General features: G+C 35.3%; 56 protein-coding genes and 3 tRNA genes (2 of these 59 cut by a window edge). 28 read left to right on the top strand and 31 right to left on the bottom strand.

What is annotated here, in order from left to right:
• A protein-coding gene (locus H602_RS0105900; protein WP_026977185.1) for a TAT-variant-translocated molybdopterin oxidoreductase crosses the window boundary here: on the bottom strand, positions 1-3055 show its 5' portion. It extends 17 nt beyond the left edge of the window; only the first 3055 of its 3072 coding nucleotides appear in the window; its start codon is at positions 3053-3055; the stop codon falls past the left edge of the window.
• 83 nt (positions 3056-3138) lie between these two features.
• Positions 3139-4419: a c-type cytochrome gene (locus H602_RS0105895; protein ID WP_026977184.1), complete on the bottom strand. Its 1281-nt coding sequence runs from the start codon at positions 4417-4419 to the stop codon at positions 3139-3141.
• A 221-nt stretch (positions 4420-4640) separates the two neighbouring features.
• On the opposite strand from H602_RS0105895, the gene H602_RS0105890 reads away from it, so the two are divergent.
• Positions 4641-5030 (top strand): SPOR domain-containing protein, encoded by a 390-nt coding sequence (locus tag H602_RS0105890; protein WP_026977183.1) that lies wholly within the window; start codon positions 4641-4643, stop codon positions 5028-5030.
• Between the two features lie 69 nt (positions 5031-5099).
• Here H602_RS0105890 and infB read toward each other — a convergent pair whose 3' ends face one another.
• From infB to rimP, 3 genes are read right to left on the bottom strand one after another with little or no spacing between them, the layout of a single operon-like run.
• The gene (gene infB / locus H602_RS0105885) at positions 5100-8045 is read right to left on the bottom strand and encodes a translation initiation factor IF-2 (RefSeq protein ID WP_026977182.1); all 2946 of its coding nucleotides are present in this window, start codon (positions 8043-8045) and stop codon (positions 5100-5102) included.
• A 57-nt stretch (positions 8046-8102) separates the two neighbouring features.
• A complete protein-coding gene (nusA, locus tag H602_RS0105880) occupies positions 8103-9347 on the bottom strand; it encodes a transcription termination factor NusA (RefSeq protein WP_026977181.1) in 1245 nt (414 codons plus the stop codon).
• Between the two features lie 4 nt (positions 9348-9351).
• A complete protein-coding gene (gene rimP / locus H602_RS0105875) occupies positions 9352-9819 on the bottom strand; it encodes a ribosome assembly cofactor RimP (RefSeq protein ID WP_026977180.1) in 468 nt (155 codons plus the stop codon).
• A 173-nt stretch (positions 9820-9992) separates the two neighbouring features.
• On the opposite strand from rimP, the gene H602_RS0105870 reads away from it, so the two are divergent.
• On the top strand, positions 9993-10817 hold the full coding sequence (locus H602_RS0105870) for a universal stress protein (protein WP_026977179.1): 825 nt from the start codon (positions 9993-9995) through the stop codon (positions 10815-10817).
• 627 nt (positions 10818-11444) lie between these two features.
• Here the strand turns inward: H602_RS0105870 and H602_RS0105860 are convergent.
• A tRNA-Gln gene (locus H602_RS0105860) sits at positions 11445-11515 on the bottom strand.
• A 149-nt stretch (positions 11516-11664) separates the two neighbouring features.
• Here H602_RS0105860 and H602_RS0105855 point away from each other — a divergent pair.
• Both H602_RS0105855 and H602_RS0105850 read left to right on the top strand, forming a co-directional pair.
• On the top strand, positions 11665-14868 hold the full coding sequence (locus H602_RS0105855) for a glycosyltransferase family 117 protein (RefSeq protein ID WP_026977178.1): 3204 nt from the start codon (positions 11665-11667) through the stop codon (positions 14866-14868).
• An 81-nt stretch (positions 14869-14949) separates the two neighbouring features.
• A complete protein-coding gene (locus H602_RS0105850; protein WP_026977177.1) occupies positions 14950-15615 on the top strand; it encodes a polysaccharide deacetylase family protein in 666 nt (221 codons plus the stop codon).
• On the opposite strand, the gene H602_RS0105845 is transcribed toward H602_RS0105850, so the two are convergent.
• From H602_RS0105845 to H602_RS0105830, 4 genes are all read right to left on the bottom strand, one after another.
• Positions 15587-15886 (bottom strand): thioredoxin family protein, encoded by a 300-nt coding sequence (locus H602_RS0105845; protein ID WP_026977176.1) that lies wholly within the window; start codon positions 15884-15886, stop codon positions 15587-15589. The genes H602_RS0105850 and H602_RS0105845 overlap by 29 nt on opposite strands.
• A 53-nt stretch (positions 15887-15939) precedes the next feature.
• Positions 15940-17172 carry a metallophosphoesterase gene (locus tag H602_RS0105840; protein WP_026977175.1) on the bottom strand — a complete coding sequence of 411 codons (1233 nt, stop codon included), beginning with the start codon at positions 17170-17172 and terminating at the stop codon, positions 15940-15942.
• Between the two features lie 87 nt (positions 17173-17259).
• A complete protein-coding gene (locus H602_RS0105835; protein WP_026977174.1) occupies positions 17260-18006 on the bottom strand; it encodes a LytR/AlgR family response regulator transcription factor in 747 nt (248 codons plus the stop codon).
• 82 nt (positions 18007-18088) lie between these two features.
• Positions 18089-21007 carry a sensor histidine kinase gene (locus tag H602_RS0105830; RefSeq protein WP_084404213.1) on the bottom strand — a complete coding sequence of 973 codons (2919 nt, stop codon included), beginning with the start codon at positions 21005-21007 and terminating at the stop codon, positions 18089-18091.
• A gap of 182 nt (positions 21008-21189) precedes the next feature.
• Here H602_RS0105830 and polA point away from each other — a divergent pair, with 182 nt between their 5' ends.
• Entirely contained in the window at positions 21190-24009 is a 2820-nt protein-coding gene (gene polA / locus H602_RS18230; RefSeq protein ID WP_035759009.1) for a DNA polymerase I, read from the top strand.
• A gap of 64 nt (positions 24010-24073) precedes the next feature.
• Here polA and H602_RS0105810 read toward each other — a convergent pair whose 3' ends face one another.
• From H602_RS0105810 to H602_RS0105795, 4 genes are all read right to left on the bottom strand, one after another.
• Positions 24074-24808 carry a hypothetical protein gene (locus tag H602_RS0105810; protein WP_035759006.1) on the bottom strand — a complete coding sequence of 245 codons (735 nt, stop codon included), beginning with the start codon at positions 24806-24808 and terminating at the stop codon, positions 24074-24076.
• 220 nt (positions 24809-25028) lie between these two features.
• Positions 25029-25799: a T9SS type A sorting domain-containing protein gene (locus H602_RS0105805; RefSeq protein WP_026977171.1), complete on the bottom strand. Its 771-nt coding sequence runs from the start codon at positions 25797-25799 to the stop codon at positions 25029-25031.
• A 2-nt stretch (positions 25800-25801) separates the two neighbouring features.
• Complete coding sequence (locus tag H602_RS0105800) at positions 25802-26335, bottom strand: ankyrin repeat domain-containing protein (protein WP_035759003.1); 534 nt, start codon at positions 26333-26335, stop codon at positions 25802-25804.
• 261 nt (positions 26336-26596) lie between these two features.
• Entirely contained in the window at positions 26597-27622 is a 1026-nt protein-coding gene (locus tag H602_RS0105795; protein ID WP_026977169.1) for a LacI family DNA-binding transcriptional regulator, read from the bottom strand.
• A 460-nt stretch (positions 27623-28082) separates the two neighbouring features.
• Between H602_RS0105795 and rplM the strand changes: the two genes are divergently transcribed.
• The 6 genes from rplM (at position 28083) to H602_RS0105765 (ending at position 32114) form a co-directional block, all read left to right on the top strand.
• On the top strand, positions 28083-28538 hold the full coding sequence (gene rplM, locus H602_RS0105790; protein WP_026977168.1) for a 50S ribosomal protein L13: 456 nt from the start codon (positions 28083-28085) through the stop codon (positions 28536-28538).
• Positions 28538-28924, top strand: a complete 387-nt coding sequence (rpsI, locus tag H602_RS0105785; RefSeq protein ID WP_022826472.1) for a 30S ribosomal protein S9 — start codon at positions 28538-28540, stop codon at positions 28922-28924. The genes rplM and rpsI overlap by 1 nt, the downstream gene beginning before the upstream one ends.
• Before the next feature lie 164 nt (positions 28925-29088).
• The gene (gene rpsB / locus H602_RS0105780) at positions 29089-29919 is read left to right on the top strand and encodes a 30S ribosomal protein S2 (RefSeq protein ID WP_026977167.1); all 831 of its coding nucleotides are present in this window, start codon (positions 29089-29091) and stop codon (positions 29917-29919) included.
• A 104-nt stretch (positions 29920-30023) separates the two neighbouring features.
• A complete protein-coding gene (tsf, locus tag H602_RS0105775) occupies positions 30024-30986 on the top strand; it encodes a translation elongation factor Ts (RefSeq protein WP_026977166.1) in 963 nt (320 codons plus the stop codon).
• Positions 30987-31314: 328 nt separating this feature from the next.
• Complete coding sequence (locus tag H602_RS0105770) at positions 31315-31536, top strand: hypothetical protein (RefSeq protein ID WP_026977165.1); 222 nt, start codon at positions 31315-31317, stop codon at positions 31534-31536.
• Positions 31537-31556: 20 nt separating this feature from the next.
• Complete coding sequence (locus H602_RS0105765) at positions 31557-32114, top strand: DNA-3-methyladenine glycosylase I (protein ID WP_026977164.1); 558 nt, start codon at positions 31557-31559, stop codon at positions 32112-32114.
• Here H602_RS0105765 and aat read toward each other — a convergent pair.
• The 3 genes from aat to H602_RS0105750 form a co-directional block, all read right to left on the bottom strand.
• Positions 32101-32739, bottom strand: a complete 639-nt coding sequence (gene aat / locus H602_RS0105760) for a leucyl/phenylalanyl-tRNA--protein transferase (protein ID WP_026977163.1) — start codon at positions 32737-32739, stop codon at positions 32101-32103. The genes H602_RS0105765 and aat overlap by 14 nt on opposite strands.
• A 289-nt stretch (positions 32740-33028) precedes the next feature.
• Positions 33029-33412: a DUF3127 domain-containing protein gene (locus H602_RS0105755; RefSeq protein ID WP_026977162.1), complete on the bottom strand. Its 384-nt coding sequence runs from the start codon at positions 33410-33412 to the stop codon at positions 33029-33031.
• Positions 33413-33449: 37 nt separating this feature from the next.
• Positions 33450-34328 carry a flavin reductase family protein gene (locus H602_RS0105750; RefSeq protein ID WP_026977161.1) on the bottom strand — a complete coding sequence of 293 codons (879 nt, stop codon included), beginning with the start codon at positions 34326-34328 and terminating at the stop codon, positions 33450-33452.
• A 410-nt stretch (positions 34329-34738) separates the two neighbouring features.
• On the opposite strand from H602_RS0105750, the gene H602_RS0105740 reads away from it, so the two are divergent.
• On the top strand, positions 34739-35881 hold the full coding sequence (locus tag H602_RS0105740) for a sensor histidine kinase (RefSeq protein ID WP_026977160.1): 1143 nt from the start codon (positions 34739-34741) through the stop codon (positions 35879-35881).
• 31 nt (positions 35882-35912) lie between these two features.
• On the opposite strand, the gene H602_RS0105735 is transcribed toward H602_RS0105740, so the two are convergent.
• Genes H602_RS0105735 through greA form a run of 3 tightly spaced genes read right to left on the bottom strand, consistent with a single transcriptional unit; the run spans position 35913 to position 37278 of the window.
• Positions 35913-36335: a lipocalin family protein gene (locus H602_RS0105735; protein ID WP_026977159.1), complete on the bottom strand. Its 423-nt coding sequence runs from the start codon at positions 36333-36335 to the stop codon at positions 35913-35915.
• A 60-nt stretch (positions 36336-36395) separates the two neighbouring features.
• Positions 36396-36785, bottom strand: a complete 390-nt coding sequence (locus tag H602_RS0105730) for an HIT family protein (protein ID WP_026977158.1) — start codon at positions 36783-36785, stop codon at positions 36396-36398.
• Between the two features lie 16 nt (positions 36786-36801).
• Positions 36802-37278, bottom strand: coding sequence for a transcription elongation factor GreA (gene greA, locus H602_RS0105725; RefSeq protein ID WP_026977157.1), 477 nt, complete (start codon positions 37276-37278; stop codon positions 36802-36804).
• Between the two features lie 163 nt (positions 37279-37441).
• On the opposite strand from greA, the gene H602_RS0105720 reads away from it, so the two are divergent.
• Positions 37442-37876, top strand: a complete 435-nt coding sequence (locus tag H602_RS0105720) for a Rieske (2Fe-2S) protein (RefSeq protein WP_026977156.1) — start codon at positions 37442-37444, stop codon at positions 37874-37876.
• A gap of 87 nt (positions 37877-37963) precedes the next feature.
• Here H602_RS0105720 and H602_RS0105715 read toward each other — a convergent pair whose 3' ends face one another.
• The 4 genes from H602_RS0105715 to H602_RS0105700 form a co-directional block, all read right to left on the bottom strand.
• Positions 37964-40171, bottom strand: coding sequence for a TonB-dependent receptor (locus H602_RS0105715; RefSeq protein WP_026977155.1), 2208 nt, complete (start codon positions 40169-40171; stop codon positions 37964-37966).
• A 235-nt stretch (positions 40172-40406) separates the two neighbouring features.
• Positions 40407-40808, bottom strand: coding sequence for an alternative ribosome rescue aminoacyl-tRNA hydrolase ArfB (gene arfB / locus H602_RS0105710; RefSeq protein ID WP_026977154.1), 402 nt, complete (start codon positions 40806-40808; stop codon positions 40407-40409).
• Positions 40801-41439 (bottom strand): nicotinamide riboside transporter PnuC, encoded by a 639-nt coding sequence (gene pnuC / locus H602_RS0105705; RefSeq protein ID WP_026977153.1) that lies wholly within the window; start codon positions 41437-41439, stop codon positions 40801-40803. The genes arfB and pnuC overlap by 8 nt, the downstream gene beginning before the upstream one ends.
• Entirely contained in the window at positions 41432-42205 is a 774-nt protein-coding gene (locus H602_RS0105700; protein WP_342663479.1) for a phosphoglycerol geranylgeranyltransferase, read from the bottom strand. Before H602_RS0105700 ends, pnuC begins: the two co-directional genes overlap by 8 nt.
• A 51-nt stretch (positions 42206-42256) precedes the next feature.
• Here H602_RS0105700 and H602_RS0105695 point away from each other — a divergent pair, with 51 nt between their 5' ends.
• The 3 genes from H602_RS0105695 (at position 42257) to H602_RS0105685 (ending at position 43599) form a co-directional block, all read left to right on the top strand.
• Positions 42257-42859 carry a Crp/Fnr family transcriptional regulator gene (locus H602_RS0105695; protein WP_026977151.1) on the top strand — a complete coding sequence of 201 codons (603 nt, stop codon included), beginning with the start codon at positions 42257-42259 and terminating at the stop codon, positions 42857-42859.
• 71 nt (positions 42860-42930) lie between these two features.
• The gene (locus tag H602_RS18225; RefSeq protein ID WP_245574923.1) at positions 42931-43155 is read left to right on the top strand and encodes a hypothetical protein; all 225 of its coding nucleotides are present in this window, start codon (positions 42931-42933) and stop codon (positions 43153-43155) included.
• Between the two features lie 63 nt (positions 43156-43218).
• Complete coding sequence (locus H602_RS0105685; RefSeq protein WP_026977150.1) at positions 43219-43599, top strand: group III truncated hemoglobin; 381 nt, start codon at positions 43219-43221, stop codon at positions 43597-43599.
• On the opposite strand, the gene H602_RS0105680 is transcribed toward H602_RS0105685, so the two are convergent.
• Positions 43600-44232, bottom strand: coding sequence for a 4'-phosphopantetheinyl transferase family protein (locus H602_RS0105680; protein WP_026977149.1), 633 nt, complete (start codon positions 44230-44232; stop codon positions 43600-43602).
• 110 nt (positions 44233-44342) lie between these two features.
• The gene (locus tag H602_RS0105670) at positions 44343-45110 is read right to left on the bottom strand and encodes an enoyl-CoA hydratase/isomerase family protein (protein ID WP_026977148.1); all 768 of its coding nucleotides are present in this window, start codon (positions 45108-45110) and stop codon (positions 44343-44345) included.
• A gap of 143 nt (positions 45111-45253) precedes the next feature.
• On the opposite strand from H602_RS0105670, the gene H602_RS0105665 reads away from it, so the two are divergent.
• A tRNA-Ala gene (locus H602_RS0105665) sits at positions 45254-45327 on the top strand.
• Positions 45328-45436: 109 nt separating this feature from the next.
• Here H602_RS0105665 and H602_RS19285 read toward each other — a convergent pair.
• From H602_RS19285 to mce, 4 genes are all read right to left on the bottom strand, one after another.
• On the bottom strand, positions 45437-45910 hold the full coding sequence (locus H602_RS19285) for a hypothetical protein (RefSeq protein WP_245574922.1): 474 nt from the start codon (positions 45908-45910) through the stop codon (positions 45437-45439).
• A gap of 311 nt (positions 45911-46221) precedes the next feature.
• Complete coding sequence (locus H602_RS0105655) at positions 46222-46797, bottom strand: helix-turn-helix domain-containing protein (RefSeq protein ID WP_026977147.1); 576 nt, start codon at positions 46795-46797, stop codon at positions 46222-46224.
• A gap of 211 nt (positions 46798-47008) precedes the next feature.
• Positions 47009-47082, bottom strand: a tRNA-Ile gene (locus tag H602_RS0105650).
• A 96-nt stretch (positions 47083-47178) separates the two neighbouring features.
• Entirely contained in the window at positions 47179-47583 is a 405-nt protein-coding gene (mce, locus tag H602_RS0105645) for a methylmalonyl-CoA epimerase (protein ID WP_026977146.1), read from the bottom strand.
• A 240-nt stretch (positions 47584-47823) separates the two neighbouring features.
• Here mce and ahcY point away from each other — a divergent pair, with 240 nt between their 5' ends.
• The gene (gene ahcY, locus H602_RS0105640; protein ID WP_026977145.1) at positions 47824-49140 is read left to right on the top strand and encodes an adenosylhomocysteinase; all 1317 of its coding nucleotides are present in this window, start codon (positions 47824-47826) and stop codon (positions 49138-49140) included.
• Positions 49141-49497: 357 nt separating this feature from the next.
• Positions 49498-49698, top strand: a complete 201-nt coding sequence (locus H602_RS0105625) for a cold-shock protein (protein WP_026704702.1) — start codon at positions 49498-49500, stop codon at positions 49696-49698.
• A gap of 245 nt (positions 49699-49943) precedes the next feature.
• On the opposite strand, the gene H602_RS0105620 is transcribed toward H602_RS0105625, so the two are convergent.
• Entirely contained in the window at positions 49944-50897 is a 954-nt protein-coding gene (locus H602_RS0105620; RefSeq protein ID WP_026977144.1) for a calcium/sodium antiporter, read from the bottom strand.
• 248 nt (positions 50898-51145) lie between these two features.
• Here H602_RS0105620 and H602_RS0105615 point away from each other — a divergent pair, with 248 nt between their 5' ends.
• From H602_RS0105615 to bioA, 9 genes are all read left to right on the top strand, one after another.
• Entirely contained in the window at positions 51146-52291 is a 1146-nt protein-coding gene (locus H602_RS0105615) for an aminotransferase class I/II-fold pyridoxal phosphate-dependent enzyme (RefSeq protein WP_026977143.1), read from the top strand.
• A gap of 13 nt (positions 52292-52304) precedes the next feature.
• The gene (locus tag H602_RS0105610; RefSeq protein WP_026977142.1) at positions 52305-52712 is read left to right on the top strand and encodes a putative signal transducing protein; all 408 of its coding nucleotides are present in this window, start codon (positions 52305-52307) and stop codon (positions 52710-52712) included.
• A 174-nt stretch (positions 52713-52886) separates the two neighbouring features.
• Positions 52887-53081 (top strand): hypothetical protein, encoded by a 195-nt coding sequence (locus H602_RS19830; protein WP_157504929.1) that lies wholly within the window; start codon positions 52887-52889, stop codon positions 53079-53081.
• A gap of 52 nt (positions 53082-53133) precedes the next feature.
• Positions 53134-53997, top strand: a complete 864-nt coding sequence (locus tag H602_RS0105605) for a TraB/GumN family protein (RefSeq protein ID WP_026977141.1) — start codon at positions 53134-53136, stop codon at positions 53995-53997.
• A 7-nt stretch (positions 53998-54004) separates the two neighbouring features.
• Positions 54005-54508 (top strand): RNA polymerase sigma factor, encoded by a 504-nt coding sequence (locus tag H602_RS0105600; protein ID WP_026977140.1) that lies wholly within the window; start codon positions 54005-54007, stop codon positions 54506-54508.
• On the top strand, positions 54498-55112 hold the full coding sequence (locus H602_RS0105595) for a hypothetical protein (RefSeq protein ID WP_026977139.1): 615 nt from the start codon (positions 54498-54500) through the stop codon (positions 55110-55112). Before H602_RS0105600 ends, H602_RS0105595 begins: the two co-directional genes overlap by 11 nt.
• A 113-nt stretch (positions 55113-55225) precedes the next feature.
• A complete protein-coding gene (gene bioD / locus H602_RS0105590; protein ID WP_026977138.1) occupies positions 55226-55843 on the top strand; it encodes a dethiobiotin synthase in 618 nt (205 codons plus the stop codon).
• Positions 55844-55882: 39 nt separating this feature from the next.
• Positions 55883-56470 (top strand): Uma2 family endonuclease, encoded by a 588-nt coding sequence (locus H602_RS0105585; RefSeq protein WP_026977137.1) that lies wholly within the window; start codon positions 55883-55885, stop codon positions 56468-56470.
• 55 nt (positions 56471-56525) lie between these two features.
• A protein-coding gene (bioA, locus tag H602_RS0105580; RefSeq protein WP_026977136.1) for an adenosylmethionine--8-amino-7-oxononanoate transaminase crosses the window boundary here: on the top strand, positions 56526-57671 show its 5' portion. It continues 126 nt past the right edge of the window; 1146 of the gene's 1272 nt are visible here — the first part of the coding sequence; the start codon lies at positions 56526-56528; its stop codon lies beyond the right edge, outside the window.

Raw genomic sequence — 57671 nt, 5'->3', positions numbered from 1 at the left:
TAACGTGATACTGTACATTAGGCTTTGTACCTACATGCTCTAATAAATGATACATTCTATCATCTTCAAGCAGTTTTGCTACCTTACTTTCTTTATCGTTAACATCTCCAAAAACCATAGCGCCAGAAGAACATGCTGCTGAACAAGCTGTTTGGAATTCGCCGTCTTTGATCATACGTCCTTCACGTTTAGCAGCAAGAATAGTAGATTGTGTCATTTGAATACACATTGAACATTTCTCCATTACTCCTCTTGAACGAACATTCACATCTGGATTTAAAACCATACGGCCTAAATCATCATTCATGTGGTAATCAAACTCGTTATTTTTATTATATAAGAACCAATTGAAACGACGTACTTTATACGGACAGTTGTTTGCACAATATCTTGTACCAACACATCTGTTATACGCCATATGATTCTGACCTTGTCTACTGTGTGAAGTTGCTGCAACAGGACATACTGTTTCACACGGTGCGTGATTACAGTGTTGACACATTACCGGCTGAAATGCTACTTGAGGATTATCTGAGGCATGTTCCATTTCTCCAAAACCACCTAAAGATCCTTTATCACCAAATAATCCGTCAAAATCATCTTTCTTCTTGTTATCACCTTCAAAAGTAGTTTCAGAAGAGTAATATCTATCAATACGCAACCAGTGCATATCTCTACTTCGTCTAATTTCAGACTTACCAACAACGGGAACATTATTTTCTGCGTGACATGCAATTACACAAGCTCCACAACCAGTACATGCATTTAGATCTACTGATAAGTTGAAATGGTGACCTACAGAACTATCAAATGAGGTCCATAAATCTACTTCAACTGCTTTTACCGGATTGTGATCTAACGATACCATCGGCTGCAAATTCCAATCTTTAGCATCTTTAGTATTAAAAATCTCTAAAGTAGTTTCCTTAATGATATCTCCACGACCCATCAACGTCTTTTGCAATTGAACGCATGCAAACTCGTGATCTCCTGCCGTTTTTTCAATCGTTACCGACTGAACATTATTAAAGTTTTTATATAAACCGTAAGCATTAACACCTACCTGCATTTCTTCTTTCAGCGCTGCCTTCTTTCCATAACCAAAAGCTAAACCAACAGTACCAACTGCTTGACCTGGCTGAATGATCACTGGAACATTTTCCAATTTCATTCCGTCTACAGTCAATGTAACGTAACTACCATTTAATCCACCATTTGCAACATTATAATTAACTAAACCAAGTTGACTAGATTCTGCATCCGCTTTAGAAATAGTTAAATAATTATCCCAAGAAACTCTTGTAATCGGATCTGGAAATTCTTGCAACCATGGATTGTTTGCTTGCTGACCATCACCTAAACCTGTTTTCGTATATAATACCAATTCCATCGCAACTTTAGCAGCCGATTGAGATAATGCACTAGCTGCACTTCCAAAATCCGCCGAAGCTGTGGTAACTTGAGCACCCATCCCTGCAATTACACCGTCATGAACCACTTTATTCCAACTTGACCCAACGGTATACATTGCTGAATTTGATTTCAAATAATCGTAATACGATGTTTTATTCCCAGTCCACTCCAATAAAATTTCTTGAAGTTGTTTTGTTTGCTTGAACAATGGATTAATCGTAGGCTGTGTTAAAGCATAAGAGCCTTTCACTAGCGCTAAATCATTCCAAGACTCTAAATAATGTGTTGTACCTAATGCAATTGTAGAAGCTAAAGCCGTTTCATCTTCCTTTAAAGAAACTGATACAGAAAGTTTAGCTTTTTTCAAACCATCCGCAAAACTCTTCGCATTTGGCAATGAATAAGCAGGATTCACTCCACTTATTATAACTGTATGAACAGCACCCGCATTTAAATCAGCTAAAAACTGAGTCATCATCTCATTAGAACCTTTTCTAATTTGACGAATTCCAGCACCGATAAATGCTTCACTATTTAAAGCACTATTAATGGCTAATACCAATAACTGTGCATTTTTATCTTCGATTCCTGAAACCAAAAGTCCTTTCGAACCAGAAGCTTTTAGCTGTTGAGCCGCTTTTGAAACTTCAGCCTCAAATTGCTTATCTAATGCAATTGCAACGTTCCCACCAGAGATCACATTATACATGTGAACTAAAGCCATTTTTTGTTGCGCAACTGTCATCGCCACTCGTTTATCAGCAGCAGCACCAGCAAGTGTCATATTAGACTCAAACTGAAAATGCTTAGACATTTTACCATTTTTAGGTACACGTCCTTTCGCATATCCAGAATCGTAGCTTCCACCTTGCCAATCTCCTAGAAAATCAGCTCCGATACCTACAATTGTTTCTGCTTTTGAAAAGTCGTAATCCACTAATCCTCTTTCTCCGTAAGCAGTTTGGAACGCATCCAAAGCCGCAGATGAAGAAACTGCATCGTATATTACATGCTTTGCAGTTGGATTACTAGCTATAAATTCACCTACTAATTTTTCAGTGGATGGACTTGCCAGGGTATTTGTTAGTAAAACTACTTGCTTACCTTCCGCTTTCGCTTCTGCTAAACTCTCTTTTACTTTAGTATTAACAGTACTCCAAGATGCATTTTTACCTTGCATTTTTGGTTCTTTCAAACGCATACTATCATATAAAGATAATATGGACGCATGAACTCTAGCGTTAGCAGCATATTGAGCTCCTTCTAAAGTATTGTTTTCAATTTTAATAGGACGACCTTCTCTTGTTTTTACTAAAAGATTTGCAAAATCAAAACCATCAAACATCGAAGTTGCATAATAATCTGCAACACCAGGTATGATTTGCTCAGGCTGAACTACATAAGGAATAGATTTGATAACTGGACCTTCACATGCTACAAGCGATGCAGCGGCTGTGCTGAATCCAACGTACTTTAAGAAATCACGACGCGTGGTTGAAGACGCTGCTAAAGTTGACTCATCTCCTAAAAATTCATCTGTAGGGATCGCTTCAACAAATTCGTTATTTCTTAACGTCTCAACAATAGAGCTATTTTCGTTTAGCTCCTCAACACTTTTCCAGTATTTTTTGTTTGATGACATCTTATATAAATATTAGCTTCTTAATTATTTTACTTTTTTTGACAAATTGTCTGCCGATTAATTACTAGGTAAGTAATCCGACTTTAGTAGTGGCATTTTCCACATTCTATACCACCCATTTCTGCAGCAGTTAGCTTGTCTTTACCGTATTTTTTTGCCAACTCTGCGTGAATATTTTCATAGTAAGCATTGCCTTCCATTTTCACATTTGTCTCGCGGTGACAATTTATACACCATCCCATTGTAAGTGGAGCAAACTGTTTCATTATTTCATAACCTTCAACAGGTCCGTGACATTTTTGACATTCAATTCCACCAACCGTTACGTGTTGTGAGTGATTGAAATACACGTGGTCAGGTAAGTTATGTATTCTAACCCATTTAACAGGCTTCGTTTTTCCAGTATACATTTGTTTTTCTTTATCCCACCCTACAGCATCATATAGTTTTTGAATTTCTGCAGTGTAAAATTCTTTTGTGTACTCCACATAAGTAGAATCTTTATCCCCTGAAAATTCAGATACACTTTTGTGACAGTTCATACAAACATTCAACGAAGGAATCCCTGAATGCTTACTTGTTCTAGCAGATGAGTGACAGTATTTACAATCAATACCGTTCTCACCAGCGTGAATTTTGTGTGAATAATGAATAGGTTGCAAAGGAGCATAATCTTGATCAACACCAACTTGCATTAAAAAGCCATATACAACCCAAGCTCCAGAAAGCAGCAAAAAGATTGCAGTAACCAATACTAAAAATTGATTTTTTGCGTATGCTTTCCAAATTGGTAATGTTTTTTCTTTCGCAAGAACTTCCATTCCATTTGCTTTGGCTATTTTATTTAGAACACTGCTTACAAGAAACAACATAATAACCAAAATACCCATCACAAGCGCTAAAGCACCTAAGATGACAACATTTGAAATTCCTGAATCAGAAGAAGCACCTGCTTGTGAACCAGCTCCAACCTCTGGAGCAGTTGCCACTGGTAAAGGCTCAGAAGTATAAGCCAAGATATTGTCTATATCAGCGTCAGAAAATTGAGGGTAAGAAGGCATAATCGCCTTATTATTCTCCTCAAAAAGCTTCACTGCGGCAGCATCTCCAGATTTAACCATCGCCTGACTGTTTTTAACCCACGATTTCAACCAGTCATTACTATGACGTTCAGAAATGTTTCTTAAAGCAGGACCGGTCATTTTAGCATCAAGCTTATGACAAGCAGCACAATTTGCATTAAATAATGCTTTACCAGCTGCAGCATCGTCTTGTGAATAGGATGAAGCAGTAAATGTTAGCATAAAAGCTAAACTTAACAGTACAATTCTAGAAATCGAATTATGGTTACCCACGTTTTTCATATTTAAAAATGATTATCGACTAATTATGATATGATTTTATTCCGGTTTGAATTTGGTATAAAACCCTATAAGGTCATTTATATTTTGCACAAAAATACGACTTATGTGCTATTTACAAAACCTTAAATATCTCTTAATTCTTAATTTATAAGGATTCTAAATAAATTTATGTTTTCAGTTTCAAACCAATAGTAGTACATTTGTTTAAAATACATCATGTTATGAAAAAAATCACGCTTAAAAGACCTTTAATTCTTTTAATTTTAACCACTTTTTTAACGATTAATGCAGTAGCACAAAGTAATAAAGTTACTGTTTCTCAAGATCCTAAATTTGAGCAGTTATTGAATGAAAAGCGCAAAATTAATCTCTCAATGGCTACAAATGAGGGATATAAAATCCAAATTTACAATGGCGACAGTGAAAACTCTAAACGCGAGCTAGGACGCTTCAAAAATGATTTTAACAACTTGGATGCCACAATTATTTTTAGCACGCCCTATTATAAAGTTTGGGTAGGTAATTTTAAATCGAAGATTGATGCACAACGCCACCTCATAGAAATTCAAAAGAAGTATTCCAATTCAATCATTATCAAACCAAACAACTAGAAATTAAAAAGCATAAAAAAACCGATAATCAATGACTATCGGTTTTTTTTATGCTTTAAAATGACTTTATTACTTCAATTTTTTCTTTACAGCTACTTCTTGGAATGATTCAATTATATCATAAGGTTCAATATCATTGTAACCTTTAATTTGCATACCACAGTCGTACCCTTTAGAAACTTCTTTTACATCGTCTTTAAAACGTTTCAATGCAATCAATTCACCAGTGTGAATCACTACACCTTCACGAATCAATCGGATTCTAGATGAACGTAATATTTTACCATCCGTTACCATACAACCTGCAATAGATCCCACTTTCGATATTTTGAAAATTTCTCTGATTTCTGCAGTTCCTGAAATCTCTTCTTTCATCTCCGGAGACAACATGCCTTCCATTGCATCTTTCAAGTCGTCAATAGCATCGTAAATAATAGAGTAATTACGGATATCAATTTCTTCTTTATCGGCAAGTTGTCTTGCGTTTCCTGCAGGACGAACATTAAATCCGATGATAATTGCATCCGATGCAGAAGCCAACATAACGTCTGTTTCTGTAATTGCACCTACACCTTTATGAATAATATTAATTTGAATTTCTTCAGTAGACAATTTAGAGAACGAATCAGATAATGCTTCAACAGAACCATCCACGTCACCTTTCAAGATAATATTCAATTCTTTAAACTGACCTAATGCAATACGTCTTCCAATTTCTGCAAGCGTAATGTGTCTTTGTGTTCTAACAGATTGCTCACGCATCAACTGTGTACGTTTTGCAGCAATTTGTTTCGCTTCACGCTCATCGTTATACACTGTAAATTTATCTCCAGCCGTTGCAGCTCCATCTAAACCTAATACTGAAACCGGTGTTGACGGTCCTGCACTCATAATAACTTTTCCACGTTCATCATGCATTGCCTTGATTTTACCGTGGTGTTTACCAGCCAACATGTAATCTCCAACATTCAATGTTCCGTTTTGAACCAAGATGGTAGAAACGTATCCTTTTCCTTTATCCAAGAACGCCTCAACTACAGTTCCTGCAGATAAACGATTTGGATTTGCTTTCAATTCTAAAATTTCAGCTTCAAGTAATACTTTCTCTAATAATTCTTTCACACCTGTTCCTACTTTTGCAGAAATATCATGCGATTGAATTTTTCCACCCCAATCTTCAACAAGTAAATTCATACCTGCTAAACGTTCTTTAATTTTCTCTGGGTTTGCGTTTGGCTTATCAATTTTATTAATTGCAAATATAATTGGAACGCCAGCGGCTTGTGCGTGACTGATTGCTTCTTTAGTAGTTGGCATGATGTCATCATCAGCTGCAACTACAATAATAGCGATATCTGTAACTTGAGCACCACGCGCTCTCATCGCTGTAAACGCTTCGTGACCTGGTGTATCTAAAAATGCAATTTTTTGACCGTTATCCAATGTTACTCCGTATGCACCAATATGCTGCGTAATTCCCCCTGACTCTCCAGCAATAACATTCTCTTTTCTAATGTAATCTAGTAAAGATGTTTTACCGTGATCCACGTGACCCATTACAGTTACAATAGGAGCTCTAGATTCTAATTCTTCGTCCTTATCAATAATTACTTCTAAACCTTCTTCAAGTTCAGTTGTAATAAATTCTACTTCGTAACCAAATTCATCAGCTACAATCGTTAATGTTTCCGCGTCAAGACGTTGGTTCATGGTTACCATGATTCCAAGTGACATACACGTTCCAATCACTTTAGTAATTGGCACATCCATCATGATTGCAATTTCACCTACTGTTACAAACTCAGTAACTTTAATCGTTTTACTTCCTTCATCAAGAGCTCTTTGCTCATCATCAGATTTCTGACGGTGCGTATCTCTCTTATCTCTTCTGTATTTCGCTGCTTTAGATTTACCACCTTTACCTTGTAGTTTCTCTAAAGTCTCACGAATTTGATTTTTAACTTCTTCCTCTGTCGGCTCTACTTTAGCAGTAATTGCTGGACGATTTCCTTTTACAAAACCGGGTCTAGAACTTCTATTTGCCGCAGAACCTGGAGCATTGGGAACAATCTTATTCGGATTTGGTCCGCTTCCTGGAGGTCTTGGCGTAGCAGGTTTCGTAGGAATCCTTTTACGTTTATTTTTATTAGCTGCTGCATTTGCAGCCGCGTTCATACCAGGTTTATTAGGCGTGATTTTTGGCTCTTCTTTTTTCTTTTTAGGCTTGTCAAATTGCGACAAATCAATGGTCTTACCTGTAAAGGTAGTACCTGAAAGCTGCACATATTTAGTAGTTACAGGCTCATCTTCCGCTTTTGCTTCTGGAGCTGCCTCAGCTGCTTTTACTACTTCCGCTGCCTCTTCTTCCTTCACTGGAGCATCTGCAACCTTCTTGATCGTCAGTTTTGGAATCTCAGCTTTAAAAATTTCAGCTTTTGGCGTTTCAACAGTTTTCGCTTCCACTTTTGGAGTTTCCGCTTTTGGAGTTTCAACTTTAGGAGCTTCTACTTTTTTCTCTTCCTTTTTAACGTCCTGCACTTTTGCCACAGGCTCCGCTTTGTCTTTTTCAACCACGGGAGCTGCTGGTGCAACTTCAGGTTTATTCTCAACTGGCTTTTCAGCAGGAGGAGCAGCTGGTGTCGATTTCTTAGGATTAAGATCGATGGAACCCACTTTTTTCAAACCTACAACGTTCGCTTTTGCTTTGATGACTTCATTTTGCTTTTGACGCTCTTCATCAAGTTTACGCTTGTCTTCAATTTCTTTTTCGCGCTCCAATCGCAAAGCTTCTTTTTCTTTTCGCTTTTCTTCACTAACTTCTAATGAAGCCTCTTTTTTCCCCTTATCGCCAGCAAATTGATTTTGCAGGATATTAAATTCCGCATCAGAAATTTTCGCGTTTGGGTTTGCATCAATGGCAATACCTTTATCCTTAAGATAATCAACCGCTCTTTCTAACGAAATATTAAATTCCCTTAAAACCTTATTAATTCTTATTACTCTCTCTTCAGACATAAAAAACTTTTATTATAACTCTTTTTTGTTGTGTTGTTCTAGGGAAAAAACCCCTATTTAGCTATTAAACTCATCATTTAATATTTTCATTACATCCTGAATAGTTTCCTCTTCAAGATCTGTTCTTCTTACTAAATCATTCACATCTTGCTTCAAGATGCTTCTTGCGGTATCTAAACCTATTTTAGCAAATTCCTCAATTACCCACGCTTCAATTTCATCCGAAAATTCTGTCAACTCTACATCATCTTCTTCTTCGGCTACATTACCTTCTCTGATAACATCGAGTTCGTAACCTGTCAATTGTCCCGCTAACTTTATATTATGTCCCCCACGACCAATTGCTTTTGAAACTTCTTCCAATTTCAAGAACACTTCGGCACGTTTATTTTCCTCATCAATTTTGATAGAAGAAATTTTTGCTGGACTTAACGCTCTTGTAATGTACAACTGAGTGTTGGTTGTATAATTAATAACGTCAATATTTTCATTACCCAATTCACGTACAATTCCGTGGATACGAGAACCTTTCATTCCCACACATGCTCCAACAGGATCAATACGATCGTCGTAAGAATCCACTGCTACTTTTGCTTTTTCACCTGGAATTCGAACTACATTTTTAACTAAAATCAAACCGTCAAAAACTTCCGGAATTTCTTGTTCAAACAACTTCTCTAAAAACTTCTCTGAAGTTCTAGACATAATAATTTGAGGCTTATTTCCTTTCAATTCAACGCTTTCAATAATTCCACGTACATTATCTCCCTTTCGGAAAAAATCAGATGGAATTTGTTTTTCTTTAGGCAAAACGATTTCGTTACCTTCATCGTCTACTAAAATTACAACTCTTGGTCGCACATGATGTACTTCCGCAGTGTAAATATCACCAACTAAATCTTTAAATTGCTTGTAAAGATTGGTATTATCGTGCTCATGAATCTTAGAAATTAAGTTTTGGCGTAAAGCCAAAATTGCTCTTCTTCCTAAATCTATTAATTTTACTTCTTCAGAAACTTCTTCTCCAATTTCAAAATCGGGTTCGATTTTTCTAGCATCCGTTAAGGTAATTTCGAGGTGGTCCAAATCCAAATCATCGTCAGCAACGATTACTCTTCTCTGCCAGATTTCCATATCTCCTTTGTCTGGATTGATAATGATATCAAAATTATCATCTGATCCAAATTTCTTTTTCAATGCATTTCTAAACACATCTTCTAAAATTGCCATAAGCGTTACACGATCAATGAGTTTGTCGTCTTTAAACTCTGAAAATGATTCGATTAATGCTATATTCTCCATATAATTAAAATATTATTGTAACGATTGCTTCTTTAATCTCATTGTAAGGAATTTCTTTCCTTTTCTGAACGGTTTCTTTCCCTTTTCCAACTTTTTTCGGCTCCCTAGCTTCCCAAGACAAGACAATTTGTTCATCTGTAGCTTCGTCCAATTTAGCTTCAATTGTAGTTCCTTCTTGCAATTTTACAATTAACATTCGACCTACATTCTTTTTGTATTGACGCACCAATTTCAAGGGTGATCCAACTCCAACAGAAGCTACTTCAAGTGAAAAATCTAATTCTTCCCGATCTAAATTCTGATCTATTGAGCGACTGACGTCAATGCAGTCCTGCAATTGCACACCATTGTCTCCGTCCAAAGTTACGATAATTTTGTTTGAATCCGTTATGGTTAAATCAATCAAAAATACCGACGGCTTCTGCTCAAGACCTTCGTTTAATAAATCTACTACTTTTTCTTTAAATGTCATAATTTTATAAAAAGAGGGAAGCATTGCTTCCCTCATTATCCAACTTTAAATAAATAACGGTGCAAATATAGTGATTTTTTTATAAATGAAAAATCATTGTGTCATCTAAAAAAAATTCCTACCTTTAAATTATCAAAAACAATCTATTCAATTAAACCTTTTTAACATTATTTATGAAAAGAATATTAGTACCCACCGACTTTTCCGAACATGCAAGATACGCTGCTAAAGTAGCTGCGCAAATAGCTCGAAAAAATAACGCTGAAATCTATTTACTTAATTTACTTGACTTACCATCTCACATGAATGATGCCATAAATAATGGCGTTAATATTCCAGAAGTAATGTTATACTTGGCAAAAACGAAGGAACGCCTTGAAGATTTAATGGAAGAATCCTTTTTTGACGGATTGACTGTGTATGCAGATGCACGCTTAGAACGCGCATTTGAAGGAATTGTGACTTACAGTAAAGAAAAAAATTCTGATCTAATTGTCATGGGATCTCATGGTGCTTCTGGATTTCAAGAAATGTTTATTGGTTCTAATACAGAAAAGGTAGTGCGTTCATCAGATATTCCTGTGATCATCATAAAAAGTGAAATGGAAGATTTCAATATTGACAAATTTGTATTTGCTTCTGACTTTTCTGAGGAAATTAAAAAGCCATTTCAAAAATTGGTAGAATTTGCAAACATGTTTGAAGCTAAACTTGATTTAGTAATGATTAACACGCCTAATAGTTTTAAAACAAATGATGTTGCAGAACACATAATGCAAAATTTTGTAAGCGGATTCCCTTTACAAAATTACAGCTTACACATTTACAATGATTCAAATATCGAAAGAGGCATCATCAATTACGCCAATAAAAGCAACTCGGATTTAATTGGGATTGCAACACATGGCAGAACTGGTTTGGCACACTTTTTCAACGGTAGCGTAAGCGAGGACATCGTAAATCACGCGATCAAACCCGTAATTACATTTAGAATTTAAACGAATCCGCAACAATTTCAAGATTAAACTTAGATCTTTCAGGACTTGCAATTGTAGTTTATATAAAAAGGAGTATTATCTGAAAAGGTTTTACTCCTTTTTCATTTTACAATCTTGAATAAGACTTACTAAATCAAGATTACCAAAATAATTTAAAACACGACACGAAGAAGCATCTTCCGACTACTTAAATTAAAATAGCAATCCAATACTACTTACAATTAACTAAACCGTATATTCTAAGCGTCATAAATCACGCACAGCCTAATTACCCAGCTTTCCTCCAAATGCATTTTACCAAAACGACGTAGTATTCAAAATAAAACCTTTTTCAATTGAAATGCATCAGAATATAACTAAAGTACACCTTTGAACATTATTGGGATATTTATGCGCACTAACATTACTCCTACTTTTTCTCCTTTAAATGTGAAGCCATCCATGATATTTTTTATTAGACCTTTAAGATCTAAGTTGACCTGAACGAATTGCAATCCGACAAAAAACCTACTTCAACTGTGCGTAAATAATTTAAAAATACAGCGCTTTCAAATAAGTCAGAAAATAATGAACAAAAAAAAAGTCTATAATCAGTTGAATTTTCAACATCTTATAGACTTTTAAAAGTTGGTCTACTAGGACTCGAACCTAGAAAGACTGCACCAAAAACAGTTGTGTTACCATTACACCATAGACCAGCTTGCTTATTGCGAGTGCAAATTTAGCACAAAAAAGCAATCAACCAAACTTTTTAGCAAAAAAAATTAAAAATTTATTTTTACCATTTCCTTAAGCAAAAAAACATTTTCTTTGTAACTGAAATTTTAAACCTAAATCGTACGACATTATGACGGCATTTAACTTCAAAAAGTGGAACACAATAATGGGTTGGCTTGCATTTGCCATTGCTCTTGTAACCTACTCATTAACTGTAGAACCCACTTTAAGCTTTTGGGATTGTGGAGAATACATTTCAACAGCAGCCAAATTAGAAGTAGGACATCCTCCAGGAGCACCTTTATTTCAAATGATTGGCGCGTTCTTTGCGATGTTTGCATTAGACAAATCTCAAGTAGCATTGATGGTTAATATGATGTCGGTTTTTTCTAGCGCCTTTACGATACTGTTTATGTTTTGGTCGACGTCGATGTTATTAAAAAAACTCATTTCTCAATTTTCTACGGTTGACAAGGACAATTCCATTGCCATTTTAGGGAGTTCTTTTGTCGCATCTTTAGCCTTTACTTTTTCAGATAGCTTCTGGTATAATGCTGTAGAAGCAGAAGTTTATGCAATGGCTTCATTGTTTATAGCTGCATTATTTTGGCTTGGATTACGTTGGGAACAAGATATGGACAAACCAAAAGGAAACCGCTGGTTGCTTATCATCTCATTAGTAATCGGACTTTCGTTCGGTGTTCACTTTATGGCGTTGCTAACCATTCCTTCCATTGGCTTTTTGTATTATTTTAAGCATTACAAAACCATTACTGTAAAGAATTTTATTATTGCCAATATCGTTGTAGTGTTTATCTTGCTATTTATATTCAAGTTATTACTACCTCTGACAATGGGGTTTTTCGGAGAAACCGAAGTCTTTATGGTTAATAATATTGGTTTGCCCTTTGATTCGGGAACCATTTTTGTAACCGTTTTGTTAATTGCCTTTTTCTATTATGGACTAAACTATACCCGAAAAAACAATCAAATAAAATTAAATACGTTGCTTTTAAGCATTCTGTTTATTTTAATTGGCTTTTCTACTTGGATGATGCTACCCATTCGCGCAAATGCAAATGTTGTTATTAATGAAAATAGACCTTCGGATGCTCGTGAAGTTTTAGCCTATTACAATAGAGAACAATACGGTGTAAATCCTTTGTTTTACGGACCACAATTTACTGATATATATGCAGGTTTAGATGCTGAAAATCCATATTTAGACAAAGCCCCAAATTACGAAAGAAACTATAAATCAGGCAAATATGAAATTGTAAACAATTACAAAAATGCTGTTCAAAATAGTGACGACAATCAAAAATCTATTTTGCCTAGAATGTGGAGTCCCGATCATGCTGCAAATTATATGAGTTTTACCAAACCCGTAAAGTTTAGATTGAATCCAGAATACGCACAAGAAAAACAACTGGTTCAGATTGTAAATGAGTTTACTGGCGCTTACAATCAAGGTCAGATTGACATGGACGGTTATAATAAATTTCTAAAAGCGTACAGCGAATATCTTATTATCGAAAAACCTTCGATGGGAGACAATTTAAGCTTCATGGTTGAGTATCAATTTGGATACATGTACATGCGCTACTTATTATGGAACTTTGCCGGAAGACAAAGTGACAATCAAGGAAAGTATGACAATATGGACGGAAATTGGATGACGGGTATCAAAATATTTGACGAAAGTCGATTGGGATCGCAAAGCAACCTTCCATCCGATATTGAGAATAATAAAGGTCGCAACCTGTATTATGCACTTCCATTTCTTCTTGGACTATTGGGATTAATTTACCACGCAAATAAAGACTTAAAGAGTTTCTACGTACTATTAGTTCTATTTCTATTTACTGGACTAATCCTTAAAATTTATTTGAACGAACGACCTTTTGAACCGCGTGAGCGAGATTATGCCTTGGTTGGTTCATTCTACATCTTTGCCATATGGATTGGATTTGGTGTTTACGCGTTATATGAGACCGTCAAAAATTGGCTACAGCCCAAAATTGCTGGTCCAATAGTAATTGCACTATCACTTCTTGCGGCACCTGTTTTAATGGCATCAGAAAACTGGGACGATCACGACCGTTCTGGAAAATACACTGCCTTGGCAATGGCAAAAGCCTATTTGAGTTCTTGTGAACCCAATGCCATCTTGTTTACCATTGGAGATAACGATACGTTCCCGCTTTGGTATGCTCAAGAAATTGAAGAGTTTAGAACAGACGTTCGAATTGTAAACACAAGTTTGTTTATGACCGATTGGTATATTGATCAAATGAAAGCAAAAGCCTATGAATCCGAGCCTTTACCAATATCCTTTTCTCACAATCAATATGTGGGCGATAAATTGGATTACACTATTCATAAACCATTGACAGAAGAACGTTGGGATTTAAAAGCATTTATTAAATTCATTGCTGATGACGACCCAAGAACAATTCTTTCATCGGAAACGGGTCAGAAAATCCACTTTTTCCCTACCAATAAATTGCGAATTCCAGTAAATAAGGAAACTATTATCGCAAACAAGGTAGTATCACCTCAGTTTCATGACTCCATTGTTCCTTACATCGATTTGGATATAAAAGGTCAGGCATTGTACAAAAATCGATTAATGATGTTGGACATTGTAGCCAATAATAATTGGAAACGCCCTATTTACTTCACTGGAGGAAGTTTTGGCGATGACGACTACCTATGGATGAAAGATTATCTGCAATTGGATGGAATGGTCTATAAATTAGTTCCAGTTAAGAATGCACTATCTGAAGCACCAAGTCCATTAGATATGGGACAGATTGATTCTGATAAAATGTATGACATTGTAATGAAATGGGATTGGGGAAATAGCGGAAGCAGTACGATTTACCACGATACAGAAACCCGCAAAAACAGCATTACCTACCGTACCAATCTTGCTCGATTGATGGAGCAGTTGATTAACGAAGGTAAAAATGAAAAAGCAAAAAAAGTGATAGATTTAGCAATGCAAAAGATGCCATTGGAGTATTTTGGTTATTACACTATGCTAGAACCGTTTGCAGCTGGATATTACGAGTTAGGCGAAAAAGAAAAGGCGAGAAAAATATTGACACAATTGATTGGTAAATACCAAGAGAATCTAAAATATTATAATACTTTGAAAGCCAACGAGCAAATGGACTTATACATTGAAATCGTTACTGATATTGAACGCTACAGAGATTTACTTTCTGTAATGAAAGACAGAGGTGATGCAGCATTTTATGAGCAAAATAAATCTTCATTTAACACCTATAACAAAATGTTCTCCCGATTTAAAAGGGACAATGAATAAACCCATTTTTTAGTATATTTATAAAAGCAGCACTGGCAACGGTAGCTGCTTTTTTTTATCTTTACAAAAACGCTAAGTACGATGAAATTCTATTGGATAAAGACGCATTGGCTGGTTAAGACCCTTTTTTCCGGATTTACCTGGTCTTTTGCTACTTCCGAAAAAGTGGTTTACTTGACCTTTGATGATGGACCTATTCCTGAAATAACCGATTGGACTTTAGCTATTTTAGCAAAATACAATGCTAAAGCAACATTCTTCTGTATTGGAGAGAATATTCAGCAACATCCAGAATTATTTAAAAGTGTACAGAAGGCGGGACACTCCATTGGCAACCATACGTACAACCATATGAATGGCTGGCATACCACAAACGATGTGTACCAACTAAATATAGAAATGTGTGCGGATGTAATAAGAGAATTGAGCCCGAATAGTGCGGAGAAACAAAAGCTTTTTCGTCCGCCTTACGGCAAATTGACTTGGAAACAATACAAGTTTCTCAAGGAAAAAAATTACAAAGTAATCATGTGGGATATTCTGAGTGCTGATTTTGACACCAACATTTCTCCAGAAAAGTGTGCAGAAAATGTATTGAAAAACATTCAACCTGGAAGCATCATCATTTTCCACGACAGCATCAAAGCGTCCAGAAACCTGAAACATGTATTGCCTCAAACTCTAGCCTACTTGCAAGAAAATGGATATAAGATGAAAGCTATTGAACTTGCTCCTGAACCAAAGTAATGATAGAATTTGCATCTAATTCGCCGGCTTGACGCCAAACCATTTGCCCTGACTTATAAATCATCAATGTAGGAACTCCTTTAATTCGCAACGCATCGGCGAGTTCTTGGTTTTTATCCACATCAATTTTTATAACCTTAGCTTTATCGCCTAAAGCAGCGGCAACATCACGAATTACTTCATGCATGGCAATGGATTGCTCATTCCACTCGGTATAGAAATCGATTAAAACGGGGATCTCTGCGTTAATTAATTCTCCAAATTTTGACATAAAACTGAAAATTTACTTTAGTGTACAATTACAAATGTACTGTTTTTAACGAATTATGCGACACTTGCGCCTTTTTTTAGTTCAAGAACTGTTATTTCGGGCATAATTCCTACTCTACCGGGATAAGCATGGAAGCCAAAACCACGATTTACATAGACATAACGACCTACATTTTCATATAAACCGGCCCATTGTTTGTATACATATTGAACAGGACTCCATTTAAAAAATCCTGGAATTTCAATACCAAATTGCATGCCATGCGTATGACCTGCAAGTGTCAACTGAAAATGTTTTTCATCTTCTTTTACTTGATATTCCCAATGTGAAGGATCGTGACTCATCAAGATTTTAAAATCCTGAGCCGTTAAACCTTCAGAAGCTTTGCGCAAATCCCCAGCTTGTTTGAAATTTTTGCCCCAATTCTCCACACCAACTAATGCTATGCGTTGGTTGTCTTTTTCAATAAAAGTATGCTCGTTAAGTAATAACTTAAAATCAATTTGCTGATGTAAATCTTTAATTGCTTCAAAATTATCGTCTTTCTGCTTTTTAGAAGGCCATGTTATGTATTCGCCATAATCATGATTCCCCAAGACCGAATATTTACCAAATTCAGGCGTACGAATTCCTTTAAAGGTCTCAATCCATGGATCCATTTCAGTTGCATGAGTATTGACAATATCTCCCGTAAATAAAATTAAATCGGTTTCTTGCTGATTGATTAAGTCAATTGCATACTGTATTTTTTCAGGATTGTCAAAGCTTCCGCTGTGGATATCAGAAATCTGAGTTACCTTAAATCCATCAAAGGCATCTGGTAGATCTGGAAAAAATACTTGCTGCTTGATTACTTTAAAATTATATTTCCCTTCAAAAATACCATAAATCAAGGACGCAAATGGAATTGCAGCAACTACTAAGGCAATCTGACTGACAAATTTCCTACGATCTGGCAAGTAACTGCCCGAATTATCATACTCAACAAAATAATTGGTAATTCCACGAATGATTCTGAATAAATCCTCACCAAACATAATAATCATCAAGAACATTTTGGGCACATAGACAATCAGAAGCAACCCGAAGGTAAAAAGCGATTGCTTATTTTGTCCAACAGTTCGGTCAAATTGCGAGAGCGACCAAATAAAATAAATGACAAGGGCAGCACTTAAAATTTCATATGCCACCAAGATCCACCTGGTTTTTATCAAGGTTTTAAAAGCTTGAAAAGCATAAATTTCTATAAAAGCAACAATGATAATGAAGAATATCCAACGAAACATTTGATTCTATTTTTAGCAAAAGAACAAATTAACACTCTTCAACTTTTATTAATTACGAAAAATTTAACGACTGAAGAAAGCTGAAACCTAAAGTTTAAAATCTTCAAACTTCTTATAAAGACCATTTTTTCGCTCAGCCGAAATTGAAAGTGTATCACCATTTTCCATAATCACCATGCCACCGTCTTGCTTTAAAATCTTTTGGATTCGACATAAATTCACAATATGACTGCGATGAATGCGTAGAAAATTACCCATTGCTTCAAGCCGTTCAAAGTCCGAAATTTTCTTTGCAACGGTAATTCGATGTCGGTCTGTGGTATAGAAATGCGTGTACGAGCCGTCTGCCTTCAAATAAAGAATGTTGTGCAACTCCAAAAAGGTAATTCCATCTCCGGTATTTAAAGCCACCTTTTTATCAAGCGGACTTTCCATATTGGTTTGGAGCGTTTTTAGTTTTTCCAAATCATTATCATTATCCATAATTACTTTATGCAGCGCTTTTTCAAGTGCGTCAATACGAACAGGTTTTAAGATGTAGCCTACAGCCGAAAGTTCAAAGGCATTTATGGCATATTCGCTAAAGGCGGTTACAAAAATGATTTTAAAATTAATCTGACTTTCGTCAAAAAACTTTAGCAATTCCAAACCAGAGTATCCTGGCATCGAAATGTCGAGAAAAACCAAATCCGGCTTACACTGATGAATAGCCGTTACCGCTGAAGGCACATCCTTACTTTCTGCGACAATTATAATATTTGGAAAGTTTTCCTCTAAAATTCCTCGCAAGGAAAGTCGTGCATTTAATTCGTCGTCTACGATAATAGCTTTCATACAGGTTTTGGCTTTAAGTGTGCTTTTAAGTGTACTATATTACGAATAATTTAAGAGAAACCTCTGATAAAATTTATATTTTTTACTTATTTACATTCGGAATATAGATCTTAATTCGTGTTCCCGAGGAATCGTCCGTACTTGTTTTTTTATCAATTATTTCAATATCTATAGTGATTTCAGCAATTTTACTGATCAACTTTACCCTATTGTCGATCGCTTTTGTGGCAAATGAGATGTGTTTTTTAATTTTCTGATTGATAATCTCTGAAGCTTTCCTACCAATTCCATTGTCATCAATAGTAAAACACCACACGTCTTCCAACAATTCCACCCGGATGTCCAACATTTTATGTCCCATTTTATGCATCAATCCATGCTTAATCGCGTTTTCTACAAAGGGTTGAATGATCATTGACGGGATAGTATAATTACTCAAGTCGATGTTTTCTGGAAACGCAATATTGTATTCAAAATCGTCTTCAAAACGTGCTTTCTCTAAAGAAACGTAGAGATCAATGGTTTCAAATTCCTTCTCAATTGTGACCTCATTTTTATCTGACGTGTCTAAAATTTTGCGCATCAAATCTGAAAATTTTCCAAGGTAATCACTAGCTTTACTTTTTTGATTGCTATAAATCAATCCCTGAACTGCATTCAAAACATTAAAAATAAAATGCGGATTCATTTGAGCACGTAATGCCGTCAATTGAGATAAAGCCAACTGTTCCTTTAATTCCTCACTACGTCGCGTTTTTACTTCCGTCCAACGGTAAATTAGATACATCAATGCCAAAATGAATACTACGGAAACGGTTTGAAACCAAATGCGTAGCCAAAAAGGTTTTCCGATTTCAAATTCAATCTCTTGTATCGGTGTGTATCGTTCGCCAATCTTGATGTTGATTTGAAATTTATATTCACCTGGCTTGAGCGCCAGAAAATTAATGTTTTTAGCGGATGAAGAAGAATTGTACCACTTGTCTTCCAAGCCTTTTAAACGATATCGGTACTTATAATTTCCTAAACTTTTATAGTGAATAGTATTGAACTTGATGTTAATGTTGTTCTCGTCAAAATCTAAGATCCGATGTTTTTTTACATTTACCTCTTTATTGTTTACCAAAAAATGAGTAAAACTAAAATTTGGAAGTACAACTTGCTCTAAAATTGATTTGTCAAAATAGAATATACCTTTATTTGTAGCGATGGCAACAATCTGCTGCAACACTGCTACGTCATTGATAGTAACACCTTTAAGACACAAGTTGAGCTGCGCATTTTTTATCCGATTTGTTTTGCCATCATAGTAATCTAAACCTGATTCAGTAACAACCCACAAACGATCGCCTTCTTTGACAATTCGCCGACAGTAATTGTCCGAAAGACCATTTTTATTGGATAAATGTGTAACGATTTTCTTGTCTTTTAGCAGAAAAACACCCCGCTGAGAAGTGGCTACCCAAACCGATCCATCCTCATTTACAAGCATGTCCGCTGCAATGATGGCTTCATTATTATTGGTTCTAATTTCTGTTTCGTTTCCCTTTAAATCATAGACAAATAATCCATCAATAAATCCGTAATAATATTCCTGATCCAAAGGTTGGTATAAAACAGATTTTGATCGCTTATTTCTAAATACAATGGTTTGAGTGTTTTTGGTTCCGTACCTTATGACCTTATATTTATTATTCTTATTTGGAAAATCAGGCAGACCTGTCAAACTTTTAGGAATGATGCCTCCAAAAGAAGGTGCAGCAATTAAAAAGTTCTCACGGGCGTCTTGTTCCAGATATTTCCCAAAATAAACGTCTTTAGCCAATAATTTTGAATTTCCAATTTTAAAAAAGCCGTAATTGGTCAAAAGTGTATCTCCACAGAAGTTAACAAACTCTATTGTATTGTCCCAATTCGTTTCATATTGCATGATGCTTGCTCCTGCAGGTGATATTTCGCTAACTCGACCATCACTAGTTCCTACAAAATAATTGCCATTTGGCCCTTTTTTGACTCGGGTGTAACTCATTTTTTTAGTTGCCGGCACTTGCAGTTCAAACATCTTACGACTCGGCATCATGTACAAACCTTCATCCAAAGTTGAAATCCAATGGTTTCCCTCTAAATCCTGAACAATATCTGTAATCCGACTGTCTCTTAAAAAACCATTTTTAAACGAACGCTTTTCATCGTCATACTGATAAATCCCTTTATTAGTACAAAGCCAAAGATTGTCCTTTGTAGCACTCAATCGGTTCAGGTGCGTTTTATTTATACCGCCAATCTTGAGCGTTATAAATGTATCATCTATGTAACAATTTTTATCTTGGGCTTTAGTACAGTAGGACAATTTGCCCTTATAAATCTCCAAGACTTTTTGATTGTTAATAATAGGTTCTCTCTTGATTAAAATATTATTCCTAAAGACATATAAAAAATAATTTGACGAAACATATAATTTAAGCGATTCTCCATCAAAGACTATGGAGTTGAGGATTTCATCTTTACGTTTACTCACATCGTACAGCGCTGTAAATTTTCCATCCACGTAGTTATATAAAACTGTTGGGGTCAAAATGTATTTAGAGTTACTTGCAATGCAATAATCCACTAAATTATTAGCTGTCTTTCGTAAAAGATTATCGATGTTTTGATCTGCAACCAATTCATCATCATGCAAATAAAACAATTGATTGGCAAAATTTTTACACCATATAATTCCCTTTTTATCTTGCTGAATATTAGTTACGGAACTTCCTAAACTTTCTGGATTTTGAAACTGCTCAAAATGAACGCCGTTGTAGGTCATTAATCCCTTGTCCGTCGCCAAATACAACAGTCCTTCTGTGTCCACAAATAAATCATAAACCACGTCTGAAGTCAGACCTTCCAAAAAAGATAATTTTCGGGTATGTGGCTTCTGACCTAACATATTTTCAGGGATCAGAACGCAAATACTAAGAAATGCAATAAGAAGAAATTGATATAGAAATTGCTTCATGCGAAGTTTTGGTTTTCTAGAAAAATAAAAAAGTTAAAGTTACTTAATTTAACCTTTTAAAAAAGAAGAATTTAAAGTTATGTGAACCAATTCTGCATCCCACTAATAATTCATATTTCTAAAACTCAAATTGGTAGAAAACAACAAAGTTTTGTACATTTGAAATCCATAAAAAACAGATTATGTCAGCTCAAAAACGTTTATTTTTACTAGATGCCTACGCTTTGATTTTTAGAGGGTATTATGCCTTTATCAAAAACCCGAGAATCAACTCCAAAGGAATGGATACGTCTGCCATTATGGGATTCATGAATTCCCTATTGGATGTTATTAAACGAGAAAAACCAGACCATTTAGCCGTTGCTTTTGACAAAGGCGGAAGCCATGTACGCTCCGAAATGTTTGTAGAGTACAAAGCCAATCGCGATGCTACTCCAGAAGCAATTATGTTGGCGCTTCCTTATATACAAGATTTATTACGAGCCATGCACATTCCAATTATTGAAATTGAAGGTTGTGAAGCTGATGATTTAATTGGAACTATTGCCAAACAAGCTGAAAAACAAAACTACCAAGTTTTTATGGTCACGCCCGATAAAGATTTTGCGCAATTGGTTTCTGAAAACATCTTTATGTGGAAACCTGCTCGAATGGGTAATGGAATTGAGATCTGGGGAGTTCCCGAGGTTTTAGCAAAATTTGAAATTGAGCGTCCAGAACAAGTTATTGATTTCTTGGGAATGATGGGTGATGCTGTGGATAATATTCCTGGCTTACCTGGAGTTGGCGAAAAAACAGCAAAAAAATTCCTGAAAGAATACGGTTCTATGGAAAACCTCTTAGAGCACACCCACGAACTAAAAGGCAAGATGAAGGAAAACATTGAAGCCAATAAGGAAAAAGGAATTATGTCTAAGAAATTAGCCACCATAATTACCGATTGTCCCGTTACTTTTGACGAAAAAGATTACGAATTATCTCGCCCAGATATAGAGAAAACCGAAGCTATTTTTCAAGAATTAGAATTTCGACGCATGGCAGATCAATTTGACAGTTTATTTAGAGTAGATCACAATGCGGCTCAAGATGCCAAGTTGTATAAAAAACCTACAGCTAAAACTGACGATCAATTTGATTTATTTGGCGCAAGCACAAATGAAGATGCAGAAGGAAGAATTTCAACCTACACCTCGCTAGAAAACACAGCTCATTCCTATCAAATTATTCAAGGCGATCTGGGAATTAAATTACTGATGCAAAATTTATTGCAACAAAAATCAGTTTGTTTTGATACCGAAACTACGGGTCTTGACGCGCTTCATGCCGAGCTAGTGGGAATTGCATTTTCCTATGAAAAAGGAAAAGGCTTTTACGTTCCGTTTCCAGAAAGTAAAGAAGAGGCACAAGCTTTAATTGAAAAATTACGTCCGTTTTTTGAAGATGATACCATTGAAAAAATTGGTCAAAATTTAAAATATGATTTAAAAATACTGTCTAATTATGATGTGGATGTCAAAGAACCATTATTTGACACGATGATTGCACATTATTTAATTAATCCCGATATGCGTCACGGAATGAATATTCTGTCCGAAACTTATCTGAATTATTCGCCACAGTCTATAGAGGTTTTGCTTGGCAAAAAGGGCAAAAATCAGAAGTCGATGCGGGACATTGATCTTGAAGAAGTAAAAGAATATGCTGTGGAAGATGCCGATGTCACTTTACAACTAAAAGATTTTTTTACAAGCGAATTGGACAAAACGGAAACTAAAACGCTGTTTACCGATATTGAAATTCCTTTGGTAAAAGTCTTAGCTGCGATGGAAACGGAAGGCATCAACCTTGATGTTGACTTTCTAAAAAAGATGTCAGTTGACATGCAAAAAGACATTGATTTATTCGAAAAGCAGATTTACGAAACGGCTGGGGAAAAATTCAATTTGGCTTCGCCGAAACAATTAGGGGAAGTTCTTTTTGACAAATTAAAAATTGGCGGAAGTAAGCAAAAGAAAACAAAGACAGGTCAATATGCGACTGGTGAAGAAGTGCTTTCGTACCTAGCAGATGAACATCAAATTGTGCGTGATATTTTAGAATGGCGTCAAATGGTAAAATTGCAAAGTACCTACATTGATGCTTTGCCAAATCAGGTGGATGTAAAAACAGGTCGCGTACATACGGATTACATGCAAACTGTTGCCGCAACTGGGCGTTTGAGTTCTAACAATCCCAACTTGCAAAACATTCCCATTCGTACAGAAAGAGGTCGGTTGATCCGGAAAGCTTTTATTGCCAGAGATGAAAATTACACATTGCTTTCTGCCGATTATTCTCAAATTGAATTGCGGATTATTGCTGCATTAAGTGGCGAAGAAAATATGATTGCTTCATTTAAAAATGGTGAAGACATTCACAAATCAACGGCTTCAAAAGTATTTAATGTGCCTTTGGAAGAAGTTACGCGTGAACAAAGAAGTCATGCAAAGACCGTAAATTTCGGAATTATTTACGGTGTATCTGCTTTCGGATTGAGCAACCAAACTAATCTTTCACGTGCAGAATCTAAAGAATTAATTGATGCGTATTATGAAAGTTACCCGCGATTAAAAGCCTACATGAATGAGCAAGTGGAAACTGCTAGAGAATTGGGTTATGTACAAACTGTTTTAGGAAGACGTCGTTATTTAAAAGACATCAATTCTCAAAATGCAATGGTTCGAGGTGGTGCAGAACGAAATGCGGTGAATGCTCCAATTCAAGGAAGTGCTGCTGATATTATTAAAATTGCGATGATTAATATCCATAAAAAATTGACTGAAGAAAATTGGAAAAGTAAGATGCTACTTCAAGTACATGATGAACTTGTGTTTGATGTTCATAACTCTGAATTGGAAAAAATTCAACCCATGATTAAGCATGAAATGGAAAACGCTTTTGTCCTTTCGGTTCCTTTAGAAGTAGAAATGGGAAGCGGGAAAAATTGGTTGGAAGCGCATTAAAAGCAAAAAAAAAGCCTTTGAAAATTTATTTAAAGGCTTTTTTAATTGTGATTTTATTGACGACTTATTTATAAGCTTCAAAAATCACCATTACATTTTCGCTTGCAAGTAAAGAATCTACATTAATGCTAAAACCATCTGCGTCAAAAGATGTAAATGCTGCAGAAGTAATTCCGAATGCAACACCGTCTCGATTAGAATATCTTAATCCAATGCAATGCGAATCTGAAGAATAGTTAGAAACTCCATTGATCGAATTTCCACTACCTCCGCCATAGATTACTTGTTGCGTTACGGATCCCGAAAAGCTTAAAGCGTAACCGTTCATAAATCCAAAACTATTGTCTTCTGTAATATCGTTAGGATCCGGATTAGTACTTGAATTATCCGTTTCAACATTTGGATATGCAGTAAAAGTAACTCTTGAAGGCTTAAAAGGAATTCCAGTTATCGAAACATTTCCAGTAGCACTTATAATAAATTCCCCTGAAAAAGTATTGGGATTATTATTCATTAACTGACTCCATTTTGTGCCTTCCCAATAATAAAAACCCGCTGGAGACAATCCTGCTGTTCCTAAGTTGTAAACTAATGTACTTACTACTAAAGCACCGCCTTCAGGGTTAGTAACAGTAACATCGTCTGTTTCGCTCAATAAATTTACTCTAGGCAAAAGCACTCCTTGCGAAGTAGATTTAACATCTAAAGCTCCCTCAGGGGTGATGGTATTAACACCTACTTGCGAAAAAGACTTAACAATGAACAAGAAAAAAACTATCGATACGTAAAAAAATCTCATAATTAAATAATTAAATTAAAAAGCAAAGGTACAAAAAAAAAATATCTTTTTTTTGTACCTTTTTCTGTAAAACTCTTTAAATTAAGAATAGAACTAAAATTAATCACAGCAAAATAGCAAAATTCCCAGCAATTGCTGCAAATAGATTGCACCTGAAAAGTAAATTACAATGGCATTTCCGTGAAATATTTATTTGTTACGGAAAAAATAACCCCTGTATTTAATTTACTAATAGTGTCTTGGTTGCGTTTCCGTATTCTGTTCGCAACACGACCATATAGGAACCGCTAGCTAAATTACTTGTAGTAATTGCATTTGCATTTGAAGTAATAATTTGATTAGCCACTACTTTTCCTAACATATCATAAATCTTTACTGTTGCTTCATTTATGCCGTTTGGCAATGTAATTGAAACAACATCTAAAGCTGGATTTGGGTACATTATAAAACTATTTAATTCAAATTGATCTGCACCTAAAGTTGCATTTGCCACTACCGAACCTCTATTTCCGCCGTGGTACACTAATGTATTACTACTTCCAAACGACCATGCTAAAGTAAGTGCACCTGCATTAAATGGAAAGGTAAAATCTCCAGAAGAAACCCGAGCTCTTGTTGCTACTAACGTTCTAACGCTTCCAGTAACCGTGTTTGCAGTTACGGTCCAGTTTTGTGCAGTAGCGCCACCAGCATCCACCGAAGGTGTTGAAGTATTATTATTAAATGTTCTATCAGTTAAGATATCTGCCCCAATACCAGCAGCTCCTGCATAAATGACGCAATCGCCATTATTAATCATATTACTGACACCAAAACCCAAACCCAAATATCCGGCAGAAGGACCTACAAGTGTCAGCGTAACCAACGTGGATTCCACATCAATTTTTGCCGAATAACCGGTAGTCAACGCCACTGTTCCCGTAGTGTACGATTGCCCAAACGATGCTGTAAAAGCAAGTAAGGCAATAAGTGATAAAGTAATTTTTTTCATAGTTAGTTTGATTTTAGAATTTGTATTAAAGTGTCGTCATCCGCCAGAATTGCATAATCTAATGCCGAATTTCCTCTGTTGTCTTTGATTTCAGAATTTGCCTTTGCTTGAACAAGCATCTTGGATATTTCATGATTTTTAAACATTGCAGCATAAATCAATGCAGTAGTTCCGTTGTTATCTTTTGCTTCAATATCGGCATTCTTGTTTAGTAGTTGTTGTACAATCGAAACGTTATTCTTTACAACAGCCGCTAATAATGGCGTTCCCATAGAATTATTGTAATTAATATCTGCTCCATTGTGAATTAAAAATGCAGCAACTTCTGTGTTTCCACGATAGCAAGCTAATATTAAAGGAGAATACCCAGCATCGTTTATTTCATTAAGAATTTTTGGATTCTGTTTAAAAAGCGCTGTAACTTCAGCCACAGTGCCCGTTCTTGCGATATCAAAAATATTTTTAGAATCCTTCAACTGCGCATTTACTCCAAAAGAAGTAAAAAGCAAAATCGTATAAAAGTAAAATTTTACCATATTAATTTATTATTATTCAACAATTATTCCTTTACAATAACTAAAACACACTTAACAATCGTTATTTTTACACAAAATGTTTCTGATAAATTTCCAATTAAATCATTTTTTCTCGCACAAACAAATGAAAAAATAGCAAAACTAAAAATACAGACGCATTATTTTTGATGAGAATAAACAACTCCCTTATTATAATACGAAAAAAAAAGCCAAACAGTTTTAATCTGTTTGGCAATTATCTATAAATGGAATGCATCTTATTTAATTATTGACTCGAGTGGAACCTCTTTGGCGTAATTCTGTTTTTATAACCGTTGTTTTACTTGACGTTTCTGTATTTCTTGATTCTAGTTTATCAATTAGTAATCGAGTTGCCGTTTCCCCAATTTCAGGACCATGTTGACTTACGGTCGACAAACTTGGCGTTAACCTTCTGGACCAAACACCATCTGCAAATCCAATAATACAAAGATTTTCTGGAATCTTATACCCGTTTTCCAGTCCCAATTTTAACCCAGAAACAGCAGCATGTTCATCAAGTGCAAAAATACCATCAATCTTCTGAGTTGCAAATAACAGTTGTAACTTCTTATCAAAGTCATCTGATGAATCCGTTAGAAGAATAATATCATTATCAACGGCAATTTTATTTTCTTCAAGTGCATTGAAATAGCCTTTGGTACGGAGTTTTCCGACACTCAAATTATCAATTGTAGAAAGTAGTGCAATTTTTTTGCAACCCGAATTAAGCAAATGTTTTGTGGCAGAAAAAGCAGAATCCAAATCATCTACAATTACTTTATCACAATTAACTTTATCCGTAACCCGATCAAACATCACTATAGGAACATCATCGTTGATGCAATCTATAAAATGCTCAAAGTAATTTTGCTTCTGCGACTCTTCCGAGATAGAAAGCAAAAAACCATCCACAGTACCATTACTCAAAAGCTCCATGGCATGAATCTCTTTCTCCAAAGACTCATTAGAAATACAAGTAATAATATGGTAGCCCTTTTCTTCTGCCACTTTTTCAATTCCGGTAAAGACTTTAGCAAAGAACGAATTTAAAATATTAGGCAGAATAACCCCAATGGTTTTGGTTTGCCGATTTTTTAGATTTAGCGCAACAATATTTGGTTTATAATTTTTTAATTTGGCAAATTCTTGAATTTTTGTTTTTGTGGCATCGCTAATTTCAGCACTGTTATTTAACGCTTTTGAAACCGTGGATACCGAAACACCTAATTCTTTGGCAATTTGTTTTAAGGTCGCTTTTTCTTTCATGAACTCAATTTGAAATGTAAAAATAGAAAAAGAATTGCATTCTTCGGTAGTATTTAAACGAATCAATGAAATCAAAAAATGTCCCGAAAAGAATTTAAAAGAAAAAATACACCGTAAACCCAGAATTAAACATAAGCATCTTCGCATTCTTTTCACCATTACATCTACCAATTTTATATAAGTGATTTTCTATGAAAAATGCCTTTTCCTTATTATTTTTAGTAACGATAAATTAGATCTGATTTGATTTATTAGATCGTTTTCCGAACTAAAAAATTATAATCGTCCTAATAATAAATACTGCAAAGAAATAAGCCTCGCTACCGCGTTCATTTTAAAAAAGATAGCATAAAAATTGATAACTCTAAAATTATCTTTTATAGGTATTTGAAATATAAATAATTAATTGTACTTTTGCACTCCCTTTATTGGGGATGGAATGTTTAATTAAAAATATATTATGGACGCATTAAGCTACAAGACAGTATCAGCGAACAAAGCAACAGTCACTAAAGAGTGGATCGTTGTAGATGCTGACGGTCACAACTTAGGACGTCTTGCTTCAAAAGTCGCAATGATTTTAAGAGGTAAGTACAAACCAAGTTACACACCACACGTGGACTGTGGAGATAACGTAATTGTTATCAACTCAGAAAAAATCAACCTTACAGGTAAAAAAATGGATGACAAAATTTACATGCGTCATACAGGTTACCCAGGAGGTCAAAGAACTTTAACGGCTAAAGTATTGCAAGCAAAAAACCCTGCAACTTTGGTGGAAAAAGCAGTAAAAGGAATGTTACCTAAGAACAAATTAGGAGCTGAACTTTTCAGAAATTTAAATGTTGTTGTAGGTTCAGAGCACAAACAAGGCGCTCAAAAACCGAGAACAGTTAACCTTAACGATCTTAAGTAATGGGAGTTATTCACAAAATCGGTAGAAGAAAAACCGCTGTTGCACGTGTTTATGTTTCGGAAGGAACAGGAGTAATCACTGTAAACAAAAAAGCATTCGCAACTTATTTCCCAACAGCTACTTTACAGTACAAAGTTTTACAACCAATGTCTATGACAGAAAACGTTGAAAACTATGATGTAAAAGTAAATGTATACGGAGGTGGTTCAACAGGTCAAGCAGAAGCTGTGAGAATGGCACTTGCAAGAGTTATGTGTGAAGTTGGCGAAGGAAACAGAGCCATCTTGAAACCAGAAGGTTTATTGACAAGAGATCCAAGAATGGTTGAACGTAAGAAATTCGGTCAGAAGAAAGCTCGTAAGAAATTCCAGTTCTCTAAACGTTAATATTACCGTCTTGTATATTTGGTACAAGACACCGTTTATTTATTATTTAAACAAGATTTGTTGTTCCTGTCGAGGCAGGAATTAGTTTAGCATCTAAATGAAGCCTAAAGCGAAAGCCCAAAGGAACATTGCTAATTCAACAGAACGTAAACTATCACATTAAAATGGCAAACAAAGTAGAAGTTAAAGACTTACTAGAAGCAGGTGTTCACTTTGGACACATGACTAGAAAATGGGATCCGAACATGGCTCCTTACATTTATATGGAACGTAATGGAATTCACATTATCAATCTATATAAAACAGCAGCAAAAATCGAAGAGGCTGCCGATGCAATGCAAAAAATTGCAGCTTCAGGTAGAAAAATCTTATTCGTAGCTACAAAAAAACAAGCAAAAGATATCGTAGCTGAAAAAGCTGCAGCAGCAAACATGCCGTACATCACTGAAAGATGGCCTGGTGGAATGTTGACTAACTTTGTAACTATCCGTAAAGCTGTTAAAAAAATGGCTACTATTGATAGAATGAAGAAAGACGGTACTTTCATGACTTTATCTAAAAAAGAACGTTTACAAGTAGATCGTCTACGTGCAAAATTAGAAAAGAATTTAGGTTCTATTTCTGATATGTCAAGACTTCCTGCTGCATTGTTCGTAGTAGATATTAAAGCAGAACACATCGCAATTAAAGAAGCTCAAAAATTAAACATTCCAGTTTTCGCAATGGTGGATACAAATTCTGACCCAAGAGAGGTTGATTATGTAATCCCATCTAACGATGATGCTTCTAAATCAATCGACAAGATTTTGACTTTAGTAACGAATGCTGTTATCGAAGGAAATGCAAATAGAACTTCTGATAAAGACGAACAAGCAGATGGAGAGAATGACAAACCAGCTGCAAAAGTAGCTCCTGCAAAAGCGGAAGCAGCCGAAACTCCTGCTCCAGTTGCTGCAGCAGAAACTGCAACGGAAGAAGTGAAAACTGAAGAGTAAATCTCAATAAATTCCAATATTAAAATTCCAAATTCCAAAATATATTTTTTTATATCAATTGGGATTTGGAATTTTTGAATTATAAATTTTAAAAAATAAAAAATATGGCAACAATTACTGCTGCAGACGTAAATAAATTAAGACAAGCTACAGGTGCTGGAATGATGGACTGTAAAAAAGCGTTAGTTGAAGCTGACGGAAATTTTGACGAAGCAATCCAAAACTTAAGAAAAAAAGGACAAAAAGTTGCCGAAAACCGTTCTGATCGTGAGTCAACTGAAGGTGCTGCTGTTTGTTTCATCAATGCAGACAAAACAAGAGGAGCTATCATCACTTTAAACTGTGAAACTGATTTCGTAGGTAAAAACGAATCTTTCGTAACTTTAGCTAAAGAATTAGTTGAAAAAGCAATCAATTTTGATACTAAAGAAGCATTTTTAGCTTCTGAATTTAACGGTATGACTGTTGCTGAAAAATTAATTGAGCAAACAGGTGTTATTGGAGAAAAAATTGAAATCGGTGGTTTTGAAATTTTAGAAGGTGCTTACGTTGGAACTTACGTTCACGTAAACAAAATTGCTGCTTTAACAGCAATCTCTTCTGCAATTGATAACGCAGAAGCTTTTACTAAAGATATTTCTATGCAAATTGCCTCTATGGGAGCTACTACATTATCTTACAAAGATTTTGACGCTGCTTTTGTTGCATCTGAAACAGACGCTCGTATTGCAATCATTGAAAAAGAAAACGAAGAAGCATTACGTTTAGGTAAAACATTGAAAAATGTACCTAAATACATCTCTTACCACCAATTATCTGACGAAGTTTTAAAACAAGCGGAAGAAGATGCTAAAGCAGAATTGAAAGCAGAAGGTAAACCAGAACAAATTTGGGACAAAATTATCCCAGGTAAAATGGAGCGTTTTATCTCTGACAACACTACTTTAGATCAAGAAAAAGCATTACTTGACCAAAACTTTATCAAAGACGATAGTAAAAAAGTAGGCGCTTACGTTAAAGAACACAACGTTGAAATCACTGGTTTCAAACGTGTAGCTTTAGGATAAATTCCTTTTGAAAATTAATAAAATAGATTCCTTCATCCGAAGGAATTTGAAATCCCGATTCACTGAATCGGGATTTTTTTTGACTTATACATTTTCCTCCTGCATTCGTTTCAGCATCTAAACCATTTTAAGAAGCTGAAATAAATTCAGCTTGACAAATCAGGCAAGTCAGGATTTCTATTGCAATATCCTGCAATTCTCAGATCTACATATTTTCAGTTACAATCCGTCAAATAAAATTAAATTTTTTGTACCTTGAACTGTGATAATTTTTTATCTATTGAGAAAACGGATTACTGCTGCAGACTAACTATAAAACTTCAAGGTTATGATTAAATTTTGGACATTCGGAATATTGATTTTCATAGTTATAACAATCATCTTGGCAGAATTTACTTTAAAACATTACCGAGAAAAAACTGGAGAAAAAATGTGGAAATTATGGAATGGCAGATCAACTTATTGGCGCCTTTTATCATTAACAAGCTTTGGAATAACAGTAGGAATTATGCTTTTTCTCCATTGGACAGGACTTATTGCTATACAATAATTTAACTAAACCAAAAGAAAATGAAAACACGTTGCTCTTGGTGTGAAAAAGACGATTTGTACCGCAAATACCACGACGAAGAATGGGGCATTCCTGTTTATGACGATGCCAAATTATTCGAATTTTTAATTCTAGAAACGTTTCAAGCCGGATTGAGTTGGCATACGATTTTAAAGAAAAGAGAACATTTCCGCAGCGCCTTTAATAATTTCGATTACAAGATAATCGCCCATTATTCGGAAGAGAAAATTCAGGAATTAATGCTAGATGCAGGTATTATTAGAAACCAATTAAAGATTCGTTCGGCGGTTTCTAATGCGCAAGCGTTTATGAAAGTGCAGGAGGAGTTTGGCAGTTTTTCAAAATACATTTGGAATTTTGTAGATGGAAAACCTATAGATAATAAACCTAAAATACACACAGACATTCCTGCTACTACTCCACTTTCGGATACTATTAGTAAAGATTTAAAAAAACGCGGGTTTAAGTTTGTAGGTTCAACGGTTATCTATGCTCAAATGCAAGCCACAGGAATGGTTAATGATCATGTTGAAGATTGTTGGACTAGGCTTCCGTAAGAAAATCCATAAAATCACTTCTCTTTATTTCTCGCGCACCTAAACTTTCCAAATGATCATTGTGCACTTGGCAATCAATCAACTTATATTTTCTGGTATTTAGGTTTTCCACCAAAGTGATAAAAGCTACTTTTGACGCATTAGAAACTTTAGAAAACATGCTTTCGCCACAAAACACATGCCCTAAATCAATTCCGTATAAACCACCAACAAGTTCATCGTTTTGCCAAACCTCAACGGATTTTGCATAACCGAGTTCGTGTAATTTTACATAGGCTTCAATCATATCCTCCGAAATCCAAGTACCTTGCTGTCCATTTCTACTGATTTGGCTGCAATTGGAAATAACGGCACGGAAATCTTTATTGAATGTAACTTTGAAAATTTCCTTTCGCAAAATATTTCGCATACTTTTAGAAACTTTCAATTCATCGGGAAATAAAACCATTCGCTCTTTTGGTGACCACCATAAAATTGGTTCGTCACTATCAAACCACGGGAAGATGCCACTACGGTAAGCCAACATCAGTCGTTCCGGTGATAAATCTCCGCCTACGGCAAGAATTCCGTGCTTATCGGCTTCGGATACATCGGGAAAGAATAGTTCTTTTAATAAAAAATACATGAGAAAGTATTAAGATGGAAGTATCAAGAATTAAGATTGAGGATGTATTAAGACCAAAGTATCAAGTATTAAAACTTTAGAGTTATGAGAATAAAAAAAAATGCTAATTAGGTTGGAGACCACTAACAAAATTAAAACAAAAGCAAAAGCCATTTTAAATATTATAAAAACATTTAAAATGACTTCAAATCTCATTTTTCCAAGTCTTAGTACTTAATACTAAAATCTTAATTCCTAAAAACCTTGTAGCTCAAGTCTTAATACTTAATTCTCTATACTTAATACCTTCCTAGAATGGCAAATCGTCGTGATCTTCTTCTTTAAACGTCGCTGCTGGTTCAAAAGCTGCGGCAGCTGGCATTGGAGGTGCTTGACCTTGTGGTGCAGAAGCTCCATCTTGTACTTTTCCAATTCTCCATCCTTGGATCGTGTTAAAATAAACCGTTTCTCCTTGTGGATTGGTCCATTCTCTACCTCTTAAGTTGATGTCTACTTTTACGTTGTCTCCTACTTTGTAAGCGTCTAATAAATCGCATTTGTCTTGTACAAATTGTACTGAAATATGCTGAGGATATTGTTCATCCGTAGTCACTACAATGTCTCTTTTTCTAAATCCTGATGAACCCACTTCTTTAGTTTGCTCTACCATTTTCACTCTTCCTGTAACTTCCATATCCTTTATTTATTGTGGTTGCCTTTAGCGAACCTGTTTATACTCTTTTGGCTAATAATAATTTCCAAGCATTTTCAACTTGCTCGTTGTCAAGATACTCTTTAGCTTTTTGATGCACGCTTTCTTCATCATCAGAACTCAAAACGGCTTTTACTTCAAAACTATTTTCTACAAATATATTAATTTCTTCCTTTGTTGGCAACATTTCTACGTTTCCTAACATCCCTAAATCATTACCTGAAAAGACAGGACTTTTTTTAATGAAATCAGGTATTTTATCCACACCAATTCCCAATGTTGACAAAGGTTTTGGCACTTCAAATAATCCTTTATTGGCACGCGAATACCAATTGCCACCCATTCTAGAAACTAAATCTATTTTATATTGGTCGATTGCTCCGTTTTTATCCAAAACATCTTCGCTGATGTGCAATTTTATTACTTCGCAAATTACCAAATTTCCAGCACCACCTTCGGTTCCTAAACTGATAATTTCATTTACTTTACATTCAAACTGAACAGGCGATTCCTTCACTCGAAATGGTCGTACCAAATCCGACTCCAGCATTGTCAATCCCGCTTTAGTAAACTCATTTATACCATCACCATACTCTGTACTTGCGAGCGAAACTTGCTGCACAATATCATAATTCACCACGCTAATTACAACCTCGCGAGTCGCTTCCACATTAAGCAAAGTATGTTTTACCGTATTATTTCTCACTCTTCGCGCGGGCGAAAAAATCAAAATTGGCGGATTAGAACTAAACACATTAAAGAAACTAAAAGGCGACAAATTTGGATTACCATCTGCATCCACGGTACTTGCTAATGCAATGGGACGCGGGCCAACCGAACTTTGCAAATAAGCCTGCAACTGTACACCCGAAATTTCATGTGGTTCAATACTAATCATGGTCCTATAAATTTTTTACAAAGATAATTTTTTGGAACGAATCTTTCGGCATTGTCAATCCGAATTTTCGGAATCTTATCCACTTTCCTGCCGTCGGGCATCGTATTTTATTTAAAAAAAAATAAAAGGATAGTTGCCCACGTTTGGGTTAATCAGATTTTCTTAATCTTTTCAGGATCTTGGGTTGCCTGTTGTGGAGCTTTATGAAAAAAATAAAATCGCAGCGTTAGGACTTTTTTTTTGCGTGAGGGATTTGAGTGGAGCTCTTAATTGCTTTTGGAAAAGCAATTAAAGCGGGAACGGAAGCCCGACCCGACTTTTTCTGGAGGGTCACGCCCAAATGAACATCAGGTTATTTAAATGCAATCTTTTTTTCTCAACCTTTTTTATTACTTTTAAAAAAAATTTACATGCAGTTTTCAGATCAAGCTAATAAAACGCGGTGGATTATCATTGCAGCCTCTTTTGTCATTGTGACCTTAATTTTGTGGAATACGTATGATTTTTTTCAGGTTTTCAAATCTGAAGAACGTCAAAAAATGGAAATCCTTGCCGAAAGCGTTCGAAAAATTAATAAGTCGGACCTGACCACAGACGACTTGGCATTGGAATTATCCATCATTAGTAGTAATAAAACGATTCCGTTTATACTTACCGACGACAAAGGTGCTATTGTAAACAATTCAAATATAGATCCTGCAATTAGCGAAAATCCCGATCAATTAAAGTATTTATTAAAGCAGTTCAAGAAGGAAAATGAGACGATCTTTATAGAAGATTCCTCGCAATATTTGTACTATGGAAACTCGTCTTTATTGACCAAATTAAAATATTATCCATTGGCACTGGTTTTGATCATTGTTTTGTTTGGCTTTATCGTTTACAATTTCTACAGAAGTACTAAAATAGGAACGCAGAACAAGCTTTGGGCAGGAATGGCAAAGGAAACGGCCCATCAAATTGGAACGCCGTTGTCTTCCTTAATCGGTTGGGTGGAAATTATGAAAGCCGATAACGTAGATGAAACTACGGTTACTGAAATTGAAAAAGACATCCAAAGGCTGCAAACCATTACCGACCGGTTTTCTAAAATTGGATCTGAACCTGTTTTAGAACGCATCAATATTGTTAAAGAAACGGAAGATTCTTTATTTTATCTCAAAGCACGTTTTTCAAAGCAAGTTAATTTTTCATTTACTGGTCCTGATTATCCCGTTTTAATGAGTTTAAATCCCGGATTACACAGTTGGACGATAGAAAACTTAGTAAAAAATGCGATTGATGCAATGAAGGGCAAAGGCGATTTAAAGGTAAATGTAATTGACGACAATAAATACATCCGAATTCGAGTTTTGGATACAGGAAAAGGCATTCCGAAAAAAGATTTTAAGCGTATTTTTGAACCTGGTTTTACTACTAAGAAAAGAGGTTGGGGTTTAGGACTTTCCTTGACTAAGAGAATTGCAGAGGAATATCACGATGGAGACATTAAGGTTTTATCCTCCGAGTTGGGAAAAGGAACGTGTATACAAATGAGTTTTAAGATTTCATAAAAAAAGAGAAACTTTCGTTTCTCTTTTTTATTTAATTACTTGATAAAAGTAATGTAATAGTTTCGGTTTTCCCATCTTCATTATAATCTTCTTGAGTAGTTACTTGAAGTTGTGTATCAGTTAATTTTTTTATTTTTGCGTTAGTAATTGAACCGTCTTGGTTTGTAGCTATGGTTTTGCCATCTAAAACCCAACTACCAACTTCTACAAATTCTTGACAATCTTCATTGAAGTAGCTCGTTGCAAAAACTCCTCCTGTTTTAAACATAATATACTCTCTACCACATTCTGGATAGTCAGAATCAGCAGGTATTGTTTGTCCCAGTACTTTAATACTTACTGCATACCACTTCTTGTCAGTAAATTTGGAGGCATCAATTGAACTACCATTATCATCGCTTGAGCAAGAAGCCAAGACTAAAAATCCTAAAGCTAAAGTAAAAATTTTTTTCATCTATTTGTTTATTATATTGGATGCAATAATATTAAAAAAAAACATAAAAAAAACCCCTACCTATAGGGATTTTTGAATTTTTTCTACAAGGTCTTCAAACTCTTCTTTTTCCAATTTTACTTTATTGCTAAAACGCATTTCGTCCATCTCATTCAACGGAATTAAATGTACGTGCACATGAGGAACTTCAAGACCAACAACTGCCATTCCCACTCTTTTGCAATCAATTGCTTTTTCTAGCGCAATGGCAATTTTTCTGGAAAACTGCATTAATTCAAGATATAAATCTTCATCCATATCAAAAATCTTATTGATTTCTTGCTTTGGAATGCACAGTGTATGTCCTTTTGCATTTGGATTTACATCCAAAAATGCTAAAAATTTATCGTTTTCTGCAATTTTGTAAGCAGGAATTTCGCCGTTGATTATTTTGGTAAAAATAGAACTCATAGTACTTTTGTTTAAATTAATCGCGTGAAATTTCTAAGATATCAAATTTTAAAGTTCCGTTTGGGACTGTAATTTCTGCTACTTCGCCCACAGATTTTCCAAGTAATCCTCTTCCAATTGGAGAAGTTACTGATATCTTTCCGGTTTTTAAATCGGCTTCACTTTCGGCAACTAATGTATAATTCATTTCCATGCCATTGGTTTGGTTCTTGATTTTTACTTTGGACAAAACCAACACTTTTGATGTATCCAGTTGCGACTCATCAATAAGTCTAGCATTTGAATATACCTCTTCCATTTTGGCAATACGCATTTCCAACATTCCTTGTGCTTCCTTGGCCGCATCGTATTCTGCATTTTCAGACAAGTCGCCTTTATCGCGTGCTTCTGCTATATCCGCGGAAGCTTTGGGACGCATCACACTTTTTAAATACTCTAACTCTTCCTTCAATTTTTTCAGGCCTTCAGCTGTATAATAGGATATATTACTCATAATTTCGTTATTTATATAAATAGAAAAAATCCCATCGGAACGGGATTTCTTTTCACAAAGATACTTTTTTTATTTTAGTGTAAATTTAATATGCTAAATCATATATAATTCAAAGTTAATTAAATTAAATTTGTTTCAAAGTATTAAACAGAAAACTTTTGCTATGAAAAAACTAATTGTATTGATCACCTTCACATTACTGTCTTTAAGCTGTTCCAGCGACTCCGTTCGCTATAAAAACCCTTTTATTCCGGACTATGCCTTTTCAATAACCATTGATGCCAATTTGCCTTCTTACAGCAAGTTGCTTTCTGCTGTTAATCCGCTCTACATCTTTGACGGTACCTCAGGAGCAAATGGTATTATTGTAATGAAAATTTCTGACACGGATTATCGGGCTTGGGAAGCCAATTGTCCCAATCAATACATCTCAGCTTGCTCAAGAATGCTTATAAACGGCTTAAATGCAAAATGTCCGTGTGACGATATTGAGTACAACTTGTTCAATGGAGTCGGACTTAACGGCGAAGGAGAATACACCATGAAACCTTATCGTGTGGATATTTTAGCAAAGAATGTAATTCGGGTTTCTAATTAAATCCTCCAAAGCCCATCCAATCCCAATAGGAATCGGGATTGGATGGGAATTTGAAATAAGGAGGTCTTAATTTATAATATTGAAGTTTTAAAAAAGTAACGTTATTCCCGCCAAGAAATTAATTCCAGCTTGTGGATAATAACCCGCTCCTTCAACAGTAGAAATACTTCCAGGATTGATACCTTCATCATCAAACGTGTAGAAATACCCATTGCTTTCATACTTGTAGTCAAAGATATTATTCAATAATCCAGTCACTATAATTGATTTGAACACTGATTTTGGTTTAATTTCATAGGAGACACTCAAGTCATTTACCGCATAGCTTTCTAATTTTGAATTTTTGGAATCTATATTTCCCATATATTGATCGCCAACAAATTTAGATAATAATGAAATTTGCATGTTTTTGATAGGCAGAAATGTCACGGCATGTGCTGCAATTAAATTCGGCGAAAACGCAATATCGGTATCGCCTAAATTCTGCAAAACGCCGTCTCTTTCAAATACAAAATCTTGATTTTTATTAGAACTAATCGTCATATTTGGTCTCAAAATCCACTTGTCTGATAAAGCAATTACAGCATCTACTTCAAAACCTAAACGATAACTTTTGCCCGAATTAGTTCGTAATGGTGCTCCAACATCGTTCAAACCTCCCGTTAATACGAGTTGATCCTGGTATTTCATCCAATAGGCATTGATGTTTATTTTTGCTTTTGCTGCATTGTAACGCCATCCCAACTCAAAGTCATTCATCTTTTCAGGCTTTGGATTTCCTCCTTCGTAATCATTACGGTTTGGCTCCCGATTTGCGCGAGCATAAGAAAAGTAGATGTTGTTATATTCATTAACTGTATACGTAATTCCCGCTTTGGGATTGAAAAAATCAAACGTATCGTCCACTAAACCCGTTTCGGCTCCGTTTGCGGTGTAACTTACATTTCTGTACTGCATGTCTCCAAAAAGATTCCATTTTGATGTCAATGCGTAATTTAATTTTGCAAAAACATTCAAATCGTTTTTGGTAGAAAAATCGTTGTAAAACTCATAATTATTTTCCGAAAGAATTACACTTCTCGTCCACAATACATTTCCCGAATGCTTCCCTTCATAACGGTTATAGCCTCCACCAACAATAAAGTCTACTTTTTCTTTCTTGTAATTCAATGAAAAAGTGGTCCCGTAGAAATCATTGTCCAACCATTTTCTTCTGATTAAATCTGTTTTAGTAATGGTATCTCCATTAATGATTTGAGGTTCCAAGCCATAGTCCACTAATTTCTGTTTCTTCTTATAGTTTTCGTAATATCCCAAACCTTTCGTATAATGCAACGCAAAATTAGAACTCCAAGCGTCGCTCCATCTTTGATTCCAGTGCAATTGATAATGGTCTTGGTTGTAATTATCTGTTTCATTATCGTAGAAACGCAACTTTCCATCATCGTCAATGTATTCTCCGGAAGTATTGTAAGTTCGGTCGTTTTCAAGTTTGTCCAAATCTTCAATTCCGTTCCAAGATTGGTACGTTTTTTCAGTTCCACCAAAAACCAAAGCTTTGATTAAGGTATTGTTCTTTAGAAAAGTTCCTTGTAAAAAATAGGATTTCAAGTCAGATTCTGCTCGATCAATGAAACCGTCAGAGTGAATGTTTGACAAACGTCCCGCCAATTCAAAATGATTGTTCATCAATCCCGTTCCAAATTTTACCGTATGTTTTCTGGAATTAAAACTTCCAAAAGAATTGGATATTTCTCCTGAAGATTCTTGATTTACAGCATCCGTCAGTAAATTTAGGCTTGCGCCAAAAGCTCCCGCTCCATTTGTTGAAGTTCCAACACCACGTTGCAATTGAACATTCTCAACAGACGAAACAAAATCGGGCATGTTGACCCAAAATGTACCTTGACTTTCAGAATCATTGTATGGAATTCCATTTACGGTAACATTGACGCGACTCGCATCACTTCCTCGAACGCGAATTCCGGTATAACCAAAACCATTTCCCGCATCCGAAGTGGTTACTACGGAAGGTAGAAAATTCAGCAACATGGGAATGTCTTGCCCCAAATTCCGCTCACGTAATTCTTTTTTGGATAGATTGCTAAAAGGCATTGGTGTTTTGTCACTTGCTCGAACGGCTCTTACCATGACCTCATCCAATTCATTGACTTTCGTGGAATCTTGAGGAACATTTTGTGCAAAAGAGCACATAGAAAATAGCGACAGACTGTAGAAAAACAAGCGCTGTTTAGAAAAAGGTTTGTGTAAACCTGCAAATAATAAAGTTTTCATTCGTAAAATAGATTACGAATAAAAGGGGTAATTATTCAATTGTTAATAAAATGGTGTTGGATTTTCTCGACAAAAAACTAATGTATACTTTAGCCTTTCATCTTTTCCCTAAACAGCATTACCTGTTCTAGGTTCCACGGGTATAATCTCAGCCATTACAGCACCCCTTTGAGACGGGGTAAAAGTAGTACAAAGTTATATGAAAAGCTAATGGAGATTTTAGCAAAAAATTATTCTAAAAATCAGGTCTCTTCCTATTCTTCTTCGTTTCAGAAATACTCTTTTTGTCTTTCAACCTTTTTCTAATTACCGATTTAGGAATTTTGGTAGCTTTTCTAATTTTTTCAATATGCAAACTTTGAGTAATTAAATCAAAAAAACGCTTGGTTACAATAGCTTTGTTTTTAAACTGACTTCGGTCTTCGTCACAATTTAAAATGAGAATATTTTCTTTAGTCAAACGTGTAGAAAGTTTGGAAAGCACCAATGGTTTTTCGTCTTCAAACAAACCTTTAGAATTTTCAACGTCAAAATTCAACACTACTTTTGATGAAACTTTATTCACGTTCTGACCTCCGGCTCCGCTGCTTCGGACCGCTTTAAAAGTGACTTCTGATAAAATTTGTTCTTTATCCATTGGTTCTTCTCTCGTTTTGTTCTCTTTCGTTAATAATTTTATTCCACTCGATGTACGCCATTACTGCGAGAACAGTAAATATAAGAAATTGCAAAGATAAAATACCTAAACCGCGGTAACCATACAGTGGAATGGAAATTAGATCGCCAATGATCCACAGTGTCCAATTCTCAATTTTCTTGATTGCCATGAACCACATTCCGGTAAAAAAGATTCCCGAAGTAACCATATCAATATAATTTTCTTCCAAAATTGGTCGATCAAAGAATTTATAGACGCCATACATCACCACAATTGTCACAAAAAACAATACAAGTCCAATAATTTTTTGCCTATTATTCGTTCTACTAATTTGATACACCGAAACATCATTTTTTGTCCTGGACCAATTGAACCATCCATAAATACTCATAATCGTGAAATAGGCATTGATCGTCATGTCGGCAAAATAGCCTGCTTTGTACAGCAAATACACCGTTAAAATTGTGGCCACTAAACCTGTCGGATACACCAAAATGTTCTCTTTTTTTGCATACCAGACGCTGGCAATTCCAAAAATAAAAACGATAATCTCAATTATTATATCGGCTCTAGGTGTATTTTTATACGGTTCTAAAAAAAACTCAATCATGTGAAATTTGATTAAAAAATTCTATATTAACTTCAAATGCAGTTCCAATAACCACCATTGTGGCTCCATTTTGATACGCCAAATCCAATGCTTTTTTAGTTCTAATTCCACCGCCAACAATGACTGGAATTGCAACCGATTTTGCAACTTTCTGAATCATTTCTTCTGGGACAGATTGAATTGCCCCACTTCCTGCTTCGAGATAAATTAATTTATTCCCCATTAATTCGCCGGCTTGAGCAGTGGCAACCGCTTCAGTACTATCGTGTCGCGATATCGGATTGGTTTTACTCACTACTTCAACAGCCGTTTTTCCGCCACTTTCAATTAATAGGTATGCCGTGGGAATGACTTCAAAATTCATTTTTTTTAATACGGGAGCCGCTTTCACTTGATGACCGATTAGATAATCTGGATTGCGACCGGACAGTAAGTTCAAAAATAAAATTCCGTCTGCATTTTCTACAATTTGTGAAGGATGACCGGGAAAAAGAATAATCGGTAATTGGATAAGCTTTTTAATTTCTTCAATAAGCTGTTCAATAGCTTCAGAAAAAACGAGGCTGCCGCCAATAAAAATATGCGTAGCTGGCGATAGATTGATCTTTTCAGCCAGTTGTTTTATTTCATAGAAATCAATTTTATCTGGATCCAATAATATAGCCAACAAACGTTTTTTGTTTACAAAAGCAGTTACGATTTCTGAATAAATTTTGGTCGTATTTACATTCATTTCAAGCAAAACTAACGGTTTTTTTTGAATCAAAATTCAAATTTTAAAAGATTTATCTTTGTGAAGGTTGAAATAAAAAATGCGATGATACAAAAGGAACTTTTAGAACAATACGGAGCTGTTGAAAAACAATATGAAAAGTCAGATGTGATTTTTGAAGTCAACACTCATGCGCATTATTATTACCAAATCATTTCAGGTGAAGTAAAAATGAACAATTACAATGAGGAAGGAAAGGAATTCATTCAAGGTTTTTTTAAGACGGGCGAAAGTTTTGGCGAGCCGCCATTATTTGTAGACCGACTGTATCCTGCCAATGCCATTGCTACCGAGAATGCTGTTATTCTAACTATCAAAAAAGAACTGTTTAAAAAACTTCTATTAGAAAACCCTGCGGAATCCCTCTCTATCATTGAAAATCTTGCTCAAAGATTGCATTACAAGGCGGTAATGTCTGCCGAAATTGCTTCGGAAGATCCGGAACATCGCGTATTGCAATTCATTGATTATGCCATCAAACACTTTAATTTAAATAAAGACACAAATGGCTACCTCGTAGATTTTACCCGACAACAAATTGGCGACTTGACGGGACTTCGCGTAGAAACCGTCATTCGTACCATTAAATCTTTAGAAAAAAAGCGCTTGCTAAAAATCATAAATAGAAAAGTGTATCGAGAAATGTAGCATTGTGATTCAAGTCATAAATGAAAAGCGGCATGTGTAGTTAAATTTGTAATCAAATAAATTTAACTGCTATGAAATTATATGATAATGCTTTAAAAAGTTTTGAATACAACTTTTTTGCCTACGCTACATTAGCCATTATTGGACAAAGTTGTCTAGGTTCTGCTGCTGCAATGTACACACTTTCGCACGGAACTAGTCCGATACAAATGATCCAACTCTCCTTAATTGTTTTGATTTGCATGAGTGTAAATACCTCAATTTTTGCACAATTATCGGCACGTATAATTTTTTAATTTGGTAATTGCGAGTGTGGTGTCAAGTGTTTTCTTTATCATTGTCAATGCTATAATTATACAATGAAAAACATCGAAAACCGCGAGGACGTTGCTTTACTGGTGCACTCCTTCTATGCAAAAATCAGAACCGATACCGAAATTGGGCCTTTCTTTAACGACGTGATTAAAGATTGGGACGAACACCTCGAAAAGCTCACCAATTTCTGGGAAATGAACCTTTTTGGAGGAAGAAATTACAGCGGAAATCCAATTGAAGCACACATAGAAGTCGACCGAAATTCAGGTGGCGTTATTTCTACGCATGAATTTGGCATATGGCTCAACTATTGGTTTGCTACTATTGACGAACTTTTTGAAGGCGAAAATGCGGATACGCTGAAACGTCGTGCTCGGAAAATGAGTACGATGTTGTTTTTAAATATGTTTAATAGTCGGAGGTAATTACTTCTCAAAAGCAACCACAACAATATAATTTTCCACAATTTCAAATTGAACTTTAAACTCTTTTACTTGATTCTCAAATGTTAAAATGGCACTGGTTTTTCCATCCGCCATTTCAAACGGGAAAACAGAAATATGCTCTTTAAAGCTGATTCCAACTTGGTTTTCAATCTTAAAAACAGACTCTTTCACGCCCCATATTACAGTGCTTTTTTGGATAAAATCGAGTTCTTTCTCTTTTGGAAGGAAGTCGTATTCCGTATCCATGTATTTTTCGGCAATCGTGATGATTTTTTCGCGTTGCATTTCAAGGTCGATTCCTGCAACTTGCTGACTGATGATCAGAGCTGAAAACTCAAAGGAATGTGTGATCGAAATCAATTTTCCATCTATTAGGTTGGGCTTGCCCGTTTCGTCGTAAAATAAATCTGCGTCAGAATAACCGGCTTCTTGAAGGAGTTTTCGAACCGAGAGAAATCCTTTTTGGTGCGACAACGATTTCATGTTATTGACTCGAACCAAACTGATGTCTTTTAAATAGACTTCGTCAAATAAATCTTCGAAGGATTCCGTGATTTGCCAGATGTAGACTTGAGCGCTCTGACCGATGTTGAATTTTTTATATAATGGCATACGTTACGTGATTTTTAGCCCGGATGGAAACGGCATCCTTTTTTTAGATTTTGCCGCGCAAAAATCTAAAAAAAGATACAGTGGACAGCCGGATTAGCTCCTAATAAAAATTATTTTTTGAATTGCGACAATGCGTTTTTGGTAAATTCAGACAACACTAATGTCCCAGAAATTGCCGCTCTTTCGTAAAGTAGCGCATCCCAATTGGACGTGTTTTCCCACAACACTCTTTTCATGTCGGAAAGTGCATCTGGATTATAATGGGCTAATTTTTGGGCTAAAAAATCCACTTCCTTGTCTAAGTCTGCAACAGTTTCGTAGACTTTGGCGTACAATCCTTTCTCCTTTGCCCAATACGCATTTTGCCATTCGTGACCTGCAATGGTTAATTCGGCTAGCGCGGCAATTCCCATTTTTCGTTCTACAGCGGGTGCAATAACGAAAGGCCCGATACCAATAGTCAATTCTGAAAGCTTGATGGATGCGGCTTCTGTGGCAAAAGCATAATCGCAAGCTGCTGCTAAACCAACTCCGCCACCCACGGCTTTTCCTTGAATGCGACCGATAATTAATTGCGAACATTTTCGCATGGCATTGATGACATTGGCAAAGCCAGAAAAGAATTTTTCTCCTTTTTCTAGATCGTCAATTTGAAGTAATTCGTCAAAAGAAGCTCCGGCACAAAATGCTTTTTCGCCACCACTTTTTAAAATAATTACAGAAACTTCTTTATTAACAGAGATTTTATTGAGTTCGTCTGTTAAACGTTGCAATAATTCACTTGGAAATGAATTACTTGCGGGATGCGAAAATTCAATTGTTGCAACTTTATTTTCAATTTGTGTATATAGTGAACCGTGTTCTTGCGTAGCAATCATAGCTTAAAATTTTTATGTAAAATTATGAAATTTAGCTTAAATAAGGCTTGTTCTTTGGAAAAATGGTTGGCAGAGCATTGATTGAATTAAAAATAAAAAGTATTTTTTTAATACACCAAATAAACTATATTTGTTTGCGAATTGGGGATGTAGCTCAGTTGGCTAGAGTGCTTGACTGGCAGTCAAGAGGTCGTGGGTTCGAGCCCCATCTTCTCCACAAAAACCTTGTAAATTTATTTTTGCAAGGTTTTTTTTTGCAATGCAATTTACTGTCAAACAAAAAAACCTTCATTTCTGAAGGTTTTATATTTTTTGGGATGTATTCTTTATTTAGGTAATGGAGCTCCTACTGCAATTTCGCAAAGGTGTCCTGCTTGCCCGTGTGGTGGATTCATTCCTGGTTTTGTAGCCGTTGTTCCAGAAGCCATGTCTACAGGTGTTATTGACGCTTGTCCTTGTGGTGTTGGTGTCATAGTTGGCGCTGGTGCAGTTGGCATTGCTCCTTTTGGAGAACTTAAAGGCGCTCCAACAGCGATGTCGCAACGGTGGTTAGGCTGTCCATGTGGTGGATTCATTCCTGCAGCGGTAGTTACGCCTTGGTTTTGAACCGGATTTGGCGCTTGTACATTTTGTTGGTTGGGGTTCTGAACTTCAAAACTTTGTTCTATATTTTGCGGTTCAGTTCCAACAGTATTTTGATCAAGTACTGGAGTCTCTGAGTTTGCTTGAGGTTCTAAATCTTTTTTGCAAGAAGTAAAAAGGACTGCAGCTAAAAAAGCGCTGGCAAGTATCGGTTTCATATTCATATTAAACGATTTTATTTTTAATAGCTTCAAATATAACGGTTAATAATTGCTATAAAAAAAGATTAACAAAAAAATCGTATAAAAAAAGACTGAATGAACAGTCTTTTTAAAATTTATACTCCGCTTCCGCATTTACAATTTTCGCCACAAGCACAATTATTGCAGTGGCAGTTTGGATTGCTACATCCGTTTTTAGTATCTTTCATAATTAAATATTTAAGGATTATTCGTTTTACAAAGATAAAGGACCGTTGCCGTCTTCATTTTATGTAAATAGAAGCAAAACGTATATAATTTTTGGATTTTTAAATTGAGTCCCTAGTTTTTCGAGTGCTATTTTTTGATTTTTTGAATGTAGAAGGTGTCATTTCAGTGACTTTCTTAAACTGAGCCGATAAATGGTGTACACTGCTAAAGCCTGTTTGAAATGCAATTTCTGTAAAAGTAAGTTGTCTAAAAAGTATTAAAGCTTTTACTTTTTCAATTCTTTGATTGATGAAAAACTGCTCGATGGTCTTACCTTCAGTGTTAGAAAAAAAATCGCTTAAGTAACTGTAATCATAAGGCAGTTTAGAAGTTATAAATGTAGAAAGTGAATCCTTCTGTACCTTTGTTTCTATTTCTAAATACTGAAGTATACTTTTCTTTATATCTTCAATCAATTTAGATCCTCTTGTCGTAATTAATTCAAACCCTAATTTTAATAGTTCCTTCTCAATTGATTTTGACTCCTCAATACTTAAATCATTTTCAGTAATTACTTCGCCAAGAACAATTTCCGCAGTGGGAATATTGAGTTGATTAAAAATTTGCTGGACTGCAAAAATGCAACGGTCACAAACCATGTTTTTAATCAATATCTTTCGGGCATGTAATTTCATGTAATGTTTTTTAACGATTGAACTGATTCAGAACTACAATTCTTTGTAATTAATACGAATGCTAAAGTTATCAAATTCAAGATTAAAGCACGAATACACTTTAGATATTTTAACAATTTAAAAGCACAAATAACTAATAATCAACTGTGTAAAAAAAATAGCACATAAAAAAAAACCGTAATCATCACATTGATAATTACGGTTTTAAAAGTGGTCCCACTTGGAATCGAACCAAGCACCTACTGATTATGAGTCAGTTGCTCTAACCGAATGAGCTATAGGACCAAACTTGCGGTTGCAATATTACGGCTATTTTCGGTTTGGTGCAACTATTTTTTTATAAAAAAAATGAATTTTTACAAGTACAGAAAGACGTTAGAACTACTCTTTAATTTCTTGACACAATTCAATTAAAACACCGTTTGTACCTTTTGGATGAAGAAATGCAACTAGTTTATTATCAGCACCTTTTTTAGGAATTGGATTCAAAACGGTAAAGCCTTCTTCTTGTAGCCGTGCTATTTCAGAAACAATATCTTCCACATCAAATGCGATATGATGAATGCCTTCACCTTTTTTTTCTAAAAATTTTGCAATCGGACTTTCTGGATTGGTTGCTTCTAAAAGTTCAATTTTATTTGGTCCATTCATAAAAAAAGAAGTTTTTACGCCTTCACTTGCAACTTCTTCAAATTTATAAGGTGCTGCGCCAAAAAGCTTCTCAAATAATGCATTGGAAACTTCTAAATCCTTCACGGCAATCCCGATATGTTCTATTTTTCTCATACTATAAGTTTACAGCAAAGTTCGCAAAGATTTTTTAAATCGAACTAAAACATTTAAAAGATGCAAAAACTTTTGAATAAAATGAACCGTCCGAAACTTTAAAACACTCATTTTTACTCTAAATCGTTCTGAATGTTAGGCTTATAATACTAAACAATTCATAAATCAATGCGGAAATACGGTTCTCTAAAAGTTATTTTGTAAATTTGCATCAAAATTAGATAATCTTAAATTAGATACATGAGTACAACAACAATGCCTTTTGTGGCTTTTAAAGTAAAAGATATTTCTCTTGCAGCATGGGGAAGAAAAGAAATTGAATTAGCAGAAGCGGAAATGCCAGGTTTAATGGCACTTCGTTCAGAATATAAAAATGAACAACCATTAAAAGGTGCTCGTATTGCAGGATGTTTGCACATGACGATTCAAACGGCTGTTTTAATTGAAACATTAATTGCTCTTGGTGCAGAAGTGACTTGGAGTTCTTGTAACATTTTCTCTACACAAGATCAAGCTGCCGCTGCAATTGCTGCTGCTGGAATTCAAGTGTACGCTTGGAAAGGCCTAAACGAAGAAGATTTTGACTGGTGTATTGAACAAACGTTATTCTTTGGCGAAGACCGTCAACCATTAAACATGATCCTTGATGATGGTGGAGATTTAACCAATATGGTTATTGACCGTTACCCACATTTAGTTGAAGGAATTAAAGGTTTATCTGAAGAAACTACAACAGGAGTTCACAGATTATACGAGAGAGTAAAAGCGGGAACATTGCCAATGCCGGCCATCAACGTAAACGATTCGGTTACTAAATCTAAATTTGATAACAAATACGGTTGTAAAGAATCTGCAGTTGATGCAGTTCGACGTGCAACAGACATTATGTTAGCTGGAAAAAGAGTTGTTGTTTGTGGATACGGTGACGTAGGAAAAGGAACAGCTGCTTCATTTAGAGGTGCTGGATCTATTGTTACAGTTACAGAGATTGATCCAATTTGTGCTTTGCAAGCTGCAATGGACGGTTTTGAAGTTAAAAAATTAAACACTGTTGTTGGAAATGCTGATATCATCATCACAACTACGGGAAATAAAGATATCGTTCTTGGTACACACTTTGAGCAAATGAAAGACAAAACGATCGTTTGTAACATTGGACACTTTGATAATGAAATTGCAGTAGCTTGGTTGAACACAAACCACGGAGCTTCTAAAGTTGAAATTAAACCACAAGTTGACAAATACACGATCAATGGTAAAGACATCATCCTATTGGCTGAAGGTCGTTTGGTAAACCTTGGTTGTGCTACAGGTCACCCAAGTTTTGTTATGAGTAATTCATTTACAAACCAAACTTTGGCACAAATTGAATTATGGAAAAACAGTGCATCTTACAACAATGATGTATACATGTTGCCAAAACATTTAGATGAGAAAGTAGCAATGCTTCACTTGGCTAAATTAGGTGTTGAATTGGAGACATTACGTGACGACCAAGCTGCGTATATTGGTGTTGAAGTTCAAGGTCCATTTAAACCAGAATATTACAGATATTAGTATTAAGACTTAAGAATTAAGTATTAAGACAGTGGAATAAAGATTAAAACCCTTGCTGAATCGAGTTTTCGATAGCAAGGGTTTTTTTTTGTGCCAAAATAATAAGAGTGTTTTGCAGCAAATTTCGAGATACAATCTTGCTGAATGCATTCATTTTTTATTGTACTTATAAATACAAACTCTTCCTTTTTTGGTTTTGAAAACAAAAAAAATAGTGGTCAACGTGCCGAAATTGCCTTGAAAAGCCACCTGATTTATTTTTTTTGCAAAATATTTTGTAAATTTTTAACATAACGTGTTGGTTGTATGATATTAAAGTTTACATTTGTGGCATTATTAATTATTTTTATTATTACAATGCGTACAGGTACAGTTAAATTTTTCAATGAGTCTAAAGGTTACGGATTCATTACAGACGAAGAAACAGGAAAAGACATTTTCGTTCATGCATCAGGAATTAGAGCGGAAGAACTTCGCGAAGGTGACCGTGTATCTTACGAAGAAGAAGAAGGAAGAAAAGGTAAAGTTGCTGCTCAAGTAGTAGCTCTTGAAGACTAAAAATATATAGATTATTTTTATTACCTCGAAGGAGTAAAAAGCGTTTCAGAAATGAAGCGCTTTTTTTATGGGCGATTGCCAGTTGTAAAAGTGACTTTTTCTCCATTCTGATTGTTATTAATGCAAGAAGTTTTTTAGCAGCAAACTTTAAGTCAACCTTTATTTAACCTCATAAATGCAAACTGATGCTTAAAACCGTTACCTCTATCCTAGCAGTGGATCACAATTTAACTTGAATACATTCTTTACAGCTCTTTACTAACCAAATAGCCCGTGTAAATCAAGTAGAACCCTAAAAGTATAATTCCGTGCCACCTACTGATTTTATTTGATTTGCTTAAAATTAAAGCTCCAAGAACAAAAATTGTTCCTCCAATCAATATGTATATATCCTGATTGAAAACGGAATCAAACGCAATTGGATTGATCATCGTACTCACAGGAATTACAAGAAGTACGTTAAAAACATTGGATCCAATTACGTTTCCAATTGCAATGTCGCTGTTCTTTTTCATAGCGGCAATTACCGAAGTTACTAATTCTGGTAGAGATGTTCCTACAGCAATGATGGTCAAACCAATTATTTTCTGACTCACACCTAATTCTGTGGCAACCAAAATAGCATTATCCACTACTAACTTTCCACCTAAAATTAATCCTGCAAAACCAAGAATAATCAAACCAAAAATAGCATTATTTGATTTTGGAATATAATCTATGTGTTCAGGTATCTCATTTTTCATCTGCTTAAAAATGTAATATAAAAACCCTCCAAAAAGCAGCAACATCACCAATGCGTCCCAACGGGAAATTTCTGAATTAGCACCAACGTAAAAATTATTGGCCAGTAATAAAAATACAATTGCAACAAGAAGTGAAATTGGAATCTCGCCCTTAATCGTGGATTTTTGGACGGCAATAGGATACACCAATGCAGCAATTCCCAGAATAATAAAAAGGTTAAAATTATTACTGCCAATGATATTTCCTAATACAATATCTGAAAAACCATCTGCAGAGGCAACCGAATTTACCACCAATTCAGGTGCCGAAGTTCCAAATGCTACAATAGTTAATCCGATGACCAAATCAGAAACGCCAAATTTTTTAGCTAATGATGAAGCTCCATTGACCAACCAATTTGCCCCATAAATTAAAGCAACAAAACCAACAATTATTAAAATCAGGGATAGTATCATTTGAATTCAGTTTTATGCATTACTAGATTGTAGTAATGAATTTTAGTGCAATTTTTATGCAAATTTGAATAAAATAAAATTAATAAACGATTTTTCAAATCAAAACTCTACAATAATCAATGACATTGGTTTTTAAAGATTTTAAGACACTTGAATTATTAATTTTATTTACAATATATTAGTCTCTAAAACTTTCTATCTTGAGCGAAATTTCGTCAATCTTCCTACTTTTTTCCTAAATTTACCACATGAAATTTCCCAAACGATTAGCGGACAAATTAGACAAAAGAATTTCCAACAATGCACTGCGTCAATTGGGATCTGACACTAATTTAATAGATTTTGCATCAAATGATTATCTGGGTTTTGCACAATCAAAAGCCATTTTTGAGGAAGTTCACACTCTATTAACTGTAAAAAATCTGCAGCAAAATGGCGCCACAGGCTCTCGACTGCTCACAGGAAATCATAATTTATACACAGAGACAGAGCATAAAATCGCTGCTTTTCATGATGCTGAAAACGCGTTATTGTTTAATTCTGGCTATGATGCCAATATTGGATTCTTTAGTGCTGTACCGCAAAAAGGCGATTGCATTTTATATGACGAGTTGATTCATGCTTCCATTCGGGACGGTATTCAACTATCGAACGCATACTCCTATAAGTTCAAGCACAACGACGACGAGGATTTGGAACGTTTGATTTTAAAAGCCAAATCAAATCCCGAAACCACAATTTACGTAGTTACAGAATCTGTTTTTTCAATGGACGGCGATACACCTCCTATTGAAGAAATCGCGAGTCTTTGTAAAAAACACGATGCGTACTTCATTGTTGACGAAGCCCATGCTTTAGGCGTCTTTGGCGAACAAGGCGAAGGATTAGTACAAATGTTGCACTTGCAAAAACTTATTTTTGCACGAATAATCACTTTTGGAAAAGGTCTAGGATGTCATGGAGCTGTAATTTTAGGAAGCGATGCATTGAAATCCTATTTGATAAATTTCGCTCGAAGTTTGATTTACACCACTGGACTTTCACCACATGCAGTAGCTACCATTCAAGTCGCGTATCAACATTTGGTACAAAACATTGAAGCTCGAGAAAAACTGCGGTATAACATCACTATTTTCAATCAGCAAAAACAGTTATTGGGTTTAAAACCATTATTTGTTAGAAGTAAGTCCTCAATTCAATGTGCGGTAATTCCTGGAAATGAAAATGCAAAAAATACCGCTTTTCAGTTGCAAAGTCAAGGTTTTAATGTAAAAGCCATTTTATCGCCCACGGTTCCTGAAGGCCAAGAACGCTTGCGAATTTGTTTGCACAGTTTTAATTCCGAAAAAGAAATCACACAATTATTAGGATTGCTTTGTTCACATCTATTTTAGAAAACAAAAAAACATGGAAGAAAAAATTTTCAATAAAGTGGGTGAATTTCAATATTCAAGCGAGGCGTTTATTTACAAAGCAAAGCTGGAATCGGAAGGCGTAGCCGTTTTTGTGCGTGACAATCACACCATCGATTCTGACCCTTTTTTAAGCAATGCAATTGGCGGGGTAAAGCTGTTTGTTAAAGCCGAAGACTATGAAAAAGCAGTGAAAATCTTTTCTGAAATCAGTAAATTTTCAGTGGATGATGAGGGAAAATTAATCAAATGTCCAAATTGTGGTACCGAAAAAGCCCAATTACTTACCACTGTAAAAAATTTTAAATCCTTATTTTCATTTTTGTTTTCATTTCTAGTAATGGCTTTACCAATCTACAATAAGTATAATTACAAATGTGAAAACTGTAATTTTGAGTTTTAAATTCAAATTCTTGAAAAAATAGAGAAGTCACAAAACCTTATAAACAGTGCGAATATCTGGGTCATTCGCTGCAATCGCGTTTTAAATTTAGATACTTTTAAATAAATTTATGTTTTTTTGTAACGTTTGAATAGTTTGTCTACTTACGAGAGGTAATCAAAAATTCAAACTATTATGAAACCAACATCTATTTTGTCAAAAGGAACAATCTTCCATTATGTATTTCTTTCACTTGCCACTTTAGGACTCAGTTTTTCCCTCATCAATTATTTTATATCAGGCAAACCCAATACAGCATTGTTAATCATAATGACGTGTTTATTTGTAGCGTCTCTTGCCGCTTGGTTTCGAACGTATTTAAGTAAATAACCACCTCAAATTTTCAATAATCCTATTCATTCCAATTTTAAAAACCAATATCATGAAACATTTATTCAAATTAGCTTTAACTGTCATTACTCTTTTTTACAGTATTAATCATCAAGCTCAAACGAAATCAACAGCATTAGAAAACACACTCTTGTGGGAAATTTCGGGCAATGGATTAACGAGTCCTTCCTATGTGTATGGAACTATTCACATGATTTGTGCTACCGATTATTTTTTATCAGAAAAGGTCAAAAATGCATTCCAATCCTCAAAAAAATTAGTTTTAGAAATTGACATGACCGACCCAACTGAATTAGCTGCGATGCAAAGTATGATGGCGGCAAAAGAGCCTTTAGACAAAGCACTTAACGCAAAGCAATTTTCGAAATTAGACGAAATTTTAAAAAAAACAGAAGGACTTTCAATCGAGCAACTCAATTCCTATAGTTTATCAGCAGTAATGAGTATCTTGTCTATGAAAAGTTTTGGGTGTGCTGATTTAAAATTTTATGAAATGGAATTTGTAGCCGATGCTAAAAAACGAAATATGGAAATTGCTGGATTGGAAAAAATTAAGTCCCAACTTTCCACCATAGAAAAAGCATACACTACTGATGAAATGCTGAGCATGCTAGCAGAATTAAGCATTGCAGAAACAACTGCTTCGGTAAATTTCTATAAAGAGGAAAATATAGAAATGCTTTATTCGCAAATGATTGACGAAAAATTAATGAACAAGAAAACCAAATATGAAATGCTTGACAAACGCAATAGAGAATGGGTTACCAAATTGCCCACGCTAATGCAAAAAGAATCATGTTTCATCGCTGTTGGTGCCGCACATTTAGCAGGAGAAAACGGCGTATTGCATTTATTAAAAAAAGCAGGTTATAGAGTACGTCCATTATTGAACTAGTAGTGTTTTGAAAGAAAAAGAGCAAGAATTTTTAAGCCGCATCGAGAAGCATAAAGGAATTTTGTATAAAGTTTCCAAGATGTATATGGACACTATTGCCGATCAGCAAGATTTGTTTCAAGAAATCATCTGTCAACTTTGGAAATCGTACGAATCGTTCCGTAATGAAAGTCAGTTTTCAACCTGGATGTATCGTGTGGCGATAAATACGGCAATTGTTTTCTTAAAAAAAGACAAAAGGAAAGTGGACAAATACGAAATTGCCTCTGATAATATTAAGGAGGAAGAAGGCGACTCCCATATAAAAGAAGATCAGATACAGCATTTCTATAAAGCAGTGCAGCAATTAGAGAAAATTGACAAAGCAATTATATTCTATCAACTCGAAGGTTTTTCTCATAAAGAAATAGGAGCAAATCTAGGAATTTCAGAAGGTAACGCCCGCGTAAAATTAAATAGAGCAAAAGAAAAATTAAAAGAAATTATAAAAAATCAAGGTTATGGATTTTAACGATATACAAAATGCGTGGAACAATGAAAAAACAGAGAATGTCATTGTCCCTGCAGATTTAAAAAAAATACAATCGGCCAATACACCATTAGATGCCATCAAAAAAAACTTAAAAAAGGAGTTTTGGTATCAAATTCTTTCAATTGTGTTCATGGGATTTATACCGCTGCTGTATCATTTTTCACCACAAACCACTGTTTTATATTACTTATTATTTAGCCTTTTTACAGCAGTTTGTGCCTACTATTTTACCAAGTTTTACTTCTTTTACAAAAGATTGAATGCGATAGCACTCAAAACAAAAGACAGTTTATACGAAACCTATTTTGACATTAGGCTCAATATGGAACTCTATAAAACATTTGGATTTGCCTTGACGCCATTCATGATTTTGTTTTTAATTGGATTTTTATACGCTGAATTTTCTAAAACTCCAGGGTTTCAAATAAATGAATTTTCCAATTCACAAATCATAGGTTTATTCTCAATTGTAATTTTCTGCATGCTTTTTATGGGAATCGCATTAGAATGGTGGGTCAATTCGTTCTACGGAAAACATGCCAAAGAAATCAGGTCCGTTTTGGATGAATTAAGAGAAGAATAACCAACTTTTTTGCTACGTCTTCTTTATTTTTGCAGTCGTAACACTATGGCAAATTTAATTTCAACTGCAGTAGTTAAGGAAAACTTACAATAGAAAACCGTTAAAAAAAAGACATGAAAATATTCGTTACAGGAATTTCCACCGACGTTGGAAAAACAATAGTTTCCGCCATCATCACTCAAGCACTAAAAGCCGATTACTGGAAACCCATTCAAGCGGGTGATTTGGAACACTCTGACACACATAAAATCAAGTCCTACGTTTCAAATTCGAAAACCAAATTTTTTGAAAATAGTTACGCGCTAAATACGCCGGCAAGTCCACATTATGCTGCAGAACTGGATGGCATTACCATTGACATCAAGAAAATCACCGAACCAGAAACAAAAAACAATTTGGTTATAGAAGGCGCTGGAGGCATTTTTGTACCTGTAAACACTACGGAAACTATTATTGATTTAATTCAACCCGACTATAAAGTGATTGTAGTTTCTCGTCATTATTTGGGAAGCATCAACCACACTTTATTGACCATTGAAGCATTGCAAAACAGAAACATTCCTGTCGCTGGAATCATTTTCAACGGCGAAGAAAACAAGGCAACCGAATCCATTATTTTATCAAAAACTGGAATTTCTTTTATTGGGAGATTAGAACAAGAACCCTATTTTGACACCAATGTAATCAATGAATATGCAGACAATTGGAGGGAAAACCTTTTGAAGTTGTAACAAAGCTATTTTTCATTAAATTTGAATAAAAAAGAAACTATGATCAACGATATCAATCAATTAGATTTAAACAAGACCTATTCCTATGCGGATTATTTGACTTGGATGTTTCAAGAACGATTGGAATTGTATAAGGGCAAAATATTTAAAATGAGTCCTGCGCCAAGTTTATATCATCAGAAAGTAGCTGGTAACATACACGGGATTCTGTGGACTATATTTAAAAATCAATCCTGCAATCTTTTTGTAGGTCCCTTTGATGTTCGTTTGTTAGACAAGAAAAAATCTACAAGTGACAATGAAATCTATACAGTAGTTCAACCCGACTTATGTGTCGTTTGTGATGAGAATAAATTGGATTCTCGTGGTGCAATTGGAGCCCCAGATTTAATGATTGAAATTTTATCGCCCGGGAATTCCAAAAAAGAAATGACCCATAAATATGAATTGTACCAAGAAGCAGGCGTTTTAGAATATTGGCTTGTAAATCCCACTGATAAAACAATACTCATTTACGTTTTAAAAGACGGAATTTTCGTAGGCCAACAACCTTTAATTGAAGAAAGTATTATTAAAAGTCCCCTATTTCCGCAACTGGATTTTACTATTTCAGAACTATTTAATTAAGGTAAACTTATAATTTCCGACTTTCATTTCTTTTCGCTTTGATTACCTTTGCCGCATGAACATTATCGAAAAAGACCGCCAATACCTTTGGCATCCCTATACCCAACATAAAACTGCCGCTACTCCAATTGCTATTTCCCGAGGAAAAGATGCTTTACTTTGGGACGAGGACGGCAAAGAATACATTGACGCCATTGGTTCGTGGTGGGTCAATCCTTTTGGACATTCCAATACATTTGTTGCCGATGCAATTTATAAACAACTCACTACTTTAGAGCACGTCCTTTTTGGCGGTTTTACACACCAACCTGCTGTTCAAGTAGCCGAAAAACTGCTTCCGATGTTGCCTTCCAATCAGAAAAAGTTGTTTTTTTCTGACAATGGTTCAACAGCTGTGGAAGTGGCAATTAAAGTAGCTTTGCAATATTTTCATAACAAAGGAGAAAAACGCACCACGATCATTTCGTTCGAAGATGCTTTTCACGGCGACACTTTTGCCGCAATGGCAGCCAGCGGAATTTCGCTCTATACCCAAGCTTTTGAAGGCATGTTCATTGATGTCATTCGCATTCCTGTTCCCGTTCTTGGAAACGAACAAGCCAGTTTTGACGCTTTGGAAAATGCCATACAATCGAAACCTTGTGCAGCATTTATATTTGAGCCACTCGTTCAAGGAGCTGCTGGAATGGTGATGTATGCGCCAGAATCGTTGGATCAGTTGATAGAAATTTGCCACAGAAATAACGTCTTAACGATTGCCGATGAGGTAATGACGGGATTCGGAAAAACCGGTAAAAACTTTGCTTGCAATTATTTACAGCAAGAACCTGACATGATTTGTTTGTCAAAAGCATTAACCGCCGGAACCATCCCGATGGCATTGACTACGTTTACCCAAGAATTATTTGACGCATTTTACGACGACGATATCAATAAAGCCTTGTTTCACGGACATACGTTTACGGCAAATCCAACCGGTTGTGCCGCAGCTTTAGCCAGTATGAAATTACTGGAACAACCCGAAATGCAAGCAAACATCAGTAGAGTCAATAGCAAGCATTTGGCCTTTCAAGAAAAGATTAAAAACCATCCAAGAGTTGTAACAACAAGGGTTTTAGGCGTAATATTTGCCGTGCAAATCAAATCCGAAACCAATGAAAGTTATTACGGAACCATGCGAAACAAACTCTACAATTTCTTC

It is taken from the genome of Flavobacterium tegetincola DSM 22377 (genome assembly GCF_000425485.1).
GTDB classification, from domain to species: Bacteria; Bacteroidota; Bacteroidia; order Flavobacteriales; family Flavobacteriaceae; genus Flavobacterium; species Flavobacterium tegetincola.
This window is presented reverse-complemented; position numbering and strand designations above follow the sequence as displayed.

Coding starts and splice junctions, on each gene's coding strand:
- aat (WP_026977163.1), bottom strand. CDS start 32,739: ATGTATTTTTTATTAAAAGAACTATTCTTTCCCGATGTATCCGAAGCC.
- H602_RS0105810 (WP_035759006.1), bottom strand. CDS start 24,808: ATGAGATTTTTTTACGTATCGATAGTTTTTTTCTTGTTCATTGTTAAG.
- rpsI (WP_022826472.1), top strand. CDS start 28,538: ATGGGAGTTATTCACAAAATCGGTAGAAGAAAAACCGCTGTTGCACGT.
- H602_RS0105755 (WP_026977162.1), bottom strand. CDS start 33,412: ATGGAAGTTACAGGAAGAGTGAAAATGGTAGAGCAAACTAAAGAAGTG.
- H602_RS0105680 (WP_026977149.1), bottom strand. CDS start 44,232: ATGCCATTATATAAAAAATTCAACATCGGTCAGAGCGCTCAAGTCTAC.
- greA (WP_026977157.1), bottom strand. CDS start 37,278: ATGAGTAATATATCCTATTATACAGCTGAAGGCCTGAAAAAATTGAAG.
- H602_RS0105855 (WP_026977178.1), top strand. CDS start 11,665: ATGACGGCATTTAACTTCAAAAAGTGGAACACAATAATGGGTTGGCTT.
- H602_RS0105670 (WP_026977148.1), bottom strand. CDS start 45,110: ATGATTGCTACGCAAGAACACGGTTCACTATATACACAAATTGAAAAT.
- rimP (WP_026977180.1), bottom strand. CDS start 9,819: ATGACATTTAAAGAAAAAGTAGTAGATTTATTAAACGAAGGTCTTGAG.
- polA (WP_035759009.1), top strand. CDS start 21,190: ATGTCAGCTCAAAAACGTTTATTTTTACTAGATGCCTACGCTTTGATT.
- H602_RS0105895 (WP_026977184.1), bottom strand. CDS start 4,419: ATGAAAAACGTGGGTAACCATAATTCGATTTCTAGAATTGTACTGTTA.
- ahcY (WP_026977145.1), top strand. CDS start 47,824: ATGAGTACAACAACAATGCCTTTTGTGGCTTTTAAAGTAAAAGATATT.
- H602_RS0105730 (WP_026977158.1), bottom strand. CDS start 36,785: ATGAGTTCTATTTTTACCAAAATAATCAACGGCGAAATTCCTGCTTAC.
- arfB (WP_026977154.1), bottom strand. CDS start 40,808: ATGGATAAAGAACAAATTTTATCAGAAGTCACTTTTAAAGCGGTCCGA.
- H602_RS19285 (WP_245574922.1), bottom strand. CDS start 45,910: ATGAAACCGATACTTGCCAGCGCTTTTTTAGCTGCAGTCCTTTTTACT.
- H602_RS0105605 (WP_026977141.1), top strand. CDS start 53,134: ATGAAACATTTATTCAAATTAGCTTTAACTGTCATTACTCTTTTTTAC.
- H602_RS0105715 (WP_026977155.1), bottom strand. CDS start 40,171: ATGAAAACTTTATTATTTGCAGGTTTACACAAACCTTTTTCTAAACAG.
- H602_RS0105685 (WP_026977150.1), top strand. CDS start 43,219: ATGAAAAACATCGAAAACCGCGAGGACGTTGCTTTACTGGTGCACTCC.
- H602_RS0105805 (WP_026977171.1), bottom strand. CDS start 25,799: ATGAAAAAAATTACTTTATCACTTATTGCCTTACTTGCTTTTACAGCA.
- H602_RS0105720 (WP_026977156.1), top strand. CDS start 37,442: ATGAAAAAACTAATTGTATTGATCACCTTCACATTACTGTCTTTAAGC.
- H602_RS0105695 (WP_026977151.1), top strand. CDS start 42,257: ATGATACAAAAGGAACTTTTAGAACAATACGGAGCTGTTGAAAAACAA.
- H602_RS0105835 (WP_026977174.1), bottom strand. CDS start 18,006: ATGAAAGCTATTATCGTAGACGACGAATTAAATGCACGACTTTCCTTG.
- H602_RS0105765 (WP_026977164.1), top strand. CDS start 31,557: ATGAAAACACGTTGCTCTTGGTGTGAAAAAGACGATTTGTACCGCAAA.
- H602_RS0105620 (WP_026977144.1), bottom strand. CDS start 50,897: ATGATACTATCCCTGATTTTAATAATTGTTGGTTTTGTTGCTTTAATT.
- nusA (WP_026977181.1), bottom strand. CDS start 9,347: ATGGAGAATATAGCATTAATCGAATCATTTTCAGAGTTTAAAGACGAC.
- H602_RS0105890 (WP_026977183.1), top strand. CDS start 4,641: ATGAAAAAAATCACGCTTAAAAGACCTTTAATTCTTTTAATTTTAACC.
- H602_RS0105655 (WP_026977147.1), bottom strand. CDS start 46,797: ATGAAATTACATGCCCGAAAGATATTGATTAAAAACATGGTTTGTGAC.
- H602_RS0105610 (WP_026977142.1), top strand. CDS start 52,305: ATGGAAGAAAAAATTTTCAATAAAGTGGGTGAATTTCAATATTCAAGC.
- H602_RS0105615 (WP_026977143.1), top strand. CDS start 51,146: ATGAAATTTCCCAAACGATTAGCGGACAAATTAGACAAAAGAATTTCC.
- H602_RS19830 (WP_157504929.1), top strand. CDS start 52,887: ATGAAACCAACATCTATTTTGTCAAAAGGAACAATCTTCCATTATGTA.
- H602_RS18225 (WP_245574923.1), top strand. CDS start 42,931: ATGAAATTATATGATAATGCTTTAAAAAGTTTTGAATACAACTTTTTT.
- H602_RS0105850 (WP_026977177.1), top strand. CDS start 14,950: ATGAAATTCTATTGGATAAAGACGCATTGGCTGGTTAAGACCCTTTTT.
- rplM (WP_026977168.1), top strand. CDS start 28,083: ATGGACGCATTAAGCTACAAGACAGTATCAGCGAACAAAGCAACAGTC.
- H602_RS0105830 (WP_084404213.1), bottom strand. CDS start 21,007: ATGAAGCAATTTCTATATCAATTTCTTCTTATTGCATTTCTTAGTATT.
- H602_RS0105595 (WP_026977139.1), top strand. CDS start 54,498: ATGGATTTTAACGATATACAAAATGCGTGGAACAATGAAAAAACAGAG.
- H602_RS0105625 (WP_026704702.1), top strand. CDS start 49,498: ATGCGTACAGGTACAGTTAAATTTTTCAATGAGTCTAAAGGTTACGGA.
- H602_RS0105585 (WP_026977137.1), top strand. CDS start 55,883: ATGATCAACGATATCAATCAATTAGATTTAAACAAGACCTATTCCTAT.
- mce (WP_026977146.1), bottom strand. CDS start 47,583: ATGAGAAAAATAGAACATATCGGGATTGCCGTGAAGGATTTAGAAGTT.
- H602_RS0105840 (WP_026977175.1), bottom strand. CDS start 17,172: ATGTTTCGTTGGATATTCTTCATTATCATTGTTGCTTTTATAGAAATT.
- H602_RS0105770 (WP_026977165.1), top strand. CDS start 31,315: ATGATTAAATTTTGGACATTCGGAATATTGATTTTCATAGTTATAACA.
- bioD (WP_026977138.1), top strand. CDS start 55,226: ATGAAAATATTCGTTACAGGAATTTCCACCGACGTTGGAAAAACAATA.
- rpsB (WP_026977167.1), top strand. CDS start 29,089: ATGGCAAACAAAGTAGAAGTTAAAGACTTACTAGAAGCAGGTGTTCAC.
- H602_RS0105750 (WP_026977161.1), bottom strand. CDS start 34,328: ATGATTAGTATTGAACCACATGAAATTTCGGGTGTACAGTTGCAGGCT.
- pnuC (WP_026977153.1), bottom strand. CDS start 41,439: ATGATTGAGTTTTTTTTAGAACCGTATAAAAATACACCTAGAGCCGAT.
- H602_RS0105740 (WP_026977160.1), top strand. CDS start 34,739: ATGCAGTTTTCAGATCAAGCTAATAAAACGCGGTGGATTATCATTGCA.
- H602_RS0105795 (WP_026977169.1), bottom strand. CDS start 27,622: ATGAAAGAAAAAGCGACCTTAAAACAAATTGCCAAAGAATTAGGTGTT.
- H602_RS0105800 (WP_035759003.1), bottom strand. CDS start 26,335: ATGGTAAAATTTTACTTTTATACGATTTTGCTTTTTACTTCTTTTGGA.
- H602_RS0105845 (WP_026977176.1), bottom strand. CDS start 15,886: ATGTCAAAATTTGGAGAATTAATTAACGCAGAGATCCCCGTTTTAATC.
- tsf (WP_026977166.1), top strand. CDS start 30,024: ATGGCAACAATTACTGCTGCAGACGTAAATAAATTAAGACAAGCTACA.
- infB (WP_026977182.1), bottom strand. CDS start 8,045: ATGTCTGAAGAGAGAGTAATAAGAATTAATAAGGTTTTAAGGGAATTT.
- H602_RS0105735 (WP_026977159.1), bottom strand. CDS start 36,335: ATGAAAAAAATTTTTACTTTAGCTTTAGGATTTTTAGTCTTGGCTTCT.
- H602_RS0105870 (WP_026977179.1), top strand. CDS start 9,993: ATGAAAAGAATATTAGTACCCACCGACTTTTCCGAACATGCAAGATAC.